The following is a 57,671-nucleotide window of genomic DNA, read 5'->3' as shown; positions in this document are numbered from 1 at the left end:
CCGCATCTGCATTGCGGCAATGCTCCAGCCACTCGTAGCGTGTAAGATCATTATTATCCGGAAGAATGATTTCCATACCGGCCTCTCCCAGCATCTTCATCCCTATTTCAGGAATTTTCTTAGTGATGAATACTTTCATGATGATATTTTTTTGACATCAGGATGCACCTGAAACTTATTATTAGCAAACTATGACCCTAGATAGCAGGTCCAGTTAAAATTTATGAATAATTCTTTCTGATTTCCTTTGAAAGCCTTTCACCACCATCAAAAACAATTCAGGGCTTAAAAAATTTAAGCCCTGATCGCTATGATCAATATATGAATTACTGATTCGTGTTGCCCAGCATCGGAACAAATTTGTATGCCCCGAACTCTTCTTTTTCAAACTCGGTCTGCGATACTTTGGTAAAGCGGTATAAAACCTGCTCATCTGTAGGTCCCAACGGAATAACCATGGTTCCGCCCACTTTCAGCTGCTTCAGCAGTTCAGTAGGAAGAACGGATGCGCCGCAGGTAACGATGATCTTATCAAAAGGAGCAAAAGTGGGAAGCCCTGCAAATCCATCCCCAAAGCTTTGGAATTTAGGATACATTCCCAGTTCCCTGAGCTTTTTCTTTGAAAAATCAAAGAGGTCTTTCTGCCTTTCCACAGTATACACCTGTGCTTTCATAGCTAACAGGACGGCAGTTTGATATCCGCATCCTGTTCCGATCTCCAGGATTTTTTCACCCGGTTTTACCTGCAAAAGCTCGGTTTGTTCCGCTACGGTTGAGGGGTGTGAAATGGTCTGGTGTGCCAGAATGGGAAATGCACGGTCTTCATAAGCATAATCTTCAAAGATACTTTCAATGAACAGGTGGCGGGGAACGTCATTCATGGCTGAAAGCACGTCTTCATCGGAAATCCCGATCCTCTGCCGGAGATAGTCAACCAAAATCTTTCTTTTTCCTTTATGTACAAATGAATCATGCATCATGGGATCATAGTTTAGGGATCACAATACTAAGGCACAAAAGTAGTAAAACAATCGGTACCGGTCAACCTTAAAAGCCCTGTACTGCTTTGCAAATTCATAAAATGACTATCTTTACGGAAATTTTAAAGGACTATGTTAAAAGCAGGTTTGGTAGGTGCCGGACATCTGGGGAAAATACATTTGCGGCTTCTGAACCAGTCGGATCAATATGAACTGGTTGGGTTTCATGATAAAGATGCTGAAAACGGCAGGAAACTGGAAGCTGAATTCGGATACCGCTATTTCGAACATTTTGATGATCTTCTGGATGAGATCGATATGCTGGATATCGTAACCCCTACCATTTATCACTACGACTATGCTTTGCAGGCTATCCGTAAAGGGCTGCATTTCTTTATAGAAAAACCGGTAACACAAACCCTGGAAGAAGCAGAAGAAATCCTCAGGATGTGCCAGGAAAACGGCATCAAGGCCCAGGTAGGCCATGTGGAGCGTTACAATCCTGCATTTATTGCGACAAAGGACTACATCAGGAATCCGATGTTTATAGAAATCCACCGCCTGGCAGAATTCAATCCGCGCGGAACGGATGTTTCCGTAGTGCTTGACCTGATGATCCACGACCTTGATATCCTGCTGAGCCTGGTAAAATCAAAAGTCAAGAGCATCCATGCCAGCGGCGTCTGCGTAGTGAGCAAAACCCCGGACATTGCCAATGCCAGGATTGAATTTGAAAATGGCTGCGTTGCCAATCTTACCACGTCCAGAATATCCATGAAAGCGATGCGGAAAAGCCGTTTCTTCCAGAAGGACGCCTACATTTCCGTAGATTTCCTGGAGAAGAAAGCAGAGGTTATCCGGATGAAAGAGGCTCCGGAACAGCCTACCCCATTTGATATGATCATAGAAAACTCGGACGGAGAGAAAAATCAGATTTTATTTGAGTATCCGAATATCCAGGCCAACAATGCAATACTTGATGAGCTGAATTCTTTTGCAGATGCCATCGTCAATAACAAGAATGTGGAAGTTTCACTGGAAGATGGAACCGAAGCCCTGAAAGTTGCTCTGGAAATCATGAAACTGATTGCCTCACCATTGCAATAGTTTTACTGACGGTATTCAACTTTCATCATAAGACTAAACCCTCTGCTTAGGAGGGTTTATTTTTGATATTGACAGAGAAATTATATCCGGATTATAAACTGATTGCCTCACCAAATGTTATCAGATTATGATCGGGATCAAGAATAGAGAATTCTTTCTGTCCCCACGGTTTGCTGCTGAGGCTCCCTGCCGGATGAATTTCAATACCGCGTTCTGTGTAATGTTGATAAAGGGCTTCCAAAGCCGAGCATCGGACATAGATCTGACCGTAATTTTCTTCCGGAATAAGACCCTTAAACTCAAAGAAATGAATTTCCACGGCTCCGTTTTTCATCATAAGATACTGGTGAAAATCATTTTGTGAGGTCTCAAATCCTAAGGCATTATAAAACCTTTCGGTAATTTCTTTTTGCCGCATGGGCAGTTTGGGAATTATCTGTTGTATCATATATTTTTAATTAAATATCATGATAATTTCCCGGACGGACACTTGATTGAAATCAAATACGGATATTTGCCCTTACCCTGCTGAGGGTTTCCGGCCTTATTTTAAGATAGGAGGCGATCATTGCCAGGGGGAATGACTGCAATAGCTGAGGTTTTGAGGTGAGAATATGATTGTATTTCCGGGCAGGAGTCAGATGTTCATCGTACAGAGCTATTTTAGAACTTAATGTATTGAATATTTTATTAAGCAACAGGAAATTCCGGGAAAAAGCAATAAGCTGATGCAGACTTTCCAGTGTGAGTTCAGCTACCTCAGCATCGGAGAAACAGATAATAGCTGATTTTGACGGAGCCTGGTTGATCAGGCTGTCAGCATTAAATAGCCAGTCGTTTTCCATGTACAGATCAGTAATATGATTCTCTTCACGGTCCTGGCAGAAATACAACTGATAAAAAGATCCTTTGACAACAAAAAATATGGATTTTGAAATCTCACCCTGCCGGACAAGCACTTCATCTTTTTTCACATATTTATTTGTCAGCATGCTATGAAAAAGCTTCGTCTCAGCTTCCGAAAAACATCCGAATTGTTCCAGCATCTTCATATGGTCATGAGGTTATTTCCAGCCTGCATTCTTTCTCCAGAGAACATAATCCGGATTTTGATTTTCCAGCTCTTCTATCTTATCTGAAGGAAGGATACTGCTGATCTTATCTTGTGGCAAAGGCGGAAGGTTATGCTCCTGCCTTAAAGCATTGAGCTGATCAGTATCCATAACCGGATAGATGCTTCCGTCTGCATTGAGCTGGGTACCGTACTTCTGAGGTTTCCCCTGAAAAAACTGAATCCGGTCAAACAGGAAAGCCAGGTTGGCGGGGTTAACATCTATACGGCTCTCAAGCATCTGCTTGTATGAATCTTTCATGAATTCCGGCTCTCCAATGGAATGCTGAACAATCAACCATGCGGCCTCGGCGGCCTCTTCCCCAACCTTTGAAATGGTCGGGAATCCGATTTCATTAATAACTGATTTTAGTTCATCAGCATTCTGCCGGTGGACATATTCCATTTCCGGATGATAACCTCCTATAAGTTTATTCTCTTTCAGGAGTTTTTCCCGTACCGATTCATCTAATGCTGCCATCTGAATCAGTTGCTCAGAGAATTTGTTTTTCATTCTTATTCAGTTTTTTACAGTACAATTTTACCGTGTAAATATATAAACAATTATAGTTTTTAAAAGTAATTTTTGCGTAAAAACAGAAAATATTTTCACAATTATTGAATAATCTGCAAAAAATGAGCAGTTAAGTTAATTTGGGATGGCATAAATGGCTATATTTTGTATTACAAATCATTTTTTCATAAAAATGATAAGGTAATGGCTAATTTTTAAATATATTTGTCATCAGTAACCTAATTTCTTTAAACAAATCTCCTCATATTAAATAAGCAAACCATTATGAAAAGAGCCATTCTATTATCCGCTTTTTTATTGTCTCAATTTGGGACATCACAGCTTTTAAAAACAAGCGGCCAGAAGATCGTAAACGACAAAGGTGAAAATATACAGCTGAGAGGCCTCGGGCCCGGCGGCTGGATGCTCCAGGAGGGCTATATGCTGAAAACTGCCGACTTTGCAGGTCCGCAGTATAAAATAAAAGAGAAAATAGCGGAACTGATTGGCGAGGAAGGAATGAAAAAATTCTATCAGGCCTATCTGAATAATGGGATCACTAAAAAAGACATTGATTTTTTGAAGCAGGCAGGATTTAATTCCATCCGCCTTCCCATGCACTATAACCTGTATACGCTCCCTATCGAAAAAGAACCCGTGAAGGGACAAGATACCTGGCTGGAGGAAGGTTTCAGGATGACGGATGACCTGCTGAAATGGTGTGCTGAAAACAATATGTACCTGATCCTCGACCTTCACGCCGCTCCGGGTGGCCAGGGCAATGACGTTAATATTTCGGATAATGACAAATCCAAACCCTCCCTTTGGGAAAGCCCGGAAAACCAGAGAAAAACCATTGCCCTCTGGAAAAAGCTGGCCGAAAGATATAAAGACGAAGCCTGGATTGGAGGCTATGATCTGATTAATGAACCTAATATTAATTTTACCGGCAAAAACCCTAACGGTACAGATGAGATGTCCAATGCACCTCTCTGGAAGCTTCAGAAGGAAATTACACAGGCCATCCGCGAAGTAGATAAAAAACACATCATCATCATTGAAGGAAACGGATGGGGAAATAATTATAACGGACTTCCTCAGCTATGGGACAACAATATGGTATTCAGCTTCCATAAATACTGGAATAACAATGACGATGCAACGCTTAAGTTTGCGCTCGACCTCAGAAATAAGCATAATGCACCGATCTGGCTGGGAGAAACCGGTGAAAACTCTAATGTATGGTTTACCCAGCTGATACAACTGCTAGACAAACATAATATCGGCTATGCGTTCTGGCCGATGAAAAAGATTGACAATATTGCAGGAATCACCAATGTAAAAATCACCCCGGAATATCAGAAGCTGCTTGACTATTGGAAAAAAGGAGGTGAAAAACCATCCAAGGAATTTGCTACCAAAACACTGATGGATATTGCTGAAGGTTACAAATTTGATCATGTAGAAGTAAAAAAAGACGTTATCGATGCCATGTTCAGGCAGACCAGGGATGCCTCTACCTTGCCATTTAAAAACCATAATGCCCCGGGAAGAATTTTTGCTGCTGAATATGACCTGGGAAGGATGGGGTCAGCTTATCTGGACAAGGATTATGTCAACCTTTGGGTAAGCGATCCTGCCAAAAGATCAGAATGGAACTCAGGAAACCAGATGAGGAACGACGGCGTAGACATTTATCTCTGTAACGATAAAGTGACCAACAAATATTATGTAGGAAAAACGGAAACCGGTGAATGGATGCAGTATACCATACAGTCTGCATCCGATAAAAATTACACCGTGGACATCCGTTATTCGGCGCCAACCAGTGGAACAATTAGAATTGAAGACAGTACCGGGAAGAAACTGGCTTCTGTATCGCTGCCGTCAACGGGAGGAAATGAAAAATGGAACACCTTTTCGATAAAAAGAGTTCATCTGAATAAGGGAGAGAACAGGATAAGAATTATTTTTGAGAACAACGGGATCAATCTGAATTACATTGAGTTAAAATAGAACTTGCAGAAAATTATGGCTTTACCTATTGTCAGAATTCAGACAATTATGTACTTTGGTTAGATAATAATCTAAAACAATTTACATGGACAATCAATCTCCTTTTGAACAATTTGATGAGCTCAGAATTGATGCTTCCTCAAAACTTTTCCTTGCTGAAGCAGGAAAATGGACTACCTTTTTGGCTATATTGGGGTATATAGGTATCGGGTTTATGATCCTGGCAGGCATAATGATGATTTCGCTGGGGAATTCAGCTGGTATGTATGGCAAATTTTTTCCAATGGGAAGTGGACTGATATTAGGATCTACTTACCTCGTATTGGCAGGTTTATATTTTATACCAATCAATTACCTGTACAGGTTCGGTTCCAATATGAAAACTGCGATAAGCTCCAATAATCAGGCGAGCCTTACCAGAGCATTTGAATACCTTAAATCGCATTACAAGTTTATAGGCATTCTCACCATTATCCTGATCGGACTCTATATTTTAATCATTATTGCCGCCATCATATTACCTGTTGGAGCGATAAGATAATTAATATTTAATACTTATTATAATACAAAATCCTTCTAAAAAGAAGGATTTTTTTTAATATTACCTTATGAAAAAATTAAGCATCCTACTTCTTCTTATCTCCATATGCACATTCGGCCAGCAAACCGTTCTCAATCGGAAAATACAATCCATCATCAGCAATAAAAAAGCCACCGTGGGCATTTCTGTCCTGGGCTTTGAAAATGGGTTTACGTATAATAAAAACGCAGATAAAGAGCTTCCAATGCTCAGCGTATTTAAATTTCATATTGCGTGCGCAGTTTTGGATCTTGTGGACCAAGGTGTACTTTCATTGAATCAGGCATTTCTGTTAAAGGAATCTGATTTATCGGCTGATACCTGGTCTCCCATTAAAAAGAAATACCCCAAAGGAAATGTCACACTCAGCCTGAATGAAATACTTGACTATACTGTCGCTTTAAGTGATAATAATGGTTGTGACTATTTGCTAAAGCTCATCGGAGGTCCGCAAAAAGTACAGGAATTCATGAATTCTAAAGGTGTGAAAGGCATTCAGATTAAAGTTAATGAAGCAGAAATGCATCAAAATTGGAAAAATCAATATTTGAACTACAGTACTACGATTTCTGCGGTCCGTCTATTAAAGGATTTTTATGATGGAAAAATACTTTCAAAAAATTCAACTGACTACTTAATGCAAATTATGCTCGGAACAAAAACCGGCATCAACAAATTAATTGAACAGCTTCCAAAAAATACTCCTATAGCCCATAAAACGGGATCGTCCGGAAAGTATGACAACGATTTGACTGTTGCGGAAAATGATATAGGGATTGTCACTTTACCGAATGGAAACCATTACGCAATTGACGTACTGGTAAGCAATTCAATGGAGTCGGATGCCGTTAACTGCAGGATGATCTCGGATATTTCCAAAGCTGTCTGGGACGATTTGAATAAGTAAAATTTAAAGCTTAATTTTAAGCACACCAAATCACGTAAAACAATATGGTCATGAAAAAAATTCTTATCACATCCTGTATATTCAGTTTCGTTTTCTTCTTCGGACAGAAAAGTGCAAATTACCTGCAGGTCGGCTATGCCAGCGTATGCTGCGGAACACCTTCCGAAAAGCCTGTTATGGACTATCTGAACAGTTTTAAAAAGAAAAACAAAGTAAGTTCACTTGAAATCCTTAAGCATAGCGGACTTGGGCGGGAAGGCGAATATAACCTGTACATTGGGACAGATAAACTTTCAGTACCCCAAAGGACCAGCCTCGTAAAAGGACTAAAAGCAGTTGTTGACGCCCAGAACAATTCAAGAAAACAGGACAGTGACGGGCTTGTCAATTTTAATGAAAATGAAACCTTATCGAAGGCTGATGTTTCAAAGGGCAGAAATGTAACGGTTTATAAAAAATAATTTTAATTAAATAAGGAAAAATGATTCAAAACATTGTAGTTATCGGCGCAGGAACCATGGGGAACGGTATTGCACACACCTTTGCGCAAAGCGGGTTTAAAGTTAACCTTGTAGATGTTTCCCAGGAAGCTTTGGACAGAGGCCTTAAAACCATCACCACTAATCTTGACAGAATAATTGCAAAGGGCAACCTTACCGAAGAACAAAAAGCTACAACATTAGGCAATATCACCACTTTTACTGCACTTCAGGATGCGGTAGCCAACGCTGACCTGATCGTGGAAGCAGCTACGGAAAACCAGGAACTGAAACTTAAAATCTTCAGGCAGATGGATGAATTTGCCCCTGAGAACTGTATCCTGGCGACCAATACTTCCTCCATTTCCATTACCAAAATTGCGGCGGCTACCAAGAGGGCGGATAAGGTGATCGGGATGCATTTTATGAACCCGGTTCCTATTATGAAGCTGGTGGAAATCATCAAAGGATATTCTACGTCAAAGAAAACGTTTGATGCAGTCTATGACATGAGCAAAACCTTAGGAAAGGTACCTGTAGAGGTTAATGACTATCCGGGATTTGTTGCCAACAGGATTTTGATGCCGATGATCAATGAATCTATTGAAACATTGTATAATGGTGTGGCAGGGGTTGAAGAAATCGATACCGTAATGAAACTGGGAATGGCCCATCCGATGGGACCGCTTCAGCTGGCAGATTTTATCGGACTGGATGTTTGCCTGGCCATCTTAAATGTAATGTATGACGGCTTCAAAAATCCTAAATATGCTCCAAATCCGTTGTTGGTCAACATGGTAATGGCAGGAAAATTAGGCGTAAAATCCGGGGAAGGATTCTATGATTATGCTGAAAGCAAGAAGGCAGAGAAAGTCTCCAAAATGTTTTCAAAATAACGGATGGCTATCATCCTTAGTGGCATGCCGCTCAATGAAGCTTCCTCTAACCTGATAACGGAACACTGTGATTAAATTCAAAGAAAAGTATATTCAGTCAGCATTGGTCATCATTACGGTAATGATGACCATTTTGCGTTTTCTGCTGAATGAAAAAGGCAGGATAACCCCGGATTCCATCCGTTTCATGCGCTTTGCCAGCCGCCTCCCGGTGATCGATAACACCATTGCTCCGCCCGGCTATCCCGCAGCGATCAGGCTGGTTACGTATTTAGGTACAGATGAGTTCTGGAGCAGTAAGATCATAGGGATCGTGTCGCTTTTGGGGATCCTTTTTTTTGCGTGGAGAAAGAAATTTTACTTCAGGGAAGCACTGCTAACGTGTTCCCTGTTCAGTTTTGTATCGATTTTTTCTTTTACGCTTAGCGAAGCCTTACTCCTACCTTTTGGTTTCATATTGCTGTACGTCTCGGACCTGGTGATACGGGAAAAACTGCAATTCAGGAAAGCGGTCTTTTACCTTTCATTTTTGCTGATCCTGATGTATACGATTCGGTACAATGCATTATTCATCATCGGGGCATGCGGGCTATTCGGCCTGCTTCACCTGCGTAAAAAATATTCGGCTGCTTTTACCGTGTCGGCTGCGATAGCCTGTGTATATATCCTGGCTTATAAATTTCTTTTTATTGATTATTTTACTCAGGATTACCTTAAAAACGTACTGGAGGACGGCCCTCACAATGTCCCGCAGCTCCTGACGGAATTATTCCAGGGGTTATGCACTACTTTCAATCCATTTATCCATATAGCCAGCCCGGGAGGCGGCATCGTCAACTACGGCATTTATGGTGTAGGCTGCATCAACCTGATGTGTATGATTTTTCTTTTCTTTAAGTATCAATTAAATCAGACAGAGTCATATTTCATTTTCATCGGCATTACAGGTATAGGATGCACTTTTCTGATCCAGTTCTTTTACCCGCTGGATGTGCTCGATTACAGGCTGCTGGCCCCGTTCAGCTTTCCCATATGGATCATCTATTTCCGGAAGCTGTTCAGCATTTTTTCTCTGAAATTATATGCAGTAGGAGCATTAAGCCTTATAACCGGCGGGATATTTACCTGGCTTTCCAGAGGTGATTACCTGGAAAACAGAAAAGAGGTCAGCCGTTATCTAAAATCTGAAAAGCTGGAAACAGCTACCCTCAGATTTTACGTCAATGGTCCGGACGATATGGAAGGCGGTCAGATGGCGGAACTGATCAGCACCGTAAACCCCAGAATTACAGTAGTAAAAACACCGGAAGACACGCTTAAAAGAACGACATTAACGTATCATAAAGTTTTTCAAAAAATTAAAATCCACAAGAACAAATATCAATAATTTTATTATCTTTGGTTTAACGTTAAAACATTAAAAAAATGAAATTACCAAAGTTTTTATTAGCAGATAATTCGGAATTTCCAGAAGATTTATTCGTTGTACATACGGAATATCCAAGGTTTATCCTGAATGTGGAAGAGGAAGAAGTAGAATGGCTGGATGATCTTGAGGGAGATGATGAAGAAACTATGGCAGATGAAGCGACTAAAGTGGTAGAAGCTGCATTCAAATGGTGCGATGAAGAGCTGGCTAAATATGATGATGAAGAAGACGAGGAATAAGAAATTATCATTATTCAACATACAAAAGGAACTCATATGAGTTCCTTTTATTGTTTGTGCCTGTTGTTGATTCCTGGAATTCAGATATAAATTCTTTTTTCCTGTTTGTCAGTGCTGCATGAGCAGCTTAAAAAGACCAGGGCCCGGATGCATGAACATCCGGGCCCTGTTATTCTGATACCTTGCTTTTATTCTGACTTATTGAATTTAAGCAATAAAAGATTGTCCTGGTACAATTCAAGCGTATTGCCTGAAATAACATACTTATTCGCCTTTGCCATCATATCCAGGAAATTTTTCTCTACGCTGATGTTATCGCACATCATTTTTGTAGACCCGATCTGGGAGGCAGAAAAACTTCCGGTAGAAGCATCCAGTTTTGCGGTTCCGAAGTAACTGTTACATCCGGCATTTCCGTTTACCCTTTCTCCCTCAATGTTCAGGGTAGGAACTTTGCCTTTCACATTGTCTGCCAGTGTCCATTTCGTATTGGCCAGTGAAGGCTGGGATTTGCCTACTTTAGAAGCAGAGGCACTCGTCATGCTTCCGCAGGATGCCAGAACGGCAGCTGCACATATACTTAAAAAAAGGTTTTTCATTGGTTTCTTTTTTGATCTTATCAAATGTACGGAAATTTTATTTTATTCACCGGAATGGCTTATAAAAGCTGGGGCATAGTCCGAAGCTTTCCTTGTAAGCATCCATAAAAAAACGGGCCAAAAGCCCGTCTGTTTTATAAATGCTGAACAATCTGTTACGATCTCAGTTCTGCATTGAATTCCTTCTGGAATGATTTGATCAGGCTATCCATAACAGCGGATATTTCCTTTTCCTCCAAAGTTTTTTCTTCATTCAGAAGTTCAAAACTCATCGCATAGGATTTCTTGCCTTCAGGAAGGTTCTTTCCTTCGTACACGTCAAATAGATTAATGTTCTTAATAAAACGGGACTTATTGTTTTTTGCCGTACGGTAAATATCCTGATAACGGATGTTCTTATCGATCAGCAGAGCAAGGTCTCTTCTTATGGTATTGAATTTTGGAATATCCCTGAACTTCAGTTCATTTTCAGATCTCAGCTCCTGTGCAAATTCCAGCTCCACTTCAGCATAAAAGCAATCCTGATCGATGTCAAATTCCTTGAGCAATTCAGGAGATACTTTCCCGATCCTTACCAGTGTCTTACCCTTCACCTCATAAGTCAGTGCATCTGAGAATCTTTCATCTGACAATGCGGTCTCCGTATAATCTGTAGCCAGTTTTTCAAGCAGGACTTTAACATAAGCCTTCAGGTTATAAAAGCTTACTGCAGATTTAGGCTGCAGCCAGTTTTCAGCCACTTCCCTTCCGGTTACCAGCATAGCCAGTTGCTTCCTCTCCAAATATTGTTCTTTCTTATGGTAGATCTTTCCGAATTCAAAGAATTTGATATCCGCATTTTTCCGGTTGATGTTGTACACCGCATTTTGCAGAAGGCCTTCCAGCAGCGATTTGCGCATGAATGCCAGGTCACCGCTCAATGGATTCAAGAGTTTCACGGCATCGGTCTCATCTTTTACAGAAGTAAGGGAATTATTCATTACTTCATTGAAGCCTAATGCCTGAAGGCTCCTTGCCCAATTGTTTTCCAGCTCATCCTGATCTTTAGCATTCAGCTTTACCGGAGTAAATGATATTTTCTGTGGAGCGTCAATTTTATTGTATCCATAGATTCTCAGGATTTCTTCGATAACATCGATTTCACGGGTAACATCCGCCCTGTAGGCCGGCACGGAAACTTCAAACCCGTTCTGGATCTCGTTCAGCACCTGAATATCCAGGGCTTTCAATATTTCTTTTACTTTTTCACGGTGAATTTTGGTCCCTAAAATCTGTTCGATTTTAGAAAAACGTAAGATCACGTAGCTGTCCTCAATCTTTTTAGGGTACTGTTCCAGCAATTCACCGGTTAATTTCCCTTCTGCCAATTCCTGAATCAACTTAATGGCATGGGTAATGGCAGTCCTGGTGATATTCGGGTCCACTCCTCTTTCAAACCTGAACGAGGCATCCGTATTGAGGCCGTGAGATTTTGCCGCCTTTCTTACCGCTACCGGATTGAAATAAGCGCTTTCAAGGAAAATAGTACTTGTTTCTGAGGAAACACCTGAATGAGCACCACCGAAAACACCGGCAATGCACATCGGCTGGTCTTTCCCATCCTTGATGATGATCTCAGAACCGTTCAATGTTCTTTCCACCCCATCCAGCGTCGTGAATTTAGTACCTTCTTTTACAAGGCCGACTTTTACCTTTTTATCGGCGATTTTGTCTGCATCAAATGCATGAAGGGGCTGACCGTATCCGTGAAGGATATAGTTGGTAATATCCACAATATTGTTGATTGGGTTCAAGCCAATGGCTTTTAGCCTGTTTTTAAGCCAATCCGGAGACTCGGCTACTTTAACATCCCTGATTACCGCACCGATGTATCTCGGGCAAAGTTCTGAGTCTTCCACTTCCAATGTAAAATCATGGGAGTCTTCGCTCTGAAGGCTTTCAGAAGACAGTTTTTCAAACTTGGACTTCTGCTGATTGGTGGAAAGGTAGGCGTGCAGGTCACGGGCAACTCCATAATGTGACATGGCGTCTGTCCTGTTAGGTGTTAAACCGATTTCAAATACTTCATCATTGGAAAGCTCAAAATAATCGGCAAAGTCTTTCCCCACTTCGTATTTTTCTTCATCCAGCACCATAATGCCACCATGATCATCGCTTAACCCTAATTCGTCCTCTGCACAGATCATCCCCTGGGACACTTCTCCCCTTATTTTAGCTTCCTTGATCTCAAAGAAGCTTCCTGATTTATCATAGATTTTTGTTCCGACTACTGCTACGGGAACGGTCTGCCCAGCTTCCACGTTCGGGGCGCCGCAAACGATATTCAGCACTTTTCCGTTGCCTACATCTACGGTTGTTTTCTTAAGCTTATCGGCGTTCGGATGTTTTTCGCATGTAAGGACTTTTCCTACAACAATACCTTCAAGGCTTCCTTTTACGCTTTCAAATTGGTCTATACCTTCCACTTCAAGACCGATATCGGTAAGGAACTCCCCTATTCTCTCCGTCTTCAGTTCCGTTTTGATAAAGTCTTTCAGCCAGTTATTTGATATTTTCATTTTTTATATTTTGAAAATTTTTTGTTTGAATTTTGTACCGATACCAGCAGGCATTTTCCGCCTACAAATGTCGTGTTTTTTTGAGAAACAGCGAAATTTATCCAAGTGTTTCAGGTCATGAATATTGCTTTTGTAGAGATTTTCCTGCCGGAAAACAAAATGAAACAGTAGTATTTTATAGCCTTGCAGGCATATATCCATTAATCTTTTCGTACACTTGTACATAAAAAAAGAGGCCTTGAAATCAAAGCCCCTGATATTGTAATACTGAGTATTATTATAATCCGATTACCGGCATAGATAACATCAGGATATTTTCGTTTTCTTCGAGACCGTCAAGAGGTTCAATGATTCCCGGTCTGTTAGGCTGGGACATTTTCATCGTAATATCATCCGAACCCAGGATGGTTAACATCTCTGTTAAAAACTTAGAGCTGAATCCGATATTGATATCCTCCCCATTGTAATCACAAGGGATCTGCATATCCGCTTTGTTAGCATATTCTGTATCTTCCGCATGAAGGTGAAGGATGTTGCCTGAAAGCTTGAATCTTACCTGGTTGGTAGATTTATTAGACATAATGGACGCTCTTTTAATAGCTCCCAGCAGAAGGTTCCTGTTGATTGTCAGCACATTCGGGTTTTCTTTTGGAATTACCGCAGTATAGTTAGGGTATTTTCCGTCGATCAGCCTGCAGATCCAGGTATGTTTTCCGAAAGTAAACCTGGCCATATTCTCATTAAAGTCAATGGTTACATCATCATTTGAACTGGCAAGAATATTTTTGAAGATATTAAGCGGTTTTTTCGGCATGATGAATTCCATAGGTTCGGCATTCATCAGGTCTATTCTTTTGTACACGACCAGCCTGTGGGAATCTGTGGAGACAAAGTTCGTCTCGTTTTCTCCGAACTGGAACAATACACCAGTCATCACAGGACGAAGTGAATCGTTGCTGGTAGCAAAAAGTGTGTTGGTTAATGCTTCAGATAAAACTCCGGCCGACATGGTAACGCTTTGTGAGGCATCGAATTCCGGAAGTTCCGGATAATCATCTGCATTGTCCAGTGCTACGGCAAAGTTGTCTTTTTCATCTAAAATTTCAAGCTGGCTCCCGGTACCTTCCGCATTGTCTTTCACAGACAGCGTAAGCGGCTGCTCGCCATAGGTCTTGATAAAATCCTGAAAGATTTTGGCCGGAACGGCAAATTTACCCGAATCATCAGACCTTACCTCAAGGGAAGTCACCAGAGTCGTTTCGCCATCAGATGCTGTAATGGTAACGTTGTTTCCGTCTAATTCAAAAAGATAGTTTTCTAAAATCGGTCTCGACTGAGAACTTGATATTACGCCACTTACAGTTTGTAAAGCCTTCTGAAGTTCACCACTTGAAATAATAAATTTCATAGATTTAAAAATAAATTTTTACAAATATAATAAATAGAAAACAGATTAAAAAAAATAATCCTGAGAGTTATTAACAACTATCAAAAGAAAATTCAGTGCTGTTTTCGCCCCCGGAATCCGGATCTCTCCCAATGCTGCACAAACACTGCATTTACTCGCATCGTCTTCTCTGAAATGTCCGGTGAATAAATATAAGCATTATTTCTGGTGATTTGGTTATATTTGTGCATAATATTTTACCATGCGAAAACCTCCTGTTCATAAAAGTTTTCTGAATGCTTTCCGGGGTATTTTCCTGATGGTGAAAAGTGAACGGAATTTCAAGATTGAGCTTTTTGCTTTCGTCCTGAATATCGTGCTGATTTTTTATTTCCACCTGTCATACTTCGATACTGCCCTCATCCTCCTGGTATCTTTCGCTGTTCTGGCTGCTGAAATGTTCAATACATCAATTGAAAAGATCTGTGACGTGGTACATCCTGAATTCGACAAGAGAATCGGATTTATCAAAGATGTCTCGGCAGGCGCCGTGCTTCTGATGGCCATAGCTTCCGTACTTGTCGGAATTATGGTCTATGGAAAATATATTTTGCCCATATAATTCTTTAAACGATTCATTTCTGCGAAGCCAGATCATAATCACGTAATCACCGTAAAGCGAATCCTCCTCAAAGATACTGTTCAATGACCGGAATAGCGATTTCCGCCATCATTCCGTACCCCTTTTCATTGGGATGGACTCCGTCTGCGGAAAGCAGTAATTCCCTGTCCTGTTCAAATGCAGAATGGAAATCCAGGTAGCTGAGATTGAGTTCACAAGCTATATTTTTTAAGATGCTGTTGTATCTTATTACGTCACCATTTGTTCGCTGCTTTCCCGAAGCGACAACTACTCCATCCACAAATTTTGAAATCGGAAGAATGCTTATGAGATAAATATCCTCGGTGTAACGTCTGGCATGCTGAACGGCAGATACTACATTCTGTTCAAATAGTTCTGCATCTACCAGCTGAATGCCATCTTTTATGACCAGGTCATTGGCACCGTAACCTATAAAAACAATATTACCGTCTGCAGCATTCCTGGCTTCCATTTCAGGAGAAATCCTTCTTAAGAGGCCTTCGGTAGTTTCACCGCCAATTCCCAGATTGAACAGGATCAGTTCATGACTTCCTTCGTTATATTTCTGTAAGGCATATCTTTTTACAATATCTACCCAACCTCCGAATACGCCGTCGTATTCCCCGTAGGTAATGCTGTCCCCGAAGAACAGTCCATATCTCATTTTCTTCATGAATGTAAGTTTTTTATACTTTGGTACCTTTCTGATGCTCATTTCACCAGCATTAGCAAATAGCATATTTGCTGTTTTCAGTCTAAAATTAAGGTAATATTTTTATGGGATTCTATAATTTCAACAAGAATTTCAAACAGGGTCTGTCCTTTTCCGTTCATCAGGTCATCCAGTTTTTGCTGGATAAGCTGTGTATTAAAGGGCTTTCCCTGACGAACCTTATATTCGTAAAACGCTTTTGTGGCTTCCAGACCCAGATCATATTGTGACTTCCGGGCATCTTTCCAGATAACAGTCACATGCTCACCGTTCTCAAAAACACCAAAACCTCCGTACAGAATGTCGTCAAAACCATCCAGGGTACCCATTTCCCAACCGGTATCCTTCATGAAAACCTTTGAGGCTTCTCGATAAAATCCCGGCAGATCAGAAAAATGACTGCCATGGATGACAGTCATTTTTTGTTTATTCATTTCTTGATTCATTTATTTATAAGCTAGTTTCAAATAAACTAATAAAATAACATTGATTCAGTTTTATCTACATATTCAGGAATCTTGCAGTTTCCAAATGATTATTTAAGATTTTGGTGATATAATAAATCTTGTCTTTCTCAATAAAGTAGATATGCCAAGCGGTACGCCTATTTGTTTTTATTACAAAATAGAAATCTCCAAAATCCCTGTGCTTTGCATGTACTTTAATTCGCTTTGCAATATAAATATATCTAAATATATCGTTGTAAATATCATCTACATAATTTAAAGCATTTTCAAAGTAGTCAAAATAACCATTCTTAAATAAGACATATGAAAGTTCAGCCAAATAATCTAAAACATCTTCACTAATTACAACAGCTTGTCTTTCCTGCATAGCTCAGTTAAACGTCTTTTTGTTTCAGCTTTTGCTTCATCTAAAGAATAAAACTTTTTTTGGAGGCGGCTATCTTCCACTACTCCGAGATCTTCTAAAATAGGCTGTAAAATTTTGCCATATTTTTCTAAGTCAAAAGTGACAGTTTTCAATGTCCCATTTGAGTTTTTTTCAATTTTTATTCCTGAAACGTTCATATTTTGGCTGGCTTATGCTAACAAATTTATAAAAATTTATTTGAAGTATTCCACTCCATTTCTGAATATGTTATGGTAGTTTGCGGTAGGAATATTTTTCATCAGTCCTTCTGCGAAACGTTCCGGGTGTCCCATCCTTCCGAAGATTTTTCCATCCGGGCTCGTGATCCCCTCGATTCCGAATAATGAATTATTTGGGTTGAACGGCATTCCGTGGGCAATATTCCCTTCAAGATCAAGGTACTGAGTAGCAATCTGTCCATTTTCGTACAGCTTCTGAATTTCTGATTCCGATGCCATGAAACGGCCTTCTCCGTGGGAAATAGGGATTGTGAACACCTGGTCTTTCATTCCTTTCAGCCAAGGCGATTCATCATTCACCACCCTTACGTTGACCATCTGGGAAATATGCCTTCTGATAGCATTATGCGCTAATGTAGGAGAATTTTCATCCAGATCCTTGATCCTTCCGTAAGGCAGCAATCCTGATTTCACCAATGCCTGGAACCCATTGCAGATTCCGATGATCATCCCGTCTCTGTCCAACAGTTCGTGAACCGCATTCTTCATTTTTTCGTTTTTCAGCACATTCACGATGAATTTTGCTGATCCATCCGGTTCGTCACCGGCAGAGAAACCACCTGAGAATGCTAAAATCTGTGATGTCCTGATCTCTTCTACCCAGGCATCAATACTCTCTTCCAGCAGCTGGTGATTGATATTGATCAGAGGCAGGCTGCTTACGGCCGCCCCTTCTTTTGCAAATGCGTTCAGCGTATCATACTCGCAGTTGGTTCCCGGGAATACCGGAGCGAATACTTTTGGCTGCACGATCCCATGCTTTTTAATGGTTATATTCCTCGGATTGACTGAATTTAGTTTTCCGTCCAGCTCAACCGTTATCTTTTCCTTTTCAGCAGTCGGGAAAAGGTTTTCAAAAGTATGGGTATTGGCGGCCAGTAATTTTTCAATGGCAAATTCGGAATCGTTGATTTTGAGATTTTTCGAATCATTAACAGCTCCGATAAGCTTTAAGTCTGCAAAGCCTAATTCTTCCGTGGCTTCAATGATCAGGCTTCCGATATTTTTAGCCAGTAATACATTTTCGTCAGCTGTAACTTCTGCACCTAAGCGGTTTCCAAAGCTCATTTTTGCTAAAGCCACTGCTACTCCGCCTTCTTTTACCGTTTTTACGGAGACGATTTTTCCGGCTCTGATATTTTCAAAAACAAATTCAAAAACAGCTTTCAGAGCATTGTAATCCGGCAGTCCGTTTTCCTGTGACTTATGGCTAAACAAATAAATTTTATTGCCTGCCTTTTTAAATTCAGGAGAAATGATATTTTTCTTCTCTCCATTGGCACAGGCAAATGAAATCAATGTAGGAGGAACATTCAGGTCCTGGTAGGTTCCGCTCATGGAATCTTTTCCTCCGATAGCTGCCAGACCAAAATTCATCTGTGCATCGTATGCTCCTAATAAAGAAGCCAGAGGTTTACCCCATTTCTCAGGATTCTGTCCCAATTTCTCAAAATACTCCTGGAAGCTCAGCCTGATATTTTTATAATCACCACCCATCGCTACAATTTTTGCTACACTTTCCAGTACGGCATAAGAAGCACCTAATAACGAGTTCTGTTTAGAAATGTCTGCATCAAAGCCCCAGCTGGCCAGGGAAACAGTTTCAATATCTTTTGCACCCAAAACCGGAAGGGTCTGAACACTTCCTTCCATCAGGGTTTGCTGGTATTTCCCTCCTAAAGGCATTGCTACGGTAGTTGCTCCGATAGAGGAATCAAACATTTCCAACAACCCTTTCTGGGAAGCGACATTTTTATCGCCTAATATCTTGAGGAAGCTTTCTTCACTGAATGCTTGTGTATCTTCTTTTACTTCATCGAGATGGGTAATTCTTACCTCCTGTGTTTTGGAGCAGCCGTTGGTATCTAAAAATGCTCTTGAAAGATCAACGATTTTATCGCCTTTCCAGAACATCTGCATCCTTCCGGAATCTGTCACTTTAGCCACTTCAACAGCAACAATATTTTCCGCTTCGCAGAATTTGATAAAAGCCTCTTTATCCTGAGGGTCCACCACTACAGCCATTCTCTCCTGAGATTCGGAAATGGCCAGCTCTGTTCCGTTCAATCCCTCATATTTCAAAGGCAAGACATCCAGGTTTACTTCCAGTGAATCGGCAATTTCACCGATGGCTACGGAAACCCCTCCCGCACCAAAATCATTTGATTTCTTGATCAATTTCGTTACTTCAGGATTCCTGAATAAACGCTGGATTTTACGTTCCTCAACCGCATTTCCTTTCTGTACTTCAGAACTCATGGTATGGATCGACGTTTCATCCTGCTCTTTTGAACTTCCGCTGGCACCGCCAACGCCATCACGGCCCGTAGCACCTCCCAGAATGATAATAGAATCGCCGTTAGCCGGCTTTTCACGTCTTACCCAGTCTACCGGAACGGCACCGGCAACAAAGCCGACTTCCATTCTTTTGGCTTTATAACCTTCGTCATATATTTCTGAAACCATGGTTGTAGCCAGACCGATCTGGTTTCCGTAAGAAGAATATCCGTTGGCAGCCTGCCTGGTAATGGTTTTCTGAGGCAATTTCCCCGGTAAGGTCTTGTCAACCGGTTCCAGCACATTTGCAGCACCGGTTAACCTCATCGCCTGGAATACAAAAGAACGCCCGGACAAAGGATCCCGGATAGCCCCTCCAAGACAGGTTGAAGCGCCTCCGAACGGTTCAATTTCAGTCGGGTGATTATGGGTCTCATTTTTAAACAGTAAATACCACGGCTCTTTTTTACCGTCGTATTCAGCTTCAATCTGGATGGTACAGGCATTGATCTCATCGGAGACCACCAGGTTTTCCAGGTTGCCTGTTTTATGGAAATATCTGGCGCAAACCGTAGCAAGATCCATTAAGGAAATTGGCTTCAGCTCGCGGCCTAAGAATTTTCTTTTTTCGATATAGTCGTTGAAAATGGTTTCCAGTGTATGTTTAAACTGTCCTTCAAATTCAATATTGGATAATTCTGTTTCAAATGTCGTGTGGCGGCAGTGGTCGCTCCAATAGGTATCCAGAACTTTCAGTTCGGTTTCCGTAGGGTTTCGATGTTCAGATTTGAAATACTCCTGAATGAATTTTAAATCGTCCAATCCCAGGGCAAAACCATGGTTGTTATAAAAGTTTTCCAACTGTACTTCATCGAAATTGATGAAATTTTCATGGGTGATCACTTTTGACGGTGCTTCCTCTGCCGGAATATTCAGGATAGACAGATCTTTTTCCTGTGATTCCACTTTATTGATGAGCAGATCCTTGATTTTAGACAGTTCATCCTGCGAAACCCCATCCAATTCGATCAGTTTTCCGCTTCGCACTTTGGATTTCTCATTTTCGGTAAGCAAAGCAATACATTGCTGAGCGGAATCTGCACGCTGGTCATACTGGCCCGGTAAAAATTCCATAGCGAAATGCATTCCCTGCGCAGGATTTTCTGTGTGTAAGATGTCTGTAACCGGATCTACGAAAGTACTGTTGACTACTTTTTCAAATTCACCGTCATTCAATCCGAAGATATCGTAAACATTGTATACTTTTACGCTTTTCACGGATGGAACCACCGCTTTTACTTCATCAAAAATTTTTGGACTTTCCACATCGAAAATTCCTCTTTTTTCTACGAAAATTCTTTTGTTTTGAGACATTAGATGTCAGATATTATAATTATTAGACTTATTTTCAAATTTACTTAGCGTGTGCCTTGTTTTTTTGTGATCACAAAGATAGTATTCCTGCGGAATGCTTGTCCTATTTAACATCACATTTCTGCACAGATTTCTTTCTTACAGAACTATATTATTTAACCATCTTATTCGGATGGTCCCTCTGAAATTTCTCAGCCTGTTGCCTTTTATTTTTCAGCCATTTTTCAAAGGGAATTTTTTCATTATCGTCATCCAAGGCAAAGACTTTTTTACCATCTTCCGAAACCAGGAATATTAAGCCTGACAATCCTGCTTCCGTCTTCCAATAGTCATAAGCATTCACCTGATAATAAGGAAAATTTTCTTTTGGACGCTCTACAATTTCAAAAGATAATTTTTTGTCGGTACCGGATAATTTATCATCATAATTTACATAATAGATATCCGAAAGCTTTTTATTCTGCTTTTCGAAGAACTGAAGCATTTGCTTTTCTTTTGCCGTGTAAGAAAACGGATAGGGATAATATTTTCCGTTTACTTTCACAGTTTTTGCCGATTGAGTAACCGGCTGTACGGTTTCTCCTTTAAAATTCATCACTCCCCAGGTTCCTCCTACAATGGCTTTATGCTCTTCTTCTGTTTTTTCCCAGTCACAGCCGTCACAATAAGCGGCATAGCCATATCTGAACGGCGACACGAAATCATGTTCTGGCTGTATGACAATCTTTCCGTTTCTGTCTGCAAAACCTACTTTCCCGTTCTTAACGAACCTTCTTACCCCTTCAGAAAAATAATCTGCTCCGTTATCATAAAAGAAAGGCCTGTAAAGGAAGTTTCCTTTTCTATCATAGACATATCCCCATGCATTTTTCTCAGGTACTTCATCCTTTTTCGGGCCGTCAAAATAGATCGTTTCCTCTTTAACAGGTTGCCCGTTTTTCAGGTATGAAAAAATCTTGAACTGGGCGGGAACAATAACCTCACCAGCTGAATTTTTAACGCCCACCAAAGAATCTTTAGTTTTGAAATACATTAAAGACTCTTTCTTCTGTGAAAAAGCAATCATCGGGATCAATAATGTAACAACAAGTATTTTTTTCATTTTGCTGGGTTTTAAGGTTACAGACAAATAAAAATCCGGGTATCTTGAAACGCTTACAAATAAAATATGCAGCCCAGAAGACTGCATATTGCTTTATACTTTAAGATCAGCCTCGAGCCCGATCAGGTCTTTATTCTGATCAATGATCGGCTGTACTTCATTCTTAATGAATTCTTCCGTCTGGACAGGGGCAAAACCGATAAAGTTCTTAGGATCCAGTACTTCCTTCAGCTTCGACTTATCCAGTTTTAATGAATCGTCGTTCAGGATTCTTTCGATAAGGTCGTTTTCCTTTCCTTCCACTTTTACCTGCTTGGACGCTTCCATGGAATGAACCCTGATGACCTCATGGATTTCCTGACGGTCTCCCCCGGCTTTCACTTCTTCCATAATAATGTATTCCGTGGCCATAAAAGGAAGCTCGTCCATGATATGTTTGTTGATCCTGTTCGGGTATACAACAATTCCGTTCATAATGTTATTCCAGATCAACAGGATGGCATCAACAGCAAGGAATGCCTGAGGAATGGTTAACCTTTTGTTGGCCGAATCATCCAGTGTCCTTTCAAACCACTGGGTTGAAGCTACCATGGCAGAACTGGTCGTGAGAGACATCACATATTTTGCCAGCGCTCCAATCCTTTCGCTTCTCATAGGATTACGTTTGTAAGCCATTGCAGAGGAACCGATCTGGTTTTTCTCGAACGGTTCTTCAATTTCCTTCAGGTTCTGAAGCAAACGTAAGTCGTTTGTGAATTTATGGGCAGACTGCGCGATATTTCCTAATAAAGCCACTACTTTGGCATCGATTTTCCGGTCGTAGGTCTGTCCGGAAACACCGAATACCTTTTCAAAGCCGAATCTTTTGGATAATTCCTTATCCAGATGTTTTACTTTTGAATAATCCCCGTTGAACAGTTCAAGGAAGCTTGCTGCTGTCCCTGTAGTTCCTTTAACACCTCTGAATCGTAAGGTTTCAAGGAAGAAATCGAGTTCTTCGATATCCAATACCAGGCTCTGTAACCATAACGTCGAACGTTTTCCGACTGTCGTTAGCTGAGCTGGCTGGAAATGGGTGAATCCTAATGTGGGAAGATCTTTATACTGAATAGCGAAATCCGCTAAATTCTTGATCACGTTAACGAGTTTTTTCTTCAGGATTAAAAGCCCGTCGCGGATCTGGATCAGATCTGTATTATCTCCTACAAATGCGGAAGTTGCTCCAAGATGGATGATTCCTTTGGCTGAAGGTGCTACATCACCGTAAGTATGAACGTGTGCCATCACATCATGACGGAACTTTTTCTCATACTCTGCTGCTTTATCGTAATCGATGTTTTCGGCATTGGCTTTCAGCTCTGCGATCTGCGCATCGGTAATGTCAAGACCTAAATCTTTTTCGATTTCAGCAAGCGCGATCCAAAGTTTCCTCCAGGTACGGAATTTGTTATTATGCGAGAAGTTAAATAACATTTCTTCACTGGAGTAGCGCTCTTCCAATGGATTTTTGTAGGAATTCATTCTTTCTTATTACTTTTAGATATGCAAAAATAAGGTTTTTCGCTGAGAGTGAAAAATCAGGATTGCGCTTTTATCGTAAGTCTCAAAATCGCTTTAAATGTTTTTGAATTAGAATATTATTCGTCTAAAGTATCTGTACAAGATTTCGTTAGCCCTTATGAATCAGGTAATATTTGATGAATTTCACAGAAACCAGAGCGTTTATCAGCAATAATATATTAAGCTAAAAAATCATTAATAGCTAACTATCAACATCTTACACGAATTAATAATTATTGATATTTAGAAATAATTTATTTGGAATATCTAAAAAGTATTTTGTACATTTGCAACCTGTTATTCAACCTCTGACGATAACCGTGTAAGTTGCTTAGCTTTAAACTTTTATTTTTATTAATAATGGATTTATTAAAGTACGTACAAGATAAGTACATTGCGAAAAAAGAATTCCCTGAATTCAAAGCAGGTGATACCATCACTGTGTATTACGAAATTAAAGAAGGACAAAAAACAAGAACTCAGTTCTTCAAAGGAACCGTTATCCAATTAAGAGGTACAGGTTCCACCAAAACATTTACCATCAGAAAAATGAGCGGTGATGTAGGTGTTGAAAGAGTATTCCCGATCAACATGCCTGCACTTCAGAAAATCGAAGTTGACAGAAGAGGTAGAGTAAGAAGATCAAGAATCTACTACTTCAGAGATCTTAGAGGTAAGAAAGCAAGAATCAAAGACGCTGCTTACAAAAAGAAATAATTCAGACAACAATACATATCAAAAGAGACTGTTCCATCCGGACAGTCTCTTTTACTTTTATACAGATTGTCTATGTACACTACTACTCAATCTAAATAGTCTGAACGAAGATGCTTTCTATTTTATAAAGTCGTAAAGGGCATTCCAAAACCTGTCATAAGCTTCAATATGGGGAAGGTGACCAACATTGTCAAGTTCTGCAAGTTTCGATCCCGGTATTTCCTTCTGTGTCTTTTTACCCAATTCCTGATACTGTCCCATTTTCGCCTGCAGTTCTTTCGGTGCACGGTCTTTCCCGATGGCAGTCCTGTCCCTTGTCCCGATGATCAGCAGCGTAGGAACTTTAATATTTTTAAATTCATAGCATACAGGCTGGTTATAGATCATATCAGAAGTAAGCGCAGCATCCCAGGCAACTTTCGGGTAATCAGGGTGTAAAGTCCAGCCTGCAATCAGATCCAGCCATGGCTGATATTCTGCTTTCCATCGATTGTCATAGTAAAATTTCATCTGATAATCCTTATATGTCTCCGCTGTATTTTTAAGTTCAGACTGATAGGCCTTATCTATATTCTGATAGGCTGCAAAGGTTTTATAATCTTCAAGTCCGATGGGGTTTTCAAGAATCAGTTTCTGCACCTTTTCCGGGTACTGCAGGGTAAACCGGGTTGCTACCATGCCTCCCATGGAATGTCCAAGCACAATCACCTTATCAATATTTAGCTGGTCTAAAATCAGCTTTGTATTTTCCGCCAGCTGTGCGAAGGAAAACTGATAGCTATGAGGTTTTGAGGATTTTCCGAAACCAATCTGATCCGGTATGATCACCCTGAAACCCTTTGAAGAAAGATCTTTTGCAGTTTTTTCCCAATAGGCTCCGTTAAAATTTTTGCCGTGGAGGAGCATAATCGTCTTTCCGTTAGCTGTTTTCGGCTTTACATCCATGTAGGCCATTTTAAGGGCGTTATTTTGTGAATTCAGGTTGATATATTCTACCTGAAATGGATACTGATAGTCAGAAAGCATTGCATCCAACGGCCTGACCTGAGCAGAAGCCAATATAGGAGCAGAGCACAAAAGAATTCTGATGACAGCAAGTTTACAATATCGAATCATCTTTTTTTAATTTAACGTTATTATAAAAAAACCGTTCCAAAGGAAACGATTTTTATTTTTTTATTATGGGGCCGGTTCATCAGCAATACGAAAATCTTTTTTTGCCGGCAGGTTCATCAGTACAATAGCAAATAGAATGAGGATAATTCCTATCCACTGAATCAGAAGGACTTTTTCACCCAGCAGTACAAAAGCCATCGTTACGGATACAGGCAGTTCAAGTGAAGAAACGATGCTTCCCAGGCCAAGCCCTGCCTGAGGAAACCCTATATTGAACAAAATCGGTGGAATAATGGTTCCGAATAAAGCCAGAATAAAACCGTACTTCCATAATATGGAATAGTCAAAGGCCCTGATATGACTCGTGTTTTCTGTAAAGTTCAGGTAAAACGACCTTAAAGCCTCAAAGTGCAAAGGTCCGATCTGAGCAAAAAACAGAAATAAAAGAATAATGACCGATCCTCCGCAAAGCATTATGAAACTCTTCCTGAATACCGGCAGATGGGTAGCAATGGTATTGGATGTGAACATTGTTAAAGTATAAGATGCCGCCGCCATCAGACCCCAGAATATTCCATGCCAGTCCAGACTGATATCTGCATGGATAAGATTGGTTGCCAAAACTGTCCCAACAAGGACGATTATAGTAGCAATAACTTTCCTCGCATTCGGCAGGGTCTTGGTGATCACACTTTCCACGACCACACTGAACCATACTGACTGCATCAGAAGCACAATGGCTATGGAAACATTGATATATTGTACCGCAATATAATAGAACAGGCTTGTACATCCTAATGAAGTACCTGCGAGCAGCAGCTTACCTGTCTCCCTGGAACTGGGTTTCGGTAAAATCTTTTTTGAAGCAGCAGTCTGAATAAAATTGAGGATCAGAAGTCCGGCTATTCCCAATATAAACTGTGCTGTAGTAACCTCCGAGGTAGTATACCCCTCATGATAAGCCATCTTAACAAACGTAGCCAACATCCCGTATATACTGGCCCCCAATCCCACAAAAAGGACACCTTTTAAAATACTTTTCTTTTTCATCTTGATTGTTTTTTTAACCCTGCAAAGATATGATATTGAAAAGAAATGGTATTCATATAAAAAAATACTCCGGCCTGTCCGGAGTATTTTTTATTGATGATATTGATAATCAGTTTATTTCTTGATGATCACTTTTGAAGTCGCATCAACATTAAGCCCTTTAACTTTTACCAGATAAGTCCCGCTTACCAGCTTGTCCGTTGCAATGGATTTCTTGGAATCAGGAGAGATCTTATCTTCTGAGGAAACTAATTTCCCTGACATATCATATATTTCCACACTTATTTTTCCTAATGTATTGGATGGGAAATTGATAAAGAATTCATTTCTTGCAGGATTCGGATAAATGGAGATGTCACTTTTCACGGTTTTAACTTCATCCGTAGCTAGTGCACATTCTGAAGGAACTGCAAAACTTTCGATCTGGTCATTGATATTGGTCTTGCTTCCTGCGCTGGCACCCACACCTAAACCTCTTTTGGCAAAAGTTCTCCAGATCATGCACTTGTCAGCACCTCCTGTTGTATTCTGATCTGCTGCTAAAATAGCATCCCTTCCATCAATGAATGTAGGACTGCACACCTGTAATTTCAATGCATTGGTAACCAACTGAAGGACTCTTGAACTTCCATTAGTCGTATTGGCCAGTACATCTGAAGAATAGCCATATTTATTAACATATTGCCAGTGCAGATCCCATAGCATTGAAGCCCATATAAACCCTATGGAATGTACATCTGGAACTAATGCACCACTTGAATTGGTATATTGCATTCCATTAGTATTTCCATACGTATAACTATTGATGCTAAAATCAGGAGAATATTTTGCAGGCCTAATTCCCCCGCCACTATTAGACTGACCTACCACATAGGTTCCTATTCCTCTAGGTACGGAAGCATTATCTCCTGCTTTGTTTGTAAGCATTAACGCAAAAAAATCTGACCAGCCCTCTCCCATCTGTTCTCTGGAATTGACATAGCTTAAACAAGAATAACCGTTCCCTGTTAGCCTGTTTGAAATTCCGTGTCCATATTCATGAACCACAATTCCATTATCAAAACTTCCGTCAGGTGTTGTACTTGTTGCGGGATCATCTTTTAGCGTTACATTTACCGTAGTACCGGCAGATAGTTGACCTTTAATATATTCACCTTCAGAATTGCCAATCAAGACCGAAGGGATAGTTATCGTAGCGTCTGTTCCTGACATTCCTCCTATGGCCCCTGATGTTGGCAAATTATAAATGATAGCAGCCGTTGCTCCGGCATCCTGAGCATTTTTCACCTTAACAGTAAATGCACAGGTTCCTCTTTCTATCAAACCAATTTTTCCTGTTAATGAACCGGCAGGCAATGCTGTACAGGCATCCGCTACGGATGAAATCTGTACATTTCCTGTAACTCCGTTAGCATCCAGAGGAGTTCCAAATTGTGCTAAACCGGCAGCAGGCGTACGTGGTATTGCAGCGGAAGGAGCATTGTAAAAGAAATTCCTGTTAAAAGTACTCCACAAATACATCTGCATTCTCGGTTTGCTACCATCAGCAGGAGTGGCAAAATTAGCGTTATTGGTACCTCCGCCATCCATCGCTTCAGCATTTACATAATCATTTCCTAAACCATTAGGCACGAAATTATTTTGCTGAAAATTTCTCGCTGCAGGAGTAAACCCGAACATATAAAAAATGTCATGCACCTTATTATTAATATAGAATAAGTTAGTTACAGATGCACTTAAGTTATTATAAGGATCACCAGTCATGCTGAACGGAAAATTAAAATTCCTCGAAGTACCGCCGTCAGGAGAAAATCCAGGAGCATCTGCATCAGAAATATCATCATAAGCATATACATTATTTCCTCTGGTTATCGTATAATGCGTGGTACCATCAGAATGCCAGCCTTCCTGTGATGCAGCTGTAATCCATGGGTTACTAACTACGGACCTTGAACCAAAAGTGGCTGATTCGATAGGCAATGGAAATACATTATAAGAAGCATTATATGCTGCTAAAATTGAATTGTTGTTTGTTATATTAACAGGACCAATCAACGATTGCTTATGATCCAAATCATGTGAGTATGCACCTTCGTGGAAATCACAAGCTAAATTCAAATCAAAATTAGCAATGATATTGCCGTCTACTGCATCTACCAATATGTTCCAGTAGCTTGGTGATCCCGGCTCGGGAATAGAAAACTCATATGATAACTTTAAAACACCATGATCATCAAAATACACCAATCTTTGTTTTGCCACCTTAACATTATCAGGTTCTGCAGCATTGTACTCAAGGATAGGATATGATTTTATTGATTCTTTGTGTAGGTATTCCCCTATTTTCTGCAATGCAGCAACTTTAGTTAACGATACCTGATTGGAGGATACAGCAGTATAATCCTTCACAAAATTATCCGTGAAATAAGCAACCTTTCCTTCTTTTACTAAAGCCGTCCCTACAGAAGCATATACAGGAAGTCCTTTATAGGTCTGCTGAATCTTGACCACATCTCCATTCATGGATTTAGATTGATCAATATTATCGATAATAAAACTGGTAAGATCCGGCTTTTTATATTCTCTTATTGTATTTTGAGAAATATACTGCTTAATTAAGCGTTCGCTGTCTTGTGCGAATAAGTGAGTAGGAAATACTGAAAAAGCAGCAAATAAAACAGGTAAAATTATTTTCTTCATATCCATTAATAATGGCCGCTAAATTACAAATATTTAACCATAAAAAGATAAATATTTAAAAATTTATACTACAAAACTATTTACATAATAGCATTGATAAAAAACACTGTTTTATGATATATACAACCACTATCCATAAGTAAAAAAAATTTAACCAATTATTAAAACCCAAATAAAAAAAGAGCTGTTTCATTCAGAAACAGCTCTTAATATTAATATCGGTTGAAGATTATTTACCTTCTTCCATTTTTCTTTTCAGTTCAGCTAATGCATCGATATCTCCAAGAGTAGATCTCTCTTCGTTTGAAGATGATGAAACATTGTTAGATCTGTTGTTAGAAGATTCTCTTACGTTTTTCTTCTCTTCATCTCTGAAAATTCCTGTGTGAGAAACTACAACTCTCTTGAATTCTTTGTTGAACTCAATTACTTTGAAATCAGCTTCTTCTCCTTTCTTGATTTTAGAACCATCTTCTTTTTCTAATAATCTTGAAGGGCAGAATGCTTCAACCTCAGCATCTTCAAACTGTACAGAAGCTCCTTTATCGTGAACGTCTACAGCTTTACCAGCATGGATGGTTCCTTCAGCATATTTAGTTTCAAAAGTATCCCAAGGGTTTTCAGTTAATTGCTTGTGACCTAAAGACAGTCTTCTAGCCTGGATATCAAGCTCAAGAACTACTACATCTAATTTATCACCTACTGCACAGAACTCAGATGGGTGCTTGATTTTCTTAGTCCAAGAAAGATCAGAGATATAAATCAATCCGTCGATACCTTCTTCCAGTTCTACGAATACACCGAAGTTAGTAAAGTTTCTTACGGTACCTACATGCTGAGATCCTACAGGATATTTAGCTTCGATATTTTCCCATGGATCTTTAGACAATTGTTTGATACCAAGAGAAATTTTTCTCTCTTCTCTGTCTAAAGTCAATACTTCAGCTTCTACTTCATCACCAACTTTTACAAAATCACCGGCAGATCTCAGGTGAGTAGACCAAGACATTTCAGAAACGTGGATCAATCCTTCAACACCAGGAGCGATTTCTACAAACGCACCGTAGTCAGCAAGAACCACTACTTTTCCTTTTACTTTATCTCCTACTTTAAGGTCAGCAGAAAGTGCATCCCATGGGTGCGGCTCAAGCTGCTTCATACCTAACTGGATTCTTGTCTTCTCATCATCGAAATCAAGGATAACCACTTTCACAGTCTGTCCGTCTTCAAGGATTTCAGATGGATGGTTCACTCTAGACCAAGAAAGGTCTGTAATGTGGATCAATCCATCTACCCCTCCTAAGTCGATGAACACACCGTAAGAAGTAATATTCTTAACAGTACCTTCAAGAACCTGACCTTTTTCAAGCTGAGCGATGATTTCTTTTTTCTGACCTTCGATATCTGCTTCGATCAGTGCTTTGTGAGATACTACTACGTTTTTGAACTCAGGGTTGATTTTTACAACTTTGAACTCCATAGTCTTACCAACAAACTGATCGTAATCTTTAATTGGCTTAACATCAATCTGAGAACCTGGTAAGAATGCTTCGATTCCGTGTACGTCAACGATCATACCTCCTTTAGTTCTAGACTTAACAAAACCGTTTACGATTTCACCTGTTTCGTGAAGCTCGTTTACTTTATCCCATGCCTTAAGCGTTCTTGCTTTTTTGTGAGATAACTGTAGCTGTCCGGTTTTGTCTTCTCTTCTGTCTACCATTACTTCTACCTCGTCCCCTACTTTAAGGCCTTGGTTGTAACGGAATTCGTTAAGAGAAATAACACCTTCAGATTTGAAGTTGATGTCTACAATAGCTTCCTTGTCTGTTAATCTAACTACTTTCCCAACCAATACGTCGTTATCGTCAAGGTTGTTCAAAGATCCGTTGTAGATTTCCTCAAGATCGCTTTTTTCTTTTCTAGCATCAGCATCAAGACCAGATTCGAAAGAATCCCAGTCAAATTGTTCAGGTGCTACGTTTTGGTTTAATAATAATTCTGCTGAATTTGTCTCTTTTGACATAATTCTAATAAAATTTGTATTCCTTCTTTCTTAACGGTTCGAATCAATGCGGATTAAAAAATACGGAAGTAATTAATTTTTAGTTATTTGCTTTTCAAACCTTTCGCCGCAAAAAGCGGTGCAAAGGTACGTGTTTTATTTTAGATTAACAACAGGTTTACTTTCTGTTAGGATTCAGTAACATCAAATCTAAATATCAGCAAGATCCGCATATTCGAATTTAATTCGTACAACCGTTTAACAATACTCACTTATAGCAATCAAAAGATCAATCTATAAAAATTATCTCATGAATAAAATTATTCTTTTGTTGGTAATCAGTATGATGGCCTCTGGTTCCCACAGCTTAAAAGCATGTACTATTTTTTCCTGTTCCAGAGGAGGAAAAGCATATGTAGCCTCTAATGAGGATGATACCACACCTTTTACCAGAATATGGTATAACCCTGCCACTAAAGACCGTTACGCTTCCATTTGTTTTGGAGCACCGGATATGCAGATTGCGGCCGCAATGAATGAACATGGATTATTTTTTGATTACGCAGCAGCCAACTATGATTTAAGTAAACTTAATCTTACAAATCCTTATAAAAGTGATATCATGTGGGAGGTTTTGGGAAGATGTAAAAATGTAGAAGAAGCGATGGTCATTTTAAACCAATATGATTACATCTCTCAGTCGCAGGTTTTATTGGCCGATAAAGAAGGAAATTCTATCCTGATTAACCCCAAAGGTATTATCAAAAAAGAGGGCGACTTCCAGATTAACTCAAACTGCAATATGATTAATGGAAAGCTGGCATGCAGAAGACCGGAAATCGCCAGTGAGATGCTATCTGAATCTAAAGAAAACAATGTGAATTTCCTGAAAAGCATCCTCGACAAAACTCATCAGGAAGGAGAATTAAATACATTATATTCCACAATCTGCGATTTGAAAAACGGAATGATCTATGTTTACCTTTTTCATGATTACAATACAGTATATAAAATTGATCTGAAAGCTGAGCTGAAAAAAGGATACAGGATAGAAAATCTTGCAGATCATTTTCCTGCAACATTTGCTTATGAAAGTTTCTCAAAAAACCATGCCTTATATCTTAAAGAATCTATTTTCCAGGAAATGACAGATAAAGGTATCACAGCAACCACAGATCGCTACATATCAGAAAGTGAAACATCAAAAAATAAAAATTTAGATCCTGCCTTACTGGAGGTTGCTTTACAGCTTATTAAATATTCCTGGAATGAGCATAATAACGGCGGTATGTGGGATTATTGGTTCAGCAAGCCGTTAGGGTATGAAATAAAGCAATATAAAGATTCTAAACTTGATGCCGCGGACAAACTGTTAAAATATTTATCTGCCAAAGACCACATCGATCCCAAATTACTAAGCTTCATGAATGAAATCATGGGTTTCACCAATCTCACACAGGGAAATAACATTTTAGCCAAAGAATTGTATGAAAAAGCAATATCCAATCCTGAACAGGCGTACAGCGTAACTTTGGTTCGCGGAAAAGAAATGCTTGAAAGAATAAACAGAAATAAATAAAATGAAATCCGGATTGAAGAAAGGAAGGCAATAAATAACCTTAAATCCCACCCACTCTCTCCACCCATCCAAATTCATTACCTTTGCATCATGGAACTACAATCTATTTATCAGAAACTCCAGATTCAGGATATGAATCAGATGCAGAAATCGGCTTATAAGGCAACGGAAAACGGGCAGGACATTGTGTTGCTTTCTCCTACGGGCTCCGGTAAGACGCTGGCTTTTTTATTTCCGGTCCTGCGAAATCTTACAAAGGATGCCCAGGGAATCCAGGCTATGATTCTGGTGCCGGCAAGAGAACTGGCCCTTCAGATTGAGCAGGTATTTAAATCTATGGGCACAGATTTCAAAGTGTCGGTCTGTTACGGAGGTCATGACAAAAAGATTGAAGTTAATAATTTAACAGAAGCTCCTGCCGTTCTGATCGGTACACCGGGAAGGGTGGTGTATCATTTGAGGAACAATAATTTTGATCCTAAAAGCATCAGGACACTGGTCCTTGATGAGTTTGACAAAGCCCTGGAACTCGGATTTCATGATGATATGGAATTTATTTCCAATTCCCTGAAAGGCTTAAGCCAGAGAATCCTCACGTCCGCTACTGCCATGGATGAGATTCCTGCATTTACAGGGCTTAAAAATGAAAAAACAGTCAGCTTCCTGAAGCTCAATGAAGCAAAACCTGATATCCAGCTTAGAAAAGTAATGACAATATCTGAGGAGAAGCTGGATACCCTTTTCAGCCTGATCTGTAAAATCGGGAATAAAAGAACGCTTATCTTCTGCAACCACAGGGATGCAGTGGACCGTATTTCCGAGCTTTTAAGAGAAAAAGGTATTGACCGTGAAACGTTCCACGGCGGCATGGAACAGGATGAAAGGGAACGTGCCCTGCTGAAGTTCAGGAATGATTCAGCCCGGATTCTGATCACGACCGACCTGGCTGCAAGAGGCCTAGATGTTCCTGAAGTAGAGTCCATCGTTCACTACCAGCTGCCACCCAAAGAGGATGCTTTTATTCACAGGAATGGACGAACGGCGAGAATGAATGCCAAGGGGTTTGCCTACCTGATCATGACGGAAGATGAAAATTTCCCGTTCATTAAACAGGATACGCCTGAAGAAAGTGTGACAGGATTCCATAAAGTTCCCGAAAAAACACCATTCCAGACCATTTACATCAGTGCAGGCAAAAAGGATAAGGTGAATAAGGTAGATATTGTTGGATACCTGATAAAAAAAGGAGAACTTCAGAAGGAGGATATCGGACTGATTGAAGTGAAGGATACTACCTCTTATGCTGCCGTGGCCAGAAATAAAGTTAATGCAGTGTTGAAAAAGCTGAGCATCGAAAAACTCAAGGGTAAAAAAGTCAAGATGGAAATCGCCTATTAAAACATCAATATGATGAAGATTAAAACGTTTATTGTAGATGCTTTTACAAACGAATCATTCAAAGGAAACCAGGCCGGCGTCTGTATACTTGAAATGCCGGTTTCTGAAGAAAACATGATTCTGATTGCAAAAGAATTCGGATTTTCGGAAACGGCATTTGTAACCAGGAAAGACCATAACCGGTTTGCTATCCGGTACTTTTCGCCGGTAATGGAAATCCCGCTGTGCGGGCATGCCACAATGGCTTCTGCAAAGGTTCTCTTCACCGAGCATCCGGAAATGAAGGCCATTACCTTTGAAACCTATTCGGGTACTGTTCTTGAACTGAAAAATGCTGACCGGATCGAAATGTTCTTCCCCGTACACGAAACACAGCAGCATGAACTTCAGGATGACATAAAAAAAGCGATCGGAATTACGGAAGTAACGAATTGTGCGTATAACGAATACCACAACATTGTACTGGCAGAAATCGGAAGCAGCAAAGAACTTCAGGACTTGAGGCCTGATTTCAACGGTCTGAAAAATATTGTAACCACCATCAATGGTGTTTTGGTTACAGCCCGTTCGGAAAGGGAAGGTTATGATTTCGAATACCGCTATTTCTGGCCATGGTCCGGCTCTGATGAAGATCCGGTAACCGGAGGCGTACAGAGTTTCCTCTGCAAATACTGGTCTGTGAAACTCAATAAAAAAGTACTTAATGCATTCCAGTGCTCTGAGCGGACCGGAAGCATGGAGGTTGAGTTACTGGATGACCAAACCATCATCAGGAGCAATGCCGTTATATTCATGTCCGGTGAAATCAATCAACCGGTTTAAAACTTAAAAGCCACAAAAATCAATTTAATTTTTGTGGCTTTTATATTCTTAGGGTATTTTACTTTACTCCTTTCACTTTTGTGGGTAAGGTATATACTGCTTTAGAAGCGGTAATAAACAGGATGTCATTGTGTTTTCCTGCAAAGGTAACGTTGGAAGTCCAGTCTTCCTTGATCGGGATGTGGTATATTTTTTTTCCTTCACGGTTAAATACATGTACACCATCACCGGTAAGATAAAGATTTCCGTGCTTGTCTATCGTCATCCCGTCGGAACCCATTTCACAGAACAGTTTCTTTTCGGAGAGCTTTCCTTCACCCAGAATATCATATTCATAGGTTTTGCCGGCATCAATATCGGAAACATATAATTTTTTGAACTTCTCGCTTCCTACAATGCCGTTAGGCTGCGTGAACGTTTCAACCTTGGTTACTTTACCTGTTTTATCTCTGTAATAAAGGCTTTTATGAGGGATTTCCTGTTTGAAATCTACCCAATAATCCCTTTTATATAATGGATCGGTAAAATACATACCGCCAAAACCATCATTCCAGATATCATTGGGACCGTTCAGCCTTTTGCCTTCAAAATGGTTAACGAGGATTTCTACCTTTTTATCTTTTGATATTTTCCAGATTTCACCTTTATGATCCGAGCAGGTGATCAGGTTATCATCTTTATCGAAGTGGGTACCGTTTGCCCTTCCGGTCTGATCCATAAAATGGTTAACGGTATTTGTCTTCCAGTCCCAGTAGTAAATTTTATCATTGGGCTGATCCGTAAAGTATACATTTCCCTTACTGTCGGAAGACGGACCCTCCGTGAACGTAAACTGGTCCGAAATTTTTTCCGGCTTAATGTCTTCATAAAACATAGCATTAGTATTTAGTGATTTGCAACTGACTAATGCTAAAACCAAACCAACCGAGCCGGCACGCCAGATATTCTTCATTGTTTCATAAATTTTGATGGCTACAATTTACGATTTGTAATCTCAGATTCAAAAGTTATTTTCTCATTTAAGGATAATAAGATAGAATGATAGAATGTCCCAATAATCCTATTTAAGGCGAAGATGATATTAGCAATACAAGCCAATATTCATGAGCTTTGTACCGACCGTAAGGAGTACAGGTTACTTTACTTAATTCATGCAAAAACGATGAATATACAATCCGATAATCTTCAGGCACATCAACAAGATGCTCACCATTTCAGAAATTCAGTAGGCACAATGGATGAATCCGGTAAAAGAAAATGGGTGTACCCACGCAAGCCGAAAGGCAAATTTACTAATTACCGGAACTACACAAGTTATTTCCTGCTTATTCTTTTCTTCGGGTTACCTTTTGTAAAGGTCAATGGCAATCCTTTTCTGCTGTTTAATGTGATCGACCGGGCATTTTTCATCTTCGGGCAGCCGTTCTACCTGCAGGATTTCTTCATTCTTGCCTTAGGAGCTGTAACGTCCGTTATCTTTGTTATGCTTTTTACAGTCGTTTTCGGCAGGATCTTTTGTGGCTGGCTTTGTCCTCAGACCATCTTTATGGAAAGTGTCTTCAGGAAAATCGAATTCTGGATTGAAGGGGACCGCAACAGACAGATGAAGCTCGACAGACAGGATTGGGACGCTGAAAAGCTAAGGAAAAGGCTTTTGAAATGGTTTGTATTTGCTGTCATCTCAGTACTTATTACCAACTTTATGTTCATGTACATCGTAGGGTACGAAAAGGTTTTCAGTATTATTTTTGAGGGACCCGCAGAAAACCCTTTGAAATTCCTGGGAATGATTGCCTTCGCAGGTACGTTTTATTTTGTATTTGCCTGGCTCCGGGAACAGGTGTGCACGCTCGTATGTCCATACGGAAGGCTTCAGGGTGTACTGATTGACAAAAATACCATCAATGTATATTATGATTTCCGGAGAGGGGAAAACCGTTCTAAATGGAGACATCATGAAGACAGAAAAGCTGCAGGTAAGGGCGATTGTATCGACTGCCAACAATGTGTGGTGGTATGCCCTACCGGAATAGACATCAGAAATGGCCAGCAGCTGGAATGCATCAACTGCACCGCCTGTATCGACGCTTGTGATGAAGTCATGGAAAAAGTTGGTCTTCCAAAAGGCCTGATCCGCTATGCCACAGAGGCAGAAATAGAAAACCGTGAAAAATTCAGATTTACTTCTCGGATGAAAGCTACGAGTTTCATTCTCGTTCTTCTGATCGGATTCCTGGGATTCCTGATGCATGACAGAGGTTCACTGGAGGCCAAATTCATCAAACCTGCGGGATCCACGTATTTTATTAAAGACGGGAGAATAAGCAACACCTTTATTTATACGTTCCTGAATAAGTCCAACGAACAAAAAATACTCACCATAAAAGTGCTTAATGCTGATCATGCACGAATAGAATTTTTCGGTTCTGAAAAAATTATTCTGAAAGGAGATCAGATCCTGAAAGGCAACATCAATATTTCATTTCCGGAAAAAGAGATCAGGTTTTCCAAACAAAACCTGGCTATCGGAGTCTATGATGAAAAAGGGAAATTACTGGATACTTTTGAGACTGTTTTTGAAGGTCCTTTTACGCTTACCCTGTAACCCTAAGATTTATATTTCCGGATAAACTGCGTAGGCGTCATCCCGGAAGATTTCCGGAAAACCCTCACGAAGTAAGAATATTCATCATATCCCAGCCGGAAAGAAATTTCTCCCAGGCTTTCATCAAGATGGATCAGCATTCTTTTGGCTTCAAGAACCACCCTCTCTGTAATGACCTCGGTGGCTGTTTTCTGCACTACAGTCCTGATGATTCTGTTCAGGTGTTTTGCCGAGACATGCAGTTTTGCAGCATAAAAGGCCACTGACTTCTCATGGACAAAATGCTCTTCAACAAGGTCTTCAAAATCCTGGTAATGTTTATAATAAGAAATACCGGCAGATAAAGACCGATGATCCAGATCTTTCGAAAAAAGCCTGGACGAAAGGATAAAAATGTTTGATAATATGGATAATATGAGGCCTGTTTTCATAAGGTTCTGAGCGCTGTACTCCTCTTCCAGCTCGACAATTTTACTGAGGTAGTGTTTAAGATGATCATCATCCAGCTGAAGTTTCCGCGGGAAATGTACGGAACCGAAGAAAGGGAAATTCCTCAGTTTCTGGCTTACATAATGCATTTCATAAAAATCCTGTGAACAAAAGAAAATATACCCTTCTATATCGGAGGAAAGTTCCCAGCTATGGATCTGTCCGGGTGACATAAAAAAGAGGCTGCCCCTGGAAACATCATATTTCTGGAAATCGATTTCGTGGATACCCGTTCCGCCGGTAAACAATATGGTTGCATAAAAATCGTGGCGGTGGGGCTTTTCCAGATGTCTGTGGCCTACGATCAAATGACTCTTCAGGGTACTGAAATAAAAGTCGGAAGTATTCTTCCCGTCCTGAAATAGATTGATGTTAAGTACCGAAATGGAATCCACTTTTTTTATATTCAAAAATAGCAAAAACAAAAGCAACTTTTCTCAATAGTATTACGGACTTTTCTCTCAAACACCTGAAGAGGTTAACTTTTCAGACATATATTCTTTATGAAAATCAAAAAATATTTATCTTTGAAAATTACGATTGCGAAAATGAAGATAAATCTCCCTGATAAACTGTATTATTCCATAGGTGAAGTGGCTAAGGCATTTGATGTAAACACTTCCCTCATACGCTATTGGGAGCAGGAATTTCCGATTATTAAACCTAAGAAGAACAAAAAAGGCAACCGTTACTTTACTCCGGAAGACATTAAAAACCTGCAGATCATCTATCATCTGGTGAAGGAAAAAGGTTATACACTGGACGGAGCCAAAATAGCACTGACGACCAACAGCAGGATTTCCGAAACCATTACCCTGATCGACAGGCTTGAATTCGTCAAGGCAGAGCTTCTGAAACTGAAAGAGTCATTGGTAGAAAAGGATACTGAATAGCACCTTTAAAATATTTGCTTTTGCTGTTTTTTTGATGTAATCCGTCAATAAAAATCACGCATATGCTACCCAAACATCCTGTATATCAAAATTTTAAGATTGTTTTCTTGATATTCTGATGATAAAATTCTAAGTTTATCAGGATGAAAAAAAATGATTACCAAAAACTGGGCGTATTGGGGATCATCCTGATGGCCTTACTAATCTTCCAGGAATATACCGGGAGGGAAAAAACAGATTTTTCCGGTGTTACCTTTATTTCGAAGAATACGATTCCGGTGAAACTTTCGGAATTCGATCCCAATGACCTGGATGTTAAACAGTGGCAACAGCTTGGATTTTCCGCATCACAGGCAGCTGTTATCCTCAACTATAAAAAAGTCGTAGGTGGCAGTTTTACCTCCCGGCAACAGCTGAAAAAGTGTTTTGCCATTTCCGAAGACCAGTTTTCACAGCTGGAAAAATATATCCTCCTTCCTGAAACAGGATCAGAAACCTACAACAGCTACAGAAAAGCTGAGAAAAGAACCCTTTCAGTCTCGGGAGCCTTCAATCCCGATCGTCTTTCCCACCAGGATTGGCAAGCCATGGGATTCTCTGAAAAACAGGCCGCAGCCATCGTGAAATACAAACACTACCTCGGAGGCAGTTTCATCAGCAAAGAAAAGTTCAGGGAATGTTTTATCATCAGTGATGAAAATTACAAAAAGCTTGCACCCTACATCATACTACCCGAAAAAGCACCTGCATTAGCCAAGACTTTCATTAATCAGAAAGCGGCAAGCCGGTATTTTACATTTGATCCGAATGCAGCTTCAGCAGACGACTGGAAACGTCTGGGATTTTCTGAAAAACAGGCACAAACCATTGTTAGTTACCGGGATAAAATCTTAAAAGGCCAGTTCAAAAATATTGAAGACCTTAAGCAGTGTTTTGTGATATCACCGGAAAAATTTGAAGAACTAAAGCCATACATCAGGCTTAGTACTGTAGCAGTTGATTCAAAGGATAAAATGGCTTCTAAGATCCCTCAGCAGGAAAAAACGGATTTTTCAAAAACAGACCTGAATACGATTACATTCAGGCAATTGATGGAGTTTGGACTGGACGAAAGGAGTGCCGGATCTTTCATCGGATTCAGGAAAAAACTTGGCGGCTTCATGAATAAACAGCAGATTATGCAGACGTATAATATTGACCGGGATCTGGTGCAGAAACTAATTGACACAGCTCCGCTCAATACATCCGAGGTTCCGAGATACACGCTTGCTGAAGCCCCGGAAGAATGGCTAAAGAACCATCCCTATTTTAAATATTCTGCAGACAAGATCATTTTCTACCGGATCAGTGAACCTAATGAAAAGAAGATCTGGAAATTCCTTAAACTCAAGCCAGAGTATGAAGAAAGGATGAAGTGGTACCTTAAATAATAATGATCAATATAATTAAAGAATCGCTTTGTTAAAATCAGTCTGCGGTCTTGCTTGAGTCCTCAAGGAGGGCATTCAGAGCAGAAAATTCCTGTTCGGTCAGGTCCCTCCATTTGCCTACCGGAAGATCTAACAAGATATTCATAATGCGGATGCGTTTCAGTTTCTTTACTTCGTAGCCAAGGTATTCACACATTCTGCGGATCTGACGGTTGAGCCCCTGAGTCAATACGATCCGGAAGTTCATTTCGTCAATTTTCTCTACCTCACATTTCCGGGTAACGGTATCCAGAATAGGAACACCATTACGCATTTTATCTAGGAACCTTGGTGTAATAGGCTTATCTACCCGTACAATATATTCCTTTTCGTGATTGTTTCTCGCCCTTAAAATTTTGTTGACAATATCCCCGTCACTGGTAAGAAGGATCAGGCCCTCACTCGGTTTATCGAGCCTTCCGATCGGAAAAATCCTTTGAGGATGGCTGATATAGTCTATGATATTATTCTTTTCCCGTTTGGTATCTGTAGTGCAGACAATTCCTACCGGTTTGTTGAACGCAATATACACCGGTTTCTCCTGAGACTCTCGTACAGGCTTTCCGTCTACTTCCACAAGGTCTTCATCTGAAATTTTTGTTCCCAGCTCAGGCACTTTTCCGTTTACCTTGATCCGTCCTTCCTCCAGAAGCTTATCTGCTGCACGCCTTGAGCAGTAGCCTATTTCTGATAAATACTTATTGATCCGTGTTTTTTCCTGCATCGTTTATTAATTCGGTGTCGTTAAATCTAAAATCATTCTCCAAAAAGCGGCTGCTTGCCTGTTCAACAGAGTATTCCCCTATTTTGGTCCTCCTCAGCTGGGTGAGATAAGCTCCTACTTCAAGCTTCTGCCCGATGTCGTGCGCAAGGCTTCTGATATAAGTTCCTTTAGAGCATCCTACCGTAAAACGGACAAACGGAAGTTCAATTTCAATTGCATTGATGTAGAAAATGGTGGTTGCCCGTGATTTCATTTCAACCTCTTCACCTGCCCTGGCCAGATTATAGGCTCTTTTCCCGTCAATCTTGATTGCTGAAAAGACAGGCGGCTTCTGCTGGATCTCTCCTATAAATTGTTCCAGCACATTCCTGATCTGCTCTTCCGTAATATGGGAAATATCCTGGTGAAGGATCTCAGGTTTTTCGGTATCATACGATTCCGTCTGAACGCCTATTTTGATCTCGGTCCAGTATTCTTTCGGTGCGTCCTGTATCTCAGGGATATTTTTTGTGAATTTACCGCAGCAAACGATCAGCAGTCCCGTGGCTCTGGGATCCAGCGTACCGGCATGGCCGATCTTAAATTTCTTCGGAAGGTTGAATTCCCTTTTAAGTTTGTATTTCAGTTTATTGACCGCCTGGAAAGATGTCCAGTCCAATGGCTTGTCCAATAAAAATATATGTCCTGACTGTAAATCTTCAGCTGTCATTTTAAAGTCTATGGTCTCTCAGATTAAATTTAATGTTCTATATGCAGGTATCTTTCAAAAGTACGATACTACAGTTCTGATATTTTTTCTAATACCAGCTGTACTTTTTCCTCTACCGGCTGGGTACCTATGATTTTTAAAACAGGACACTTCAGTTGTTCTAGCCATGCCTGATGTGCCTTAAGGGTTCTGTTAGTTAGCTCCGTTTTAAAATCGTAACCTTCTGCCCAGGTGATAAACTCTTTATGCAGCCTGGATCTTTCTGCATCCTTAAAAATGATATCACCATACCTCTCCCATTCTCTTTTCTTCAGTCTTTCCATCCTTACCTCGGCTGGTACATACAGGAAAACCACCAAATCAAAATCGGGGAAAAGATTGTTGCCCCAGGTAAAGGTAGAGCCACCCAATATCCATTTTCCGGCGGCTTCAAGATCTTTCATGATTAAACGGTTTCTCTCATCCGGGTTCCGTTTTTCAGTAAAAGGTATTTTTGTCTTGATCCAGAAATAATCATCACTGTCAAAATATGCCAGTCCCGTCTCTGCTGACAAGGCATATCCTAATGTAGTCACTCCGCTTCCGGACGCTCCGAAAATATGCAGTTTCATTTTAATTGAAATTTAAATATCACCAATGTATAATACCGTACAATATTTCAGCTATCATAGTAGGTATTGAGATCAGCGGAAATCAATAAAACTACAAAGATTTATACCAACAAGGTTATTTAAACCAGTAGAAATAGATCAGCAGGGCAACCCCTACGAAGATACGGTACCATCCCCAAGGCTTGAAGCCATATTTATTCAGTACGCCAATAAATGCTTTGATAGCAATCAATGCTACGATAAATGCCACAATATTACCCACAATGAAGATGATCATATGGTCCTGTGAGGCCATGATCATTTCATACCCTTTTTGTGGGGTAGCTGTTTCTTTTCCCCACGTTTTCACAAAAACGGAATACACCGTTACTGCCAGCATGGTAGGAACAGCCAGGAAGAAAGAAAATTCAGCGGCAGCTTTTCTGGTCAGACCTTGAGTCATACCCCCGATAATGGAAGCGGCACTTCTGCTTGTACCGGGCATCATAGCAAGGCATTGCCAGAACCCTATGGTAACCGCAGTTTTAATGCTGATGTCTTTTTCATTTGTAATTTTCGGGTTCTTAAACCATCGGTCGGCAAAGAGCAGGACAACCCCACCTAACACCAATACTGATGAAATGGCAATCTGATTGCCCAGAACAGCCTCTATTTTATCATCAAATAGATAACCCAGCACCAAAGCCGGAATCACAGCAAAGCCCAGTTTAAAATAAAACTGAAGGTTACTGAAATCAAAGAATTTTTTCCAATAGGCGACCACAACAGACAAAATAGCCCCGAATTGTATGGATACCTGAAACATTTTTAAAAACTCATCTTCGGGAAGCCCCATCAGGCTGGCCGTAAATCCCATATGGGCTGTAGATGAAATAGGAAGATATTCTGTAAGTCCCTCAATAATCGCAATGATTATCGCTTTAATTAAATCCATAATTATGTAAAAAATTAAAAGATTAAGAAGCTAAGAAATTCAGATCTTGCATTCTGAATTTCTCAATTTCTCAATCTCCAAATAAAAAGTTTATTTCTATTTTCTTTTCAGAATGGCATAGCCTTCTATTACAAAACCTATCACGACGAAGAGTGGCGCAATCCTGATTCTGCGGATAGAAAAAATTCCGTCATTCCATGAATTCGGATCGTATTTCCCGTCCACTGTATTGGCATCAGCACCCATCATCAGAAGGAAACCAACGACAATAAAGGCCAGGCCTATCAGCATCCATTTAAAGTTTTGGGGTCCGAAGTAGAACGGGCTTTCCTGTGGGCTTTCAGTTTCTTTGCCATAAGAGGCGGCAGAAAACTTATTTGTTTTTTTGCTCATTATTAAGAGTAGTATAAATCGTCAACACTTGTTCTCAGGAATCTCCATGTCGCTATAACGGTACTCAGGACTGTAATAAAAATCCCTATACCTAATACCAGTAATGCCAGCCAGAAATACTGGTTATTATCCTGCACAAAAGCAGAACCGATCTGGCTTGTAAAATAATACCATACACCGCAAAGTGCCATCAGACCAATAACGGAACCTATAGCACCTAAAATAACAGCCTCAATGATGAACGGCTTAAGGATGAATCTCCTTTTGGCCCCCACCAGCTGCATGGTTTTGATGATAAATCTTTTGGAGAATATTTTCAAACGGATGGAGTTGTTGATGAGCACTACGGCCAGGATCAGGAACAGCATGGAGAAACCGAAAATCCATTTCAGGATCCTGCTGAGGTTATTGTATACGTCCACCATCAATGTACTGTCATTCTTTACGTCTACAATTCCTGGAACTGATTTAATGACTTTAATGGCTTCATCAATCTTGGCTGGATCTACATATTCAGGTTTAAGGGCAATTTCTACAGAAGATGGAAAAATATTCTCCTCAAAAAGGGCGTCGCTGTCTATCCCCATACTGGCTTTGGCCTCTTTGGCAGCCATTTCACGTGAGATATAAGTGGCTTTTTTAACCGGTGCCAGCGTCTGGATTTTTTTAAAAGTCTCCTCTTCCAGTTTCGCGATCTTAACAGAATCCTTAGCATCGAAATTTTCGTCAAAATAAGCATTAACTACCAGCTGTTCTTTTATATAATCGGAATATTTCTGGGCATTAATCAGAATAAGCCCCATCAATCCAAGTAAAAATAACACTAAGGCAATACTTATCACTACTGTAATATTGCTGGACCGAAGCCTTTTCTTATTAAACTCATCTACAGATTTAGCCATTAATATTAAAATTTTTGGCTAAAATAGAAAAAAACTTCCGAAATTTGGGGCCGTATTAGGAAAATCATTGTTAACAAAATCATAAAAAATATTGAGTGTAAAAGCAAAAAAACATCTCGGACAGCATTTCCTGACGGATGAAAATATCGCAAGAAAAATTTGTAGAAGGCCTGAGCTTTGAAGGTTATCATACCGTTATGGAAGTCGGACCGGGAATGGGGGTCCTCACCAAATACCTGCTTGAGAAAGACCAGCAGGTGTACCTTGCGGAAATAGATACCGAATCTATTGAATACCTAAAAAACAATTTTGACCAGGTAACTGAAAATACTTTTGTAGGGGATTTCCTGAAGCAGGATTTCAGCTTCAATAAAGGTGAGCAAATTGCCATCATAGGCAATTTTCCGTACAATATTTCTTCGCAGATCCTGTTCCAGATTGTGGATCATTATGCCCTGATCCCGGAGATGGTAGGCATGTTCCAGAAAGAAGTAGCGGAAAGGACCGCTGCTGTCCCGAGAACGAAAGACTATGGAATCCTAACGGTTCTTATCCAGGCATATTATGACGTAAAATACATGTTTACGGTTCATGAGAACGTGTTCAATCCTCCGCCAAAGGTAAAATCCGGAGTCATCCGTTTAACCAGAAATCCCAAGGAAGGCCTTGCCGGAAATGAGGTCCTCTTCAAACAGATTGTAAAGACAGGTTTTAACCAGCGAAGAAAAAAACTCTCTAATGCCCTGAAGCCCATCAATATTCCTGAAGCACTCAAATCCCATCCGTTTATGAATCAGAGAGCCGAAGAACTGAGCGTTGAGGATTTCATCACATTCACAAAGCTCTGGAAAGAGCATCTGTAGAGATCCGATTGGTAAATGATGAGATAAAAAAAGCCAGGTACAATAAATTGTCCTGGCTTTTTTATTTGCATTATCAAAGTATATTATTCCCTGTTTTTAAGCATGATCCATCCTGACCAGTTCATCTGGGCTTTGGATTTTGGATACTCGTAGTTGAATTTATACCAGTATGTGGCTGTCGGCAGTCTCTTACCTCCTACAGTACCGTTCCATACAGGATTCTGTTTAGAGAACCTGAAGATCTCAGAGCCATAGCGATCGTATACTGACCCTGTAAAATTTTTGAAGTTACCCAGAGCACTAAGATCAAGTACATCATTGATTCCATCCTGATTTGGAGTAATGATATTGCTGATCTGAAGCGTAAAGAAGTCCAGAGCTCCTACACAATGGGTTCCTACTGTTCTTACCTGGATATTGTAATTGGTATTGTTCTGTAAGTTGGTAAACACATTGGATGCCTGCCATGAGATACCTCCGTCGGCTGAATATTCCAATGTAGTCGGCATATTGTTGATCATCGGACCTACAGCGGTAATCGTAAGGGTATTATTACCATAATCCAAGCCGGAAATAAATGGTGATGCAGCGGCCATTACATGTGAAGTAAAGGTTCTTGTACAGTATCCGTTGTTAACGGCTACCGTATATATTCCCAACTGATCTACATTGATCGTCTGGGTCGTTGCCCCGGTACTCCAGAGGTAAGTATAATTAGGTCCTGCCCCGGCATCCAGAACAACACGGTCTCCCATACACATTTCCACATCCATAAGCGGCGAAGTCATTTCCGGAATTACCTCTATGGTAACGGTTGCAGGATTTAGAGAACGGCATCCTTTCGCACCGATAGCATATACGGTAAACGTAGTGGTATTATATAGCGTAACGCTCTGGGTATTTCCGGTACCCTGGAAGTTGCTCCATTCGTAGGTGGTTCCTCCGGTTGCCGTTAAGCCCACCGTCTCTCCCGGGCAGATTTTAAGTTTCGTTGCTACCAAACTAGCTGTTGGTGTGGTTTCTTTCAGAAGTTTCAACTGTACTGTCTTGCTGCAGAAGCCTCCATTGGAAACTACTACATACAGGATTTGGCCATCCGTTCCATTATAATTAAGGATATTCGTAATGTAGTTATTGTTCTGCGCGATGGCATCTGCCTGATTCACATAGATGCGGAATACGGCACCCGGTGTAGTACTTATTGTTGGTAAAATCGTGCTGAGATCAAAAGTGGTGATATCTGGCGTAGTACAGAGCAGCAGCGTAGCATCATTGGCCACAGGAGTTGTTCCCCCATTGATTTTTATCGTGGCTTTACCCGGGCAAGGATTTCCGGGAACGCTTACCTCAATGGTGTAAACACCTGGCTGTACTGCGGTTATGGTACTGGTAGTTGCACCTGCCACCGGATTACCGTTAAAGTACCACTGATAAGCAAGGTTAGGGTCGTTCACGGAAGCCGTGATTACCTGAGGAACATTATCACATACATTGATTTCTTCTGGTAAAGTTGCACCTGAAGGGTCCAAGAGTTCTACCCCGATATTGAATGATCCTCCTTCAAGGAAAACTGCAGAATCGTAAGCCGTATCTCCTGCATCGGCCAAAACCATTTTAAAGTGGTAAGCCTGTCCGGGAACTACCGTAGCGGTAGCCGTAAGCGGAATGGTACGTCCGTTGAAGTTGGTTTCTATGTTTGATGTGTTATACCCTCCGAAATAGGTTTCGTTTACAGCACCACAGGATCCTGCAATAGCAGGATGGATGTTGGTTACACTTACCGGTCCTGCTCCACTCGGAAGTACTGCCATATTTACATAAGGAGCTGTACTGCCGACAGGCTTTAACAAAAGTGCAAAAGCATCTGAAAAGCTGCATGGAAAGGATCCCGTATATTCTTCAGAAGCAAAAAGGTAGTTGAACTTTACCTGTGATGATGTAGGGACAAAGTCGAATTCCAGGATTACGGCATTATTAAGCGTTTGTGTAGGATTGGTGGCGGCCACAAGGTCCGGGTCACTCCCCGTTCCTATATTATCACTCAATGTACTGCTGATAAAGGAATTCCCCCCTCTATTGGCATATCCGGTAGAAAGGATGATTCCATCTTTAAAAGGAAATGCTGTAGTAGCTTTGTTAAAATAGCCCCATGAACGGTTAGCATTACTGGCAGGAAGGTTAGGACTTACCTGAACATTGGAAACGTTTGGGGTTACACAGGAGTTGGTTCCCGAAGAAATCAGGACATCTTTAACCAGTTGTGTAATGGTATAATTGCTTTCGTTATAGGAAGGAGCATTTATATCAATAAAAGCACCTGCTTTCATGGTAAGTGCGGACTTCTGCTCTTTTTGAGGCTTCCGCGGAAAGACATTTTGCGAATAAAAAAAGTTTAATGGAATTATAAAAAGGAAAAATAACAGTAGATGTCTCTTCATAATATTTTTGTTTCAACAAATTTAATTTTTTTTACAAACATCCTATGCACATTTAACATTTTTATCCATAAAAATAAAAAACCTCCTCAATTGAGGAGATTTTAAAAATTTATCGGGATTAGTTTCTATTCTTCAATAAAATCCAGCCTGTACGAAGTTCAAGCTTTTTGCTGGCAGGGTTTTCCCACTGTACCCGATACCAGTATGTTCCTGTAGGCTGGCTGATACCGCGTACTGTTCCGGTCCAGATAGTTTCTGTTTTTGTTGCTTTAAATATTTCCTGTCCGTATCTATTAAAAACAGAAGCAGCAAAATTATTATACTTGCTTATTCCGGCAAAATCCACGAAATCATTTTTTCCGTCATCGTTAGGCGTAATCGCATTGGAAATTACAAACGTAAAATATTCCAGTACAGTGCTGCAATTGGCATCTTTTGCCCTTACCACGATGGTATAATTGGTATTATTCAGCAGATTATAAAATACATTGGAAGACTGCCAAGTTACCCCTCCGTCAACAGAGTATTCCAGAACACCGCCGGTTGGATTTGTTGCGGATAAGGTCATGGTATGATTCTCATAGGTAACATTCGTAAACTGAGGCAACGTAGGATTGAGGAGCTGTGCAGAAAAAGTTTTTGAACAGGTTCCGTTGCTGATGGTCACTGTATAAGTTCCCGGTACATTGGTAGAAATAGTCTGAGTGGTAGCTCCTGTACTCCACAAATAGGTATAACCGGGACCGGATCCGGCATCCAGCACGCCCGTATCTCCGGCGCATACATATACATTCTGCAGGGTTGAGGTTATAGCCGGAACTACCTCAATAGTAATGGTAGCAGGATTAATGGAGCTGCAACCGTTTCCTCCTAAAGCATATACGGAATAAGTGGTGGTAGCGGTAGGGGTAACAACCTGAGTATTCCCGTTTCCGGAAAGTCCTACCCAGTTGTAGGTAACCCCGCCAGAAGCCGTTAAAGTAACGGATGTACCCGCACAGATTTTTGTCGGCGAAGCTGAGACCGTTGCTGTAGGTGGACCGACAATAACCGTCACTGTAGCAGGATTCGCAGAAATACATCCATTAGCACCTACTGCATATACGCTGTACACGGTTGTCGTTGAAGGTGAAACCACCTGCGTACTGCCGTTGCCCGAAAGGGTTGTCCAATTGTAGGAAACACCTCCCGATGCTGTTAAGGTAACCGATTCACCTGCACAAATCTGTACAGCCGAAGAAGTAAGAGCGGCAACCGGCAGCGTTTTGTTTTCAGTTACCGTGACACTTGCCGTGTAGGTACAGTTCAGGTTACCTGGCTGCGATACATTGGAAACCGTTAAAGTATAAGTTCCTCCTGCATTTACCACTGGGGTCAGCGTATTGGCTCCCGAAACGATATTTCCTCCGGTAGTAGTCCATGCTATCGTAGAGCCTGCAGGAATCACAGAGGAGGATGCGTTAAGCGTCACCTGTGTATTGGTACATGTAATAGACTGAGGAGGAGCTATTGTAAGCGTTGTCGCCGCAGTTTTCAATAGCTGTAAGCTCACTACATAGCTACAGCCTCCATTTTTAACAAGTACATATACCGTCTGGTTCCCTGCACTGGAAAATACAGTAGGGTTGGTAATCGTGTTTCCGTTTCCGGCATTCGCGTCTGCCTGATTGATATAGTACGCAAAAGTAACGCCTGTTGCCGTTGTAATCTGCGGCTGAGCAGAAGTAAGATCATAATTGACTGGCCCTGGCTGGTAGCACTGAAGAAGCACAGCGTTCTGAACAGTGATAGGCTGTGAAACCTCGATGGTCACCGTTGCAGGATTCTGAGATGCACATCCGTTGGCTCCCACTGCCGTCACCGTATAGGTGGTGGTGGTGGTAGGTGTTACGGTCTGGGTATTCCCGTTTCCGGATAAACCTGCCCAGGTATACGTCGTTCCTCCTGAAGCGGTTAATGTTACCGTTTCTCCGGCACAGATCGTTGTTTTTGATGCGGTAACAGTAGTTACAGGAGGCGCGCTGTCTCCTGTAACCGTAACACTTGCCGTGCCGGTACAAGTAATATTGCCCGGCTGATAAGTATTTGAAATCGTTAAGGTATAGGTTCCAGCCACATTTACCACCGGATTCAGTGTGTTTCCTCCCGAAACAATATTTCCTCCCGCAGTAGTCCAGTTAAATACTGATCCTGTAGGATATACGGAAGCAGAAGCATTTAAAGTGACCTGCTGATTGGTGCACGTGAGCACGCCAGGGGCAGCAATGGTAGCGGTAATCTGTGGAGCCTTGACCAGAGTCAGTTCTGCCACTTTTGAACAGAAACCGTTTTTAACCAGGACATATACAGTCTGTCCCGCACTCTGAAATGCTGTAGGATTGGCAATGGTATTACCGTTCCCGGCATTGGCATCCGCCTGATTGATGTAATAAGTGAACGTTGCACCCGGCGTGGTACTGATTGATGATTGTGCCGTCGTCAGATTGAACGTGGCATTCCCCTGCACATAGCAGGAGGTTAAAGTAGCATTCTGAACCGTTGGCGAAGTTCCGCCAACAATGGTAATACTTGCTGTTCCGGGACAGGAGTTTCCCGGAATAAATACCTGAACCGTATATTGCCCAGGTTGTGTTGCCATATAGCTCGGATTGGTTGCACCCGGTATCGGATTCGTTCCGAGAAACCATTGGTAGGTAGCATTCGGCACCTGAGTGGAAGCAGTGAATGTCTGTGGAGTGTTATCGCATACATTGATGGACGAAGGCAGTTGGACACCCGCAGCATCCAACAGCTGAACACCGATATTAAAAGAACCTGCCTCCAGGAAAACCCCGGAATCATAATTGGAGTCCTGATAGTCTGCCAACACCATTTTAAAATGATAGGCAACACCGGGAGTAACGGTTGCTTTTGCTGTAAGAGGAATGGTACGTCCGCTGAAATTGGTTTCTATATTGGCGGTATTCTGTCCGCCGAAGTACTGTGCATTCTTTGGGCCGCAGGAATAAGTGGCAGGAACGATATTCGTTACACTTACAGGTCCGGCACCATTAGGTAAAACAGCAAGGTTGGTATAGGGGCCTCCTGAAACCGGTCTTAATAAAAGCGCAAAACCATCCGAAATGGTACACGGGAAATTGCTGTCATATTCCTCGGAGGCGAAAATATACCGGAAAGAAACTTCAGTGGAAGTAGGAACGAAATCAAACTCGATATAGGTAGCATCCTTTAAGCTGGTGTTAGCTACATTAAGGGCGGCTGCGAGATCGGGATCTCCTGCAGTAGACAATGCATCCCCGAGATTTCCGGCCTGGAATGTATTTCCTGCTTTCCGGGCCTGGCCGGTAATCAGCACGATCCCTTTGTCAAAAGGGAAATTTGTGGTCCCTTTATTGAAAAATCCCCAGCTTCTGGTTGGGTTATCTGCTGTCAGGTTTGGAGATACATTAACGTTACTTACATTGGCTGTAGAACAGGTAGAACCGCCTGTAATAAGAACGTCTTTTACCAGCTGGCTGATATTGAATGAAGATTCCGGATAATTAGGCGTATTAACGTCTATAAAAGCTCCGGCTTTCATAGCGGAAGCGGTAGGCTGAATCGTTCTGTTCTGTCTCACCTGCCCAAAGGCAAAATGACCGATAAGAACTAAAAATAAAGCTAAAAGTAGACTTCCTGTTCTTCTATTTAACATTTTTATATTGTTTTAAACAAAAATACTATTTTTTTTGATTGAAATTGAATTTCAGACAATTTGTATGATCATCAGCATGATAATACAGCTAGTCATCTGATACTTTCATAAAATCAAAAAGATCAACCGTGTGGTTGATCTTTTTGATTATTTTAATCTACATTTTTCAGCAGGATCCATCCGGTATGCACCCGCAGCTGTTTGCTGGCAGGATCTTCAAATGCTACCTGGTACCAGTAGGAAGAAGTCGGAAGACGTTTCCCCTGGAAATAGCCATCCCAGTAAGGTCTTATTTTCTCAGCCTTAAAGACTTCTTTTCCGTAACGGTCAAATATGCTTGCCTTGAAATTATTGTATTGAATGATTCCTCTGAAGTCAATGATATCGTTGATATTGTCACCATTCGGTGTAATTACATTCTGCATGACAAAGGTGAAATATTCCAGGAAGCCTATACAACTGGTTTTCTTTACACGTACCCTGATGGATATTACTTTATTCCTAGGAACATTCGTGAACCTGTTGGAATCCTGCCAAGTCAATCCGTTGTCAATAGAATATTCCAGAGGCCCATTGCTTGGATTGGCTGTTGTGATCATCATGTTTCCATTCTCAGTATAATCCACTTTGATAATGGTTGGAGGAACAGCAAGCTGTACCTGTGTTGTAACCGCTTTAGTACAAACGCCATTATCAATGGTTACGGTGTAGGTCCCTGGAGTACCTACTGTAATTGTCTGGGATGTAGAACCCGTGTTCCATGAATAGGTATAGTTAGGTCCTGATCCTGCATCCAGGGTAATCTGGTCTCCGGCACAGATCAGCCCGCCTGAAAGATTTGAGGCAATAGCCGGCACTACTTCCACAGTTACCGATGCGGGCTGTAAAGATTTACATCCCTGTACACCGATGGCGTATACAGTATATGTCGTAGTCTGGGTAGGACTCAACGTCTGGGTATTTCCTGTAAAGGTTGTGCTGTTACTCCACTGGTAGGTAGATCCTCCTGCAGCTGTTAGAGTCACAGATTCCCCTGCACATATTTTTAATTTTGTTGAAACGAGCTGTGCAATAGGAGTTGCCTCTTTTCTTAATGTAAGTGTTACTCTTTTGCTACAGAATCCCCCGTTGGAGACTACTACGTAAAGGACTTGACCATCTGTACCATTGTAACTTGCTACGTTAGCAGTGGAAAGGTAGTTGTTATTCTGGGCTACCGCATCTGCCTGGTTTACATAGAATCGTACTACTGCTCCCTGGGTCGTTGTGATTGAAGGGATGGCATCATTCAGGTTGAAGTTGAGGTTATTCGGTGTTGTACAGATCTTTAGTGTTGCATCCTGTGCGGCTGGTGTCGTGCCTCCTACAATAGTAATGGATGCTGAACTCGGGCACTGATTTCCTGGTACTGAAACTTTCACCTCATATACTCCAGGCTGGTTGGCCATATAAGTTACACTTGTAGCTCCGGTGATAGGAGCTCCGTCTTTGTACCACTGGAAGGTCATACCCGGAACAGTAGCTACCTGAGCCGTTAGGTTCTGCGGGGTATTGTCACACATATTAACGGTATTCGGTAGAATTGCTCCGTTGGCATCCACAATCTTAATACCAAGGTCAAAAGATCCTCCCTGAAGAAAAACCGCAGAATCATAACCCTGATCTCCCGCATCTGCCAGAACCAGTTTGAAATGATAGGTAATTCCGGGCGTAACATCTGCAATAGCCGTCAAAGGGATCGTCCTTCCATTATAGTTGGTCTCTATATTGCCAGAATTTAATCCTGCAAAATACTGGGCATTGATTGGCCCGCATGAAAATCCCGGTCCCGCAGGTACAATATTCGTTACACTTACCGGTCCGGCTCCTCCCGGAAGAACAGCAAGATTGGTATAGGTAGTACTTCCGGCCGGTTTAAGCAATAAAGCAAAAGCATCGGAATATCCCGAACATGGGAAACCTGCTGTATATTCCTCTGAAGCAAAAATATAATTGAATTTAACCTGAGTTGAGTTCGGAACGAAATCAAATTCAAGCGCTACGGCATCATGAAGAGGCTTGGATGGATTGGTAGCAGCAACAAGATCTGGATCACTCTGGTTTAATCCAATTTGACCGCTCAGCGTACCGGTTTCCAAAGCATTTCCTGCCTGTCTTGCATATCCCGTAGTTAATACAATCCCGTCATTAAAAGGAAAGCTGGTTGTCCCTTTATTAAAGTACCCCCAAAACCGGTTGTTATCCGTCACCTGCTGATTCGGAGAAACCGTAACATTAGTCACATTTGCTGTAGTACAATTGGTTCCTCCGTTAATTAGGATATTCTTTACAAGCTGTTCCGGAGTATAATTAGAGGCGGCATAAGGCGCTACATTGACATCAATAAAGGCGCCTGCCTTCATACTTTCAGAAGTTGATTTTTCCTTCTGAGGTTTTCTCTGGGTCTTTTGTGCCAGCACAGCTGTACAAGAAAAAAACAATACCAATAGGAAAAGATAGTTTTTTACTCTATAATTTAACATTTTATTACAGTTTGCCCAAAAATACTATATTTTTATTTAATATGTATTTAAAATCGAAATAAACTGTATTATTAACAAATGTACCTCCGATATAACTGCTTTTTTTATTAAAATAAAAATTCTGCCTTAACACACTTAAGACAGTTAAAATATCTATGTCAGACATAATACTCCATAAAATCTTATGGTTTTCAGCTTCAGATAAAAAAATAACAGATTAAAAAAATAACTTTCTGGTAAGCAGAAACTTATTTGACGTCTTTTAATCTTTCTTCAGATCATCAATCATATCCTGAAGTTCCTGAATTTTATCTTTGAGTGCTTTGATTTCGTTCTTATTAGAATTGACATTGCTCTTCAGGATCACATTTTTAGCACGCTCGCTATGGTCTTCCTCTTCTTCATCCTCATTAATTTCTTCAATATCTTCCTGGATGTCTTCAATATCCTCGTTAATCTCTTCGATATCCTCGCTGATTTCCTCAATATCTTCCTGAATGTCTTCTATGTCTTCCTGAATGTCTTCTATTTTTTCATGGCTTTTATTAACGGACATCTGGATAAAGATGGCCAGGTAAATAGCTTCCAGAGAAACAACCGTGGTAAGGATCAGAAGCATTTTGTCAAATTCTACAAGGCCCAGCAAAGGGAGCAGGAAAGAAGTGATAAAAAATAAGGTATGGGCAATGAGGGAAGGGATAGAACCGATCCACCAGGTAATTCCGTCGGCTATTTTTTCAAGCACTTCTTTATTTTCTGTGTAATTTTTCATCTTTATCATTTTTACAGCAATTCTTTGGTCACTCCGAGTCCGAACAGGGCAAAATCATATTTTGCAGGGTCACTTTCATCAAACTGCCGGACCATTCGGTCAAGCTCTTCTACCGTTTTCCAGTCATTCTGTGTCCGTAATATCAGTCCCAGTTTCCTGGAAACGTTTCCTGTATGAACATCCAGGGGTATGGAAAGGTAGCGGGGATCAATCTTCTTCCAGATTCCGAGATCCACTCCCCTTTTATCCTTTCGCACCATCCATCTCAGAAACATAACAATCCTCTTGGCGGACGAATTTTTGTATGGCGAACTGACATGCTTATGGCTCCGGTGCTTGTCAGGTTCCAGAAAGCCGTTCCTGAAACGTTCTATAGAATGAAGAAAATTTGATTCCTCTTCATTAACCAGAAAGAGATTTTCCAGGCTTTTATATTCTTTATAAATTTTATTAAACTGACGTATAAAATAGGCAAAATCTTCCCCGTTGAAAGTCCTGTGAATACTTTTATCCTGAATACCGGCCAGATCTCTCTCTGAATGATTCATGACAAAATCGTAAGGCGAATTTCCCATAATATCAAGCATTTTGTCCGCGGAACGCAGGATCGCTTTCCTGTTTCCCCATGAAATGGTTGCTGCCAGGAACCCGGCAATCTCAATATCCTCTTTTAAAGAAAACCTGTGCGGTATCTGTACAGGATCATCATTGATGAAATCCACCGTATTATACCGGTCCGCTTTTTCATCCAGGAAATTCTTCAGTTCTTCAAAGTTCATCACCATTATTTAAATTTTCACGCATTCCAGTGCTTTGGGCAAATAGGTATTTGGAAAAACAGTTCTGGCTTCATCCGTGAATACGGTAAGATCCGCATAACGATTGGAGAAGTGCCCGAGAATAAGTTTTTCCACTTGTGCCTTCTGCGCTATGGTAGCCGCTTCAAGCGCTGTTGAATGTCCGGTATAGTCAGCCATTTCTTTAAGGTCATGCAGGAAGGTAGATTCATGATACATAACGGTAACACCCTGCACAATCGGAATTACACTTTCCAGGTATCTTGTATCGCTGCAGAAAGCATATGAAACCGGAGGTGCAGGTGCTGTAGTAAGCACTTCATTTTTCAGGACGTAACCATCGCTCAGCACAAAATCTTTTCCTGCTTTAAGATTATGGTAATCACAGACTTCAATTTCGTTATACTTGGCTATTTGCTGCATGTTCAAATGCCTTTCTTTAGGTTTCTCCCTAAACAGATAGCCGTTACAATAAATCCTGTGATCCAGCGGAATGGTATAGACCTCTACCCTGTTATCTTCATAGATTTTTTCAGAATAATCTTTGTCCAGCTCATGATAGACCACCTCGAATCCGCGATGGGTTTCGGTAATGGTAAAAATGGTTTCCAGCATTTTCTTGATGCCTTTGGGACCATATACATGAAGCGGAGTCTCCCTTCCCAGCAAACGAAATGAAGCGATAAGACCCGGAAGCCCGAAGCAGTGGTCGCCGTGAAGATGGGAAATAAAGATATGGTTGATCCTTGAAAATTTAGCTTTGGCTTTCCTCAACTGTACTTGTGTTCCTTCTCCACAGTCGATGAGGAAATGCCGTTCTTCCATCTCCAGCAGCTGTGCAGTGGGCGATGAATTAATCGTAGGAATGGCTGAATTAAAGCCTAATATGGTTAAGTACGTACTCAAATCAATAATTTATGTTCATCGGCAAATATTTTAATTGTACCGAATCGTTCTACAAACTGCTGTTATCAGATCTCAGGAAGTCCAGGAACAGGTCCAGTGCCTGTTTTCTGTGGCTGATCCTGTTTTTGTCCTCTGGATTCATTTCCGCAAAAGTCATTCCGTATCCGTCGGGAACAAAAATCGGATCATATCCGAATCCCTTAAATCCTTTATTCTTTGTTAGCAGATTTCCGTACACCCTGCCCTCGAAGTATCTGGCTCCTTGCTCATCATAATAGCATAAAACCGTGATAAAATAAGCGCTCCTGTTTTCAACGCCTTCCATTTCACTCAAAACTTTGGTGATATTTTTGGCAAAATCATGATCTCCTGCGTAACGGGCTGAAAAAATGCCGGGTCTTCCGTCCAGTGATTCAACAACAAGCCCGCTGTCATCTCCCAGGCTTGGAATCCCGGTTTTTTCAAAGCAGTACTTCGCCTTGATCAGGGCATTGGCATTAAAAGAATCGCCGTCTTCTACTATTTCCTCATGAATATCATAATCTGTAAGGCTCTTAACCGTAAAATCATGTCCCAGGATCTGCTGGATTTCCTCTTTTTTATGCTGGTTATGCGTTGCAACCAATAATTCCATATCTATTTTTTAATCTGTTATCTGGCCATGGATATCCCTGGATATATGGCAATTCCGGTGGATACCTGGCTCATATTTTTTTAAATTTCAGCGTAATGCACTTTATACTTTTTCACAAAAAGATAGCAGAAAACAGAAAACAGGACGATCCCCGCTGCCAGAACTACCCATTCGGAAACGTGCAGCGCCTGTGAAAAGCTCTCACTGTCCGTATATATCATCAAAATGCATGAACAAAGGTTATTAAAGCCATGCAGCAGCATCGGCAAAAGCAGGGATTTGGTTTTGAAATAAACTAAACCGAGGACTCCCCCCAGAAGAACGGCGCCTGCAAACTGCCACGGATT

General features: G+C 40.8%; 51 protein-coding genes and 1 pseudogene (2 of these 52 only partly in view). 17 read left to right on the top strand and 35 right to left on the bottom strand.

The annotated features are described in order from the left end of the window. Both QE404_RS03395 and QE404_RS03390 read right to left on the bottom strand, forming a co-directional pair. A protein-coding gene (locus QE404_RS03395; RefSeq protein WP_307446495.1) for a 2-hydroxyacid dehydrogenase crosses the window boundary here: on the bottom strand, nucleotides 1-139 show its 5' portion. 842 nt of this gene lie to the left of the window's left edge; the window shows 139 of its 981 coding nt (coding positions 1-139); its start codon is at nucleotides 137-139; its stop codon lies off the left edge, out of view. 187 nt (nucleotides 140-326) lie between these two features. Then, nucleotides 327-977 (bottom strand): protein-L-isoaspartate(D-aspartate) O-methyltransferase, encoded by a 651-nt coding sequence (locus tag QE404_RS03390; protein ID WP_307453336.1) that lies wholly within the window; start codon nucleotides 975-977, stop codon nucleotides 327-329. Between the two features lie 135 nt (nucleotides 978-1,112). On the opposite strand from QE404_RS03390, the gene QE404_RS03385 reads away from it, so the two are divergent. After that, nucleotides 1,113-2,087, top strand: a complete 975-nt coding sequence (locus tag QE404_RS03385) for a Gfo/Idh/MocA family protein (protein ID WP_307446492.1) — start codon at nucleotides 1,113-1,115, stop codon at nucleotides 2,085-2,087. Between the two features lie 91 nt (nucleotides 2,088-2,178). On the opposite strand, the gene QE404_RS03380 is transcribed toward QE404_RS03385, so the two are convergent. From QE404_RS03380 to QE404_RS03370, 3 genes are read right to left on the bottom strand one after another with little or no spacing between them, the layout of a single operon-like run. Then, on the bottom strand, nucleotides 2,179-2,535 hold the full coding sequence (locus QE404_RS03380; RefSeq protein WP_307446490.1) for a bleomycin resistance protein: 357 nt from the start codon (nucleotides 2,533-2,535) through the stop codon (nucleotides 2,179-2,181). 52 nt (nucleotides 2,536-2,587) lie between these two features. Beyond that, nucleotides 2,588-3,139 carry a Crp/Fnr family transcriptional regulator gene (locus QE404_RS03375; RefSeq protein WP_307446487.1) on the bottom strand — a complete coding sequence of 184 codons (552 nt, stop codon included), beginning with the start codon at nucleotides 3,137-3,139 and terminating at the stop codon, nucleotides 2,588-2,590. A gap of 12 nt (nucleotides 3,140-3,151) precedes the next feature. Continuing rightward, nucleotides 3,152-3,712 carry a DUF6624 domain-containing protein gene (locus tag QE404_RS03370; protein WP_307446485.1) on the bottom strand — a complete coding sequence of 187 codons (561 nt, stop codon included), beginning with the start codon at nucleotides 3,710-3,712 and terminating at the stop codon, nucleotides 3,152-3,154. Between the two features lie 285 nt (nucleotides 3,713-3,997). On the opposite strand from QE404_RS03370, the gene QE404_RS03365 reads away from it, so the two are divergent. The 7 genes from QE404_RS03365 to QE404_RS03335 all read left to right on the top strand — a co-directional run bounded on the left by QE404_RS03365 (nucleotide 3,998) and on the right by QE404_RS03335 (nucleotide 10,258). Continuing rightward, the gene (locus QE404_RS03365; RefSeq protein WP_307446483.1) at nucleotides 3,998-5,728 is read left to right on the top strand and encodes a cellulase family glycosylhydrolase; all 1,731 of its coding nucleotides are present in this window, start codon (nucleotides 3,998-4,000) and stop codon (nucleotides 5,726-5,728) included. 85 nt (nucleotides 5,729-5,813) lie between these two features. Next, the gene (locus QE404_RS03360; protein WP_307446480.1) at nucleotides 5,814-6,269 is read left to right on the top strand and encodes a DUF5362 family protein; all 456 of its coding nucleotides are present in this window, start codon (nucleotides 5,814-5,816) and stop codon (nucleotides 6,267-6,269) included. Between the two features lie 67 nt (nucleotides 6,270-6,336). After that, a complete protein-coding gene (gene bla-A / locus QE404_RS03355; protein WP_307446477.1) occupies nucleotides 6,337-7,215 on the top strand; it encodes a CGA/CIA family class A beta-lactamase in 879 nt (292 codons plus the stop codon). A gap of 50 nt (nucleotides 7,216-7,265) precedes the next feature. Continuing rightward, the gene (locus QE404_RS03350) at nucleotides 7,266-7,676 is read left to right on the top strand and encodes a hypothetical protein (protein ID WP_307446473.1); all 411 of its coding nucleotides are present in this window, start codon (nucleotides 7,266-7,268) and stop codon (nucleotides 7,674-7,676) included. A 23-nt stretch (nucleotides 7,677-7,699) separates the two neighbouring features. After that, complete coding sequence (locus QE404_RS03345; protein WP_307454101.1) at nucleotides 7,700-8,590, top strand: 3-hydroxybutyryl-CoA dehydrogenase; 891 nt, start codon at nucleotides 7,700-7,702, stop codon at nucleotides 8,588-8,590. 67 nt (nucleotides 8,591-8,657) lie between these two features. After that, nucleotides 8,658-9,977 (top strand): hypothetical protein, encoded by a 1,320-nt coding sequence (locus QE404_RS03340; RefSeq protein ID WP_307453708.1) that lies wholly within the window; start codon nucleotides 8,658-8,660, stop codon nucleotides 9,975-9,977. Nucleotides 9,978-10,015: 38 nt separating this feature from the next. Beyond that, nucleotides 10,016-10,258, top strand: coding sequence for a hypothetical protein (locus QE404_RS03335; protein ID WP_129536633.1), 243 nt, complete (start codon nucleotides 10,016-10,018; stop codon nucleotides 10,256-10,258). A gap of 188 nt (nucleotides 10,259-10,446) precedes the next feature. Here QE404_RS03335 and QE404_RS03330 read toward each other — a convergent pair whose 3' ends face one another. From QE404_RS03330 to dnaN, 3 genes are all read right to left on the bottom strand, one after another. Then, complete coding sequence (locus tag QE404_RS03330; RefSeq protein WP_307446459.1) at nucleotides 10,447-10,857, bottom strand: META domain-containing protein; 411 nt, start codon at nucleotides 10,855-10,857, stop codon at nucleotides 10,447-10,449. Nucleotides 10,858-11,012: 155 nt separating this feature from the next. Beyond that, nucleotides 11,013-13,415, bottom strand: a complete 2,403-nt coding sequence (gene pheT, locus QE404_RS03325; RefSeq protein WP_307446457.1) for a phenylalanine--tRNA ligase subunit beta — start codon at nucleotides 13,413-13,415, stop codon at nucleotides 11,013-11,015. 277 nt (nucleotides 13,416-13,692) lie between these two features. Beyond that, nucleotides 13,693-14,823, bottom strand: coding sequence for a DNA polymerase III subunit beta (gene dnaN, locus QE404_RS03320; protein WP_100077189.1), 1,131 nt, complete (start codon nucleotides 14,821-14,823; stop codon nucleotides 13,693-13,695). A gap of 241 nt (nucleotides 14,824-15,064) precedes the next feature. Between dnaN and QE404_RS03315 the strand changes: the two genes are divergently transcribed. Beyond that, nucleotides 15,065-15,424: a diacylglycerol kinase family protein gene (locus QE404_RS03315; protein WP_307446455.1), complete on the top strand. Its 360-nt coding sequence runs from the start codon at nucleotides 15,065-15,067 to the stop codon at nucleotides 15,422-15,424. Between the two features lie 67 nt (nucleotides 15,425-15,491). Here QE404_RS03315 and QE404_RS03310 read toward each other — a convergent pair whose 3' ends face one another. The 7 genes from QE404_RS03310 to purB form a co-directional block, all read right to left on the bottom strand. Continuing rightward, on the bottom strand, nucleotides 15,492-16,118 hold the full coding sequence (locus QE404_RS03310) for an SGNH/GDSL hydrolase family protein (RefSeq protein WP_307446453.1): 627 nt from the start codon (nucleotides 16,116-16,118) through the stop codon (nucleotides 15,492-15,494). A gap of 77 nt (nucleotides 16,119-16,195) precedes the next feature. Then, a complete protein-coding gene (locus QE404_RS03305; RefSeq protein ID WP_307446450.1) occupies nucleotides 16,196-16,591 on the bottom strand; it encodes a ribonuclease inhibitor in 396 nt (131 codons plus the stop codon). A 67-nt stretch (nucleotides 16,592-16,658) separates the two neighbouring features. Then, nucleotides 16,659-16,991, bottom strand: coding sequence for a hypothetical protein (locus tag QE404_RS03300; RefSeq protein ID WP_307446448.1), 333 nt, complete (start codon nucleotides 16,989-16,991; stop codon nucleotides 16,659-16,661). Then, nucleotides 16,967-17,188 carry a hypothetical protein gene (locus tag QE404_RS03295; protein WP_307446445.1) on the bottom strand — a complete coding sequence of 74 codons (222 nt, stop codon included), beginning with the start codon at nucleotides 17,186-17,188 and terminating at the stop codon, nucleotides 16,967-16,969. Before QE404_RS03295 ends, QE404_RS03300 begins: the two co-directional genes overlap by 25 nt. A gap of 36 nt (nucleotides 17,189-17,224) precedes the next feature. Continuing rightward, entirely contained in the window at nucleotides 17,225-20,920 is a 3,696-nt protein-coding gene (locus QE404_RS03290) for a phosphoribosylformylglycinamidine synthase (protein ID WP_307446440.1), read from the bottom strand. 151 nt (nucleotides 20,921-21,071) lie between these two features. Further along, a complete protein-coding gene (locus QE404_RS03285; protein WP_307446437.1) occupies nucleotides 21,072-22,022 on the bottom strand; it encodes a WG repeat-containing protein in 951 nt (316 codons plus the stop codon). 93 nt (nucleotides 22,023-22,115) lie between these two features. Beyond that, complete coding sequence (gene purB, locus QE404_RS03280) at nucleotides 22,116-23,543, bottom strand: adenylosuccinate lyase (RefSeq protein WP_307446433.1); 1,428 nt, start codon at nucleotides 23,541-23,543, stop codon at nucleotides 22,116-22,118. A gap of 399 nt (nucleotides 23,544-23,942) precedes the next feature. Between purB and rplS the strand changes: the two genes are divergently transcribed. Then, nucleotides 23,943-24,299, top strand: coding sequence for a 50S ribosomal protein L19 (gene rplS, locus QE404_RS03275; protein ID WP_089029603.1), 357 nt, complete (start codon nucleotides 23,943-23,945; stop codon nucleotides 24,297-24,299). Nucleotides 24,300-24,416: 117 nt separating this feature from the next. Here rplS and QE404_RS03270 read toward each other — a convergent pair whose 3' ends face one another. The 4 genes from QE404_RS03270 to rpsA all read right to left on the bottom strand — a co-directional run bounded on the left by QE404_RS03270 (nucleotide 24,417) and on the right by rpsA (nucleotide 31,191). Beyond that, a complete protein-coding gene (locus tag QE404_RS03270; RefSeq protein ID WP_307446426.1) occupies nucleotides 24,417-25,415 on the bottom strand; it encodes an alpha/beta fold hydrolase in 999 nt (332 codons plus the stop codon). Nucleotides 25,416-25,478: 63 nt separating this feature from the next. Next, entirely contained in the window at nucleotides 25,479-26,465 is a 987-nt protein-coding gene (locus QE404_RS03265) for an EamA family transporter (RefSeq protein WP_307446424.1), read from the bottom strand. 114 nt (nucleotides 26,466-26,579) lie between these two features. After that, nucleotides 26,580-29,165 (bottom strand): T9SS-dependent M36 family metallopeptidase, encoded by a 2,586-nt coding sequence (locus QE404_RS03260; RefSeq protein WP_307446419.1) that lies wholly within the window; start codon nucleotides 29,163-29,165, stop codon nucleotides 26,580-26,582. 229 nt (nucleotides 29,166-29,394) lie between these two features. Next, the gene (gene rpsA / locus QE404_RS03255) at nucleotides 29,395-31,191 is read right to left on the bottom strand and encodes a 30S ribosomal protein S1 (protein ID WP_307446416.1); all 1,797 of its coding nucleotides are present in this window, start codon (nucleotides 31,189-31,191) and stop codon (nucleotides 29,395-29,397) included. Nucleotides 31,192-31,480: 289 nt separating this feature from the next. Between rpsA and QE404_RS03250 the strand changes: the two genes are divergently transcribed. The 3 genes from QE404_RS03250 to QE404_RS03240 all read left to right on the top strand — a co-directional run bounded on the left by QE404_RS03250 (nucleotide 31,481) and on the right by QE404_RS03240 (nucleotide 34,969). Next, a complete protein-coding gene (locus QE404_RS03250) occupies nucleotides 31,481-32,749 on the top strand; it encodes a carcinine hydrolase/isopenicillin-N N-acyltransferase family protein (RefSeq protein ID WP_307446413.1) in 1,269 nt (422 codons plus the stop codon). Nucleotides 32,750-32,839: 90 nt separating this feature from the next. Continuing rightward, entirely contained in the window at nucleotides 32,840-34,147 is a 1,308-nt protein-coding gene (locus QE404_RS03245; protein ID WP_307446410.1) for a DEAD/DEAH box helicase, read from the top strand. Between the two features lie 9 nt (nucleotides 34,148-34,156). Next, nucleotides 34,157-34,969 carry a PhzF family phenazine biosynthesis protein gene (locus QE404_RS03240; RefSeq protein ID WP_307446407.1) on the top strand — a complete coding sequence of 271 codons (813 nt, stop codon included), beginning with the start codon at nucleotides 34,157-34,159 and terminating at the stop codon, nucleotides 34,967-34,969. Between the two features lie 58 nt (nucleotides 34,970-35,027). Here the strand turns inward: QE404_RS03240 and QE404_RS03235 are convergent, their stop codons facing one another. Continuing rightward, nucleotides 35,028-35,921, bottom strand: coding sequence for an SMP-30/gluconolactonase/LRE family protein (locus QE404_RS03235; protein WP_307446404.1), 894 nt, complete (start codon nucleotides 35,919-35,921; stop codon nucleotides 35,028-35,030). A 210-nt stretch (nucleotides 35,922-36,131) separates the two neighbouring features. Here QE404_RS03235 and ccoG point away from each other — a divergent pair, with 210 nt between their 5' ends. After that, nucleotides 36,132-37,574 (top strand): cytochrome c oxidase accessory protein CcoG, encoded by a 1,443-nt coding sequence (gene ccoG, locus QE404_RS03230; RefSeq protein ID WP_307446401.1) that lies wholly within the window; start codon nucleotides 36,132-36,134, stop codon nucleotides 37,572-37,574. Between the two features lie 2 nt (nucleotides 37,575-37,576). Here ccoG and QE404_RS03225 read toward each other — a convergent pair whose 3' ends face one another. Further along, nucleotides 37,577-38,458, bottom strand: coding sequence for an AraC family transcriptional regulator (locus QE404_RS03225; RefSeq protein WP_307446399.1), 882 nt, complete (start codon nucleotides 38,456-38,458; stop codon nucleotides 37,577-37,579). A 153-nt stretch (nucleotides 38,459-38,611) separates the two neighbouring features. Here QE404_RS03225 and QE404_RS03220 point away from each other — a divergent pair, with 153 nt between their 5' ends. Both QE404_RS03220 and QE404_RS03215 read left to right on the top strand, forming a co-directional pair. Further along, a complete protein-coding gene (locus tag QE404_RS03220; RefSeq protein ID WP_100077171.1) occupies nucleotides 38,612-38,956 on the top strand; it encodes a MerR family transcriptional regulator in 345 nt (114 codons plus the stop codon). Between the two features lie 143 nt (nucleotides 38,957-39,099). Further along, on the top strand, nucleotides 39,100-40,386 hold the full coding sequence (locus QE404_RS03215; RefSeq protein ID WP_307446396.1) for a helix-hairpin-helix domain-containing protein: 1,287 nt from the start codon (nucleotides 39,100-39,102) through the stop codon (nucleotides 40,384-40,386). A gap of 37 nt (nucleotides 40,387-40,423) precedes the next feature. Here the strand turns inward: QE404_RS03215 and rluF are convergent, their stop codons facing one another. From rluF to QE404_RS03185, 6 genes are all read right to left on the bottom strand, one after another. After that, entirely contained in the window at nucleotides 40,424-41,149 is a 726-nt protein-coding gene (gene rluF, locus QE404_RS03210) for a 23S rRNA pseudouridine(2604) synthase RluF (protein ID WP_307446393.1), read from the bottom strand. After that, nucleotides 41,124-41,858 carry a tRNA pseudouridine(55) synthase TruB gene (gene truB / locus QE404_RS03205; RefSeq protein WP_307446389.1) on the bottom strand — a complete coding sequence of 245 codons (735 nt, stop codon included), beginning with the start codon at nucleotides 41,856-41,858 and terminating at the stop codon, nucleotides 41,124-41,126. Before truB ends, rluF begins: the two co-directional genes overlap by 26 nt. Before the next feature lie 68 nt (nucleotides 41,859-41,926). After that, entirely contained in the window at nucleotides 41,927-42,469 is a 543-nt protein-coding gene (locus tag QE404_RS03200) for an adenylate kinase (RefSeq protein ID WP_307446386.1), read from the bottom strand. A 115-nt stretch (nucleotides 42,470-42,584) separates the two neighbouring features. Beyond that, on the bottom strand, nucleotides 42,585-43,403 hold the full coding sequence (locus QE404_RS03195) for an undecaprenyl-diphosphate phosphatase (RefSeq protein ID WP_307446383.1): 819 nt from the start codon (nucleotides 43,401-43,403) through the stop codon (nucleotides 42,585-42,587). A gap of 96 nt (nucleotides 43,404-43,499) precedes the next feature. Continuing rightward, nucleotides 43,500-43,796, bottom strand: a complete 297-nt coding sequence (locus QE404_RS03190; protein ID WP_307446380.1) for a DUF3098 domain-containing protein — start codon at nucleotides 43,794-43,796, stop codon at nucleotides 43,500-43,502. A gap of 2 nt (nucleotides 43,797-43,798) precedes the next feature. Then, a complete protein-coding gene (locus QE404_RS03185) occupies nucleotides 43,799-44,698 on the bottom strand; it encodes a cell division protein FtsX (protein ID WP_307446378.1) in 900 nt (299 codons plus the stop codon). Nucleotides 44,699-44,789: 91 nt separating this feature from the next. Between QE404_RS03185 and rsmA the strand changes: the two are divergent. Next, nucleotides 44,790-45,561: pseudogene (rsmA, locus tag QE404_RS03180) on the top strand (16S rRNA (adenine(1518)-N(6)/adenine(1519)-N(6))-dimethyltransferase RsmA). A gap of 83 nt (nucleotides 45,562-45,644) precedes the next feature. On the opposite strand, the gene QE404_RS03175 reads toward rsmA, so the two are convergent. The 8 genes from QE404_RS03175 to QE404_RS03140 form a co-directional block, all read right to left on the bottom strand. Further along, entirely contained in the window at nucleotides 45,645-47,999 is a 2,355-nt protein-coding gene (locus QE404_RS03175) for a choice-of-anchor L domain-containing protein (RefSeq protein ID WP_307446373.1), read from the bottom strand. Between the two features lie 118 nt (nucleotides 48,000-48,117). Then, nucleotides 48,118-51,693 (bottom strand): choice-of-anchor L domain-containing protein, encoded by a 3,576-nt coding sequence (locus tag QE404_RS03170; RefSeq protein ID WP_307446370.1) that lies wholly within the window; start codon nucleotides 51,691-51,693, stop codon nucleotides 48,118-48,120. A 152-nt stretch (nucleotides 51,694-51,845) separates the two neighbouring features. Beyond that, entirely contained in the window at nucleotides 51,846-54,215 is a 2,370-nt protein-coding gene (locus tag QE404_RS03165) for a choice-of-anchor L domain-containing protein (protein WP_307446367.1), read from the bottom strand. A 262-nt stretch (nucleotides 54,216-54,477) separates the two neighbouring features. Continuing rightward, nucleotides 54,478-54,987, bottom strand: a complete 510-nt coding sequence (locus tag QE404_RS03160; protein WP_307446363.1) for a DUF1003 domain-containing protein — start codon at nucleotides 54,985-54,987, stop codon at nucleotides 54,478-54,480. 11 nt (nucleotides 54,988-54,998) lie between these two features. Then, nucleotides 54,999-55,766 carry a TIGR02757 family protein gene (locus QE404_RS03155; RefSeq protein ID WP_307446360.1) on the bottom strand — a complete coding sequence of 256 codons (768 nt, stop codon included), beginning with the start codon at nucleotides 55,764-55,766 and terminating at the stop codon, nucleotides 54,999-55,001. A gap of 9 nt (nucleotides 55,767-55,775) precedes the next feature. Next, the gene (locus QE404_RS03150) at nucleotides 55,776-56,690 is read right to left on the bottom strand and encodes a ribonuclease Z (protein ID WP_307446359.1); all 915 of its coding nucleotides are present in this window, start codon (nucleotides 56,688-56,690) and stop codon (nucleotides 55,776-55,778) included. 49 nt (nucleotides 56,691-56,739) lie between these two features. Then, nucleotides 56,740-57,330 carry an RdgB/HAM1 family non-canonical purine NTP pyrophosphatase gene (rdgB, locus tag QE404_RS03145; RefSeq protein WP_307453334.1) on the bottom strand — a complete coding sequence of 197 codons (591 nt, stop codon included), beginning with the start codon at nucleotides 57,328-57,330 and terminating at the stop codon, nucleotides 56,740-56,742. Nucleotides 57,331-57,404: 74 nt separating this feature from the next. Beyond that, a protein-coding gene (locus tag QE404_RS03140) for a CPBP family intramembrane glutamic endopeptidase (protein WP_307446357.1) crosses the window boundary here: on the bottom strand, nucleotides 57,405-57,671 show its 3' portion. The gene runs 564 nt beyond the window's last position; 267 of the gene's 831 nt are visible here — the last part of the coding sequence; its start codon lies off the right edge, out of view; its stop codon occupies nucleotides 57,405-57,407.

The sequence above is a fragment of the Chryseobacterium camelliae genome, from assembly GCF_030818575.1.
GTDB classification, from domain to species: Bacteria; Bacteroidota; Bacteroidia; order Flavobacteriales; family Weeksellaceae; genus Chryseobacterium; species Chryseobacterium camelliae_A.
The sequence above is the reverse complement of the archived record's forward strand: the minus strand, read 5'-3'. Positions and strand labels throughout refer to the sequence as shown.

Excerpts from the sequence above, each read along its gene's own strand:
- QE404_RS03390 (WP_307453336.1), bottom strand. The coding sequence starts at position 977 with ATGCATGATTCATTTGTACATAAAGGAAAAAGAAAGATTTTGGTTGAC.
- QE404_RS03385 (WP_307446492.1), top strand. The coding sequence starts at position 1,113 with ATGTTAAAAGCAGGTTTGGTAGGTGCCGGACATCTGGGGAAAATACAT.
- QE404_RS03380 (WP_307446490.1), bottom strand. The coding sequence starts at position 2,535 with ATGATACAACAGATAATTCCCAAACTGCCCATGCGGCAAAAAGAAATT.
- QE404_RS03375 (WP_307446487.1), bottom strand. The coding sequence starts at position 3,139 with ATGAAGATGCTGGAACAATTCGGATGTTTTTCGGAAGCTGAGACGAAG.
- QE404_RS03370 (WP_307446485.1), bottom strand. The coding sequence starts at position 3,712 with ATGAAAAACAAATTCTCTGAGCAACTGATTCAGATGGCAGCATTAGAT.
- QE404_RS03365 (WP_307446483.1), top strand. The coding sequence starts at position 3,998 with ATGAAAAGAGCCATTCTATTATCCGCTTTTTTATTGTCTCAATTTGGG.
- QE404_RS03360 (WP_307446480.1), top strand. The coding sequence starts at position 5,814 with ATGGACAATCAATCTCCTTTTGAACAATTTGATGAGCTCAGAATTGAT.
- bla-A (WP_307446477.1), top strand. The coding sequence starts at position 6,337 with ATGAAAAAATTAAGCATCCTACTTCTTCTTATCTCCATATGCACATTC.
- QE404_RS03350 (WP_307446473.1), top strand. The coding sequence starts at position 7,266 with ATGAAAAAAATTCTTATCACATCCTGTATATTCAGTTTCGTTTTCTTC.
- QE404_RS03335 (WP_129536633.1), top strand. The coding sequence starts at position 10,016 with ATGAAATTACCAAAGTTTTTATTAGCAGATAATTCGGAATTTCCAGAA.
- QE404_RS03330 (WP_307446459.1), bottom strand. The coding sequence starts at position 10,857 with ATGAAAAACCTTTTTTTAAGTATATGTGCAGCTGCCGTTCTGGCATCC.
- pheT (WP_307446457.1), bottom strand. The coding sequence starts at position 13,415 with ATGAAAATATCAAATAACTGGCTGAAAGACTTTATCAAAACGGAACTG.
- dnaN (WP_100077189.1), bottom strand. The coding sequence starts at position 14,823 with ATGAAATTTATTATTTCAAGTGGTGAACTTCAGAAGGCTTTACAAACT.
- QE404_RS03315 (WP_307446455.1), top strand. The coding sequence starts at position 15,065 with ATGCGAAAACCTCCTGTTCATAAAAGTTTTCTGAATGCTTTCCGGGGT.
- QE404_RS03310 (WP_307446453.1), bottom strand. The coding sequence starts at position 16,118 with ATGAAGAAAATGAGATATGGACTGTTCTTCGGGGACAGCATTACCTAC.
- QE404_RS03305 (WP_307446450.1), bottom strand. The coding sequence starts at position 16,591 with ATGAATAAACAAAAAATGACTGTCATCCATGGCAGTCATTTTTCTGAT.
- QE404_RS03300 (WP_307446448.1), bottom strand. The coding sequence starts at position 16,991 with ATGCAGGAAAGACAAGCTGTTGTAATTAGTGAAGATGTTTTAGATTAT.
- QE404_RS03295 (WP_307446445.1), bottom strand. The coding sequence starts at position 17,188 with ATGAACGTTTCAGGAATAAAAATTGAAAAAAACTCAAATGGGACATTG.
- QE404_RS03290 (WP_307446440.1), bottom strand. The coding sequence starts at position 20,920 with ATGTCTCAAAACAAAAGAATTTTCGTAGAAAAAAGAGGAATTTTCGAT.
- QE404_RS03285 (WP_307446437.1), bottom strand. The coding sequence starts at position 22,022 with ATGAAAAAAATACTTGTTGTTACATTATTGATCCCGATGATTGCTTTT.
- purB (WP_307446433.1), bottom strand. The coding sequence starts at position 23,543 with ATGAATTCCTACAAAAATCCATTGGAAGAGCGCTACTCCAGTGAAGAA.
- rplS (WP_089029603.1), top strand. The coding sequence starts at position 23,943 with ATGGATTTATTAAAGTACGTACAAGATAAGTACATTGCGAAAAAAGAA.
- QE404_RS03270 (WP_307446426.1), bottom strand. The coding sequence starts at position 25,415 with ATGATTCGATATTGTAAACTTGCTGTCATCAGAATTCTTTTGTGCTCT.
- QE404_RS03265 (WP_307446424.1), bottom strand. The coding sequence starts at position 26,465 with ATGAAAAAGAAAAGTATTTTAAAAGGTGTCCTTTTTGTGGGATTGGGG.
- QE404_RS03260 (WP_307446419.1), bottom strand. The coding sequence starts at position 29,165 with ATGAAGAAAATAATTTTACCTGTTTTATTTGCTGCTTTTTCAGTATTT.
- rpsA (WP_307446416.1), bottom strand. The coding sequence starts at position 31,191 with ATGTCAAAAGAGACAAATTCAGCAGAATTATTATTAAACCAAAACGTA.
- QE404_RS03250 (WP_307446413.1), top strand. The coding sequence starts at position 31,481 with ATGAATAAAATTATTCTTTTGTTGGTAATCAGTATGATGGCCTCTGGT.
- QE404_RS03245 (WP_307446410.1), top strand. The coding sequence starts at position 32,840 with ATGGAACTACAATCTATTTATCAGAAACTCCAGATTCAGGATATGAAT.
- QE404_RS03240 (WP_307446407.1), top strand. The coding sequence starts at position 34,157 with ATGATGAAGATTAAAACGTTTATTGTAGATGCTTTTACAAACGAATCA.
- QE404_RS03235 (WP_307446404.1), bottom strand. The coding sequence starts at position 35,921 with ATGAAGAATATCTGGCGTGCCGGCTCGGTTGGTTTGGTTTTAGCATTA.
- ccoG (WP_307446401.1), top strand. The coding sequence starts at position 36,132 with ATGAATATACAATCCGATAATCTTCAGGCACATCAACAAGATGCTCAC.
- QE404_RS03220 (WP_100077171.1), top strand. The coding sequence starts at position 38,612 with ATGAAGATAAATCTCCCTGATAAACTGTATTATTCCATAGGTGAAGTG.
- QE404_RS03215 (WP_307446396.1), top strand. The coding sequence starts at position 39,100 with ATGAAAAAAAATGATTACCAAAAACTGGGCGTATTGGGGATCATCCTG.
- rluF (WP_307446393.1), bottom strand. The coding sequence starts at position 41,149 with ATGCAGGAAAAAACACGGATCAATAAGTATTTATCAGAAATAGGCTAC.
- truB (WP_307446389.1), bottom strand. The coding sequence starts at position 41,858 with ATGACAGCTGAAGATTTACAGTCAGGACATATATTTTTATTGGACAAG.
- QE404_RS03200 (WP_307446386.1), bottom strand. The coding sequence starts at position 42,469 with ATGAAACTGCATATTTTCGGAGCGTCCGGAAGCGGAGTGACTACATTA.
- QE404_RS03195 (WP_307446383.1), bottom strand. The coding sequence starts at position 43,403 with ATGGATTTAATTAAAGCGATAATCATTGCGATTATTGAGGGACTTACA.
- QE404_RS03190 (WP_307446380.1), bottom strand. The coding sequence starts at position 43,796 with ATGAGCAAAAAAACAAATAAGTTTTCTGCCGCCTCTTATGGCAAAGAA.
- QE404_RS03185 (WP_307446378.1), bottom strand. The coding sequence starts at position 44,698 with ATGGCTAAATCTGTAGATGAGTTTAATAAGAAAAGGCTTCGGTCCAGC.
- QE404_RS03175 (WP_307446373.1), bottom strand. The coding sequence starts at position 47,999 with ATGAAGAGACATCTACTGTTATTTTTCCTTTTTATAATTCCATTAAAC.
- QE404_RS03170 (WP_307446370.1), bottom strand. The coding sequence starts at position 51,693 with ATGTTAAATAGAAGAACAGGAAGTCTACTTTTAGCTTTATTTTTAGTT.
- QE404_RS03165 (WP_307446367.1), bottom strand. The coding sequence starts at position 54,215 with ATGTTAAATTATAGAGTAAAAAACTATCTTTTCCTATTGGTATTGTTT.
- QE404_RS03160 (WP_307446363.1), bottom strand. The coding sequence starts at position 54,987 with ATGAAAAATTACACAGAAAATAAAGAAGTGCTTGAAAAAATAGCCGAC.
- QE404_RS03155 (WP_307446360.1), bottom strand. The coding sequence starts at position 55,766 with ATGAACTTTGAAGAACTGAAGAATTTCCTGGATGAAAAAGCGGACCGG.